Here is a 57,671-nt window from a genome sequence, read left to right as displayed (position 1 = left end):
TATGGTTAGCAGTATCGGCCATTGATTTACCGGCTTCTATACCGAAATTAAAACAGGCACTTAATATACCCGATATCACGGCTACGAGGATGCCCAGTCCAAATTTGTAATCCTTGTTTTCCTGGGCTATGGTTTTGTCTGCCGAAAGTTCTTTTTCCTTCATCATGCCCGCTTTACCGCATATCACTATACCGGCCACGCAAAGCAATACGCCCAATAGTACAAATTGTCCCCACTGGTTATGCAGCATAATGCTGATGGTATCCTTACCCACTGTAGGGAAAATATCGTAATAAACAGATGGGATAAGCGAACCAAAAACAGAGCACAAACCCAGTATGATTGTACTGCCGAGAGATACACCCAGATATCTTACACCCAGGCCGTAGGTGAGGCCTCCGACACCCCAAAGTAGGCCCATTACGTATGTCCAACCGAGGGTGGCTGTGTCTGTATGGCTTATAATATCAGCAAAGCCAGGGATGGTTAACCATGCTGCGAGCGGCGGTACAATGAACCATGAAAAAATGCCGCCAACAATCCAGTAGCTCTCCCAGGCCCAGCCTTTAATTTTTTTGTAGGGAATGTAAAAACTCCCCGAGGCAAAACCGCCAATGAAATGGAAGAGTACTCCTAAAATTACCTGCATACGTTAATTGGTTTAAATTGGTGAAGCTAATCTATAGAATTAAAATACCTGAACTGTCATGTACTGTCATGAAATTGAGGCGACTCACCCCGTCTGCGCTTCGCGCGGCACCCCTCTCTGCTTCGCAAAGAGGAGGATTAAAAATATGTGTTGCGAAGAACAAAACAATAATCCTTCTAAATCTCGCCAAAGGAAGAAACCTAAAACATTTTTAAAGCCCTCCGCTTCGGTGAGGGTTGGTGAGGTTCTCCCTTCCCTCTTTGCGGCGAAGCCGGAGAAAGGGACGACGAGCGCAGCGATGTCAGAGTGAGTAGACACTGTGCTTGTCAAATTAAATCTTTATTTTGGAGCCATATTATATACCATCATGCAAGCATATATATTAGGCATTGATATCGGTACCGGGAGCACCAAGGCGGTGGCCATTACTTTAACAGGAAGCGCCTTAGGCGTAGTTCAAAATCATTATCCTATTAACAGTCCTGAGCCTGGCTACAGCGAGCAGGACCCATTATTAATATGGGATGCATTTGTAAAATGCCTTCAGCAAATTACGGAGAAGATTGGTTACCCGCCCGAAGCTGTTAGCCTGAGCAGTGCCATGCATAGTATTATCCTGGTTGATGAAGCTGGGATGCCGTTATCGCCCATGATAACCTGGGCCGATGCCCGGAGTGAGAACATTGCCCAAGGGCTACGCGATTCGGCACAGGGTGAGGATATTTATCGCGTTACGGGTACGCCGATACATGCCATGTCGCCATTATGCAAGCTCATCTGGCTGCGAACCAATAAGTCAGAGCTATTTGCCCGGACGCATAAATTTATATCGGTGAAGGAGTTTATCTGGTTTAAGCTGTTCAATAGCTTCCAGATAGATTATTCCATTGCCTCGGCAACAGGTTTGTTTGATATTTTAAAACTGGAATGGAGCGCAGAGGCCTGCAGTTTGGCTGGTATTACCGGAGATAAATTATCAAGGCCCGAAAATACCACCTATTACCGTCATGATCTGAACGAGGTTACTGCAACTTTGCTCAGCATCCCTCAAAAGACCAATTTTGTTATCGGCGCCAGCGATGGTTGCTGCGCCAATTTAGGCAGCCACACCACAGGTCCCGGCATTGCCGCCCTTACCATTGGCACCAGTGGTGCTGTACGTATTACCAGCCCCAAACCGGTATATAATTTTGAGGGCATGACCTTTAATTACCTGCTTAACCAAAACACCTTTGTATGCGGCGGTGCTGTAAATAATGGAGGTATAGCCATCAACTGGTTGCTTCAAAATTTTCTGCAAAAAGAAAAGCTTACCGCTGCCGATTATGACGAACTATTTAGCACCATAGAAACAACACCCGCCGGGAGCAATGGCTTGCTGTTTCTGCCCTATTTATATGGAGAAAGGGCACCACTTTGGGATACCAAAAGCAGCGGAGCGTTCCTGAATATTAAACCTGCCCATACACGGGCACATTTTTTAAGGGCTGCGCTGGAAGGCGTTTGCTTTGCCTTATATGATGTACTTAAAACGGTTGAGGATGCATCAACCAGCATTACGCAGGTTAATATCAGCGGTGGCTTTGTAAGTTCGGGTACGTGGACACAGATACTGGCCGATATTACCGGTAAAAAACTGGTAGTGCTGCAACCAGAAGATGCATCGGCACTGGGCGCTATTTATTTAGCTATGCAGGCGCTGCATCCGGAAAGCTATACCGAACTGACTCACGTTACCGGCGAAAAGGTAATTGAACCTAATGGTGAAAATCATGAGCGATACAGTAAATTATTCCTGATGTTTAAAAAACTGTACCGCGACCTGAAAGATTCTATGCACATACTTAATGAGCATGATATTTAATTAATAGTAAGTGTTTTAAATGCAATTGAATTGCGTTTAAAAACTAATCGGGATGTGCAAATTTATAGTAATGTAAGTTAATTACAGGTTAAGGGTACGGGTAAAGCGATAAGCGCAGTAAACAATAACAGGAGCGGCAAGTACATCCATGGTGTAGTGTATATGCTGTATCAGCAGCAGGAACATAACCACCAGAGCAGCTATAAAGGCAATGATCTTGTCGTTTCGTTTTTCGAGATTAAGATAGATGAGTGCCATGGTAGCGGTGTGGCCCGAAAAAAACAAATCTTTAGTGATGGAAGCATGGCCGTAAAAATATCCGGTAAGTGGATCAACCAATGGCACCAAGCCAACCGGAGGATCAAGCTTTACCAATGTGAGCGATAAAAAACGCGCCAGGCAAACGAATATCAGCGTCCATATATAAGTGGTGCAGATGGCTGGTTTGTAAAATGCCCGCACCATCATCAATATACCCATACCCCAGATAATAGCGAAAATAGGTACCGATACATCATATGCCGGGAGCCGTGCCAATAACCAGTCATTTAAAACTATACCGTTCCTGGTTTCAATACCCCTGAAAAAGCCAGGCATTATATTGATAACGGCAGTAATAACTATAGTACCAATGAGCAATTTGGCTCGCTTAAAGCTGGTATCATAGGCACTTATCCAGTTTTGTTTTAATCTGTAAAGAGCAGTATTATCCACAATTTTTTAATGCGTATTGGGTTTTAAATAATTATTGACGTCAATATTAAGCAGTTGTTACCACATAGTTAAAATAAAATTTGACAAAAATAGGAATTAATTTAATGCAATAGTGTTGCATTTTGTTTTACATTTGCATATGGATCTGCACAAAACTTCGTCGCGGCTTGATAGTATAGGCATTACTGCATCAACATTGTGCGCTATACATTGCGCGCTTGTACCTGTATTGTTTACCAGCCTGCCGCTGCTGGGTTTGGGCTTTTTGGCCAATGCCTGGGTAGAGTGGGGGATGATAGTTTTGGCCCTGCTGATAGGTACCTATTCTATTGGTTTAGCTTACCTGCGCATACATCGTCAGTTGCTCCCTTTATCTTTATTGATAGCAGGGTTTACTATTATTATACTTGGGCACGCTTTTTCAAATGGTTGGGCTGAAGCCGTTATAGTACCCACAGGTGGGCTGTTGATTGCTGCAGCACATTTTGTAAATTACAAATATTCAGGAGCCTGTAAGCATAATGAACATAAATTGGAGTTGGAGGAAGTAGCAGAGCAAATTTAGCTTGAAAGTATAATTGCGTTGCATATTTAAACCAATGGTTATTTCTTGTTAAATTTGCAAGGTATTATTATCGTATTATATTATTAAATGGCACAAACCCGCAATAATTTTCATTTTGAAGATTTGCTGAACAAGCATCATTTAAAAAAGACTGCCCCGCGGTTAAGGGTTTTATCTATGATGTCGTCAAGGAGCGCGGCTACTTCGCAGCCCGATCTGGAAAGCGTAATGAATGATATTGACCGGGTTACACTATATCGCATCCTGAATGCCTTTGAAGAAAAAGGCATTATTCATAAAGTATTTGACTTAAACGGCACTGCCAACTACGCCCTGTGTTCATCCAACTGTGATGAAGGGCACCATCATGACGAACACCTGCATTTTAACTGCACCAGCTGCAAAAATGTTTATTGTTTAGATGATCAGCATTTGCCATCTGTAAACTTACCCGCCGGTTTTGAACCAACCGGTTTTACCCTGTACGCCACCGGCCTGTGCCCTAAATGCAGTAAAAAGACGGCCAAAAAATGATCTCTTCTAAAGCTATGTTCTTGTTTAAAACCGCTTTTAATTGCGGAATGTTATTTTTATTGTTCAGCCTTTGTTCGTTCACTCCAGGCCGTGATACTATCCCAACCACATCTACTTTTAAATTTAAGAGTATCACTATTGATGCAGGCCACGGCGGTAAAGACCCGGGTGCGCGCGGATCATACTCTGTTGAAAAAAATGTGACGCTGGCCATAGCTAAAAGGCTTAAAGCGGCTATTGACTCGCAGATCACCAACGTTCAAACCATCATGACCCGCACCGATGATACTTTTATCCCTCTGAATCAGCGGTCGGCCATTGCCAATCAAAATCATAGCAACCTGTTTATTTCTATCCACTGTAATTCATCGCCCGAAGGTAACGCGGCCATTGCGCACAAACGTAAAGGGGTATTGCTATTGGTTTACGGTTTCCACAGGCTCAAAGAACAGGAAGAGGCCGTGCGCGAAAACTCGTCTATATTTATTGAAAAGGACTACAAGCAAAATTACGAAAGCTATGATGAAAGCGATCCATCTAACCTCATCATCCTCAACGCGTACATACAAAAATACCGCAAACAAAGTATCCTTTTCGGCGACTTATTGAACACCGAGTTTGAAGATACCAACGGCCGCGAAAGCGCGGGTGTAAAAGAACAGGGGGTTTTGGTACTGGCTCACAGTGCCATGCCGGCCGTACTTATTGAAACCGGTTTTATAAACAACCCCGAAGAAGAAGATTACCTCAACTCGCCCGATGGTCAAAACGAAATTGTACAATCTATCATCCGGGCTATAAATAGCTACCGCAAGGCGATTGGGGCGTTGTAACACAAGTGGTTTAGAAATTAGGCTGTTTATCGACTCATCCGATCTGCGCTACGCTGAATCACCCTCTCTTCGGCTTCGCCGTAAAGAGGGTCAGAAAACAAGCAATTATGTACCATTTAAACTCCCTCTTTCCACCGCAGGTGAAGAGAGGGATGGCGAGCGTAGCGATGCCAGGGTGAGTCAACTATACGCTATGCAATTTTCATAATTACGCATTATCAAATAAACACTTATATTCGGCTTCAACAATTCCAAGCCGATGATCAACCTGTTCAATTCACGCAAGCTTTTTGTAAAAGTAATATGCCTCATGCTGTTCGTAACTCAGGCTCAAGCCCAGGTTAAGGAGCAAGGTATTATTCCACAGCCTTTCAAAATACAGAAAAACAACACGGTATTCACTTTTAGCAGGTCTTCAGGCATTGCCGTAGGTAATGGTATTGATTCGGATAACCTTACTTTCTTCAATCAATATTTTCATCAGCTGGCAGGTTATAACTTGCCCATCAATAAAACGGCTACAGCCATCAAATTAAATATCGATTCGGCAAACGTTGAACAACCCGAAGGATACAAACTTTCGGTAACAGCAAAGCAGATCAGCATAACAGGACATGATCAGGCCGGGGTGTTTTACGGGCTGCAATCGCTTGTTCAGTTATTACATGCAGATGCAAGGAAGATGACTGTTGAGGGCTGTGTGGTTGAAGATCATCCGCGTTTTAGTTACCGTGGGATGCACCTTGACGTGAGTCGGCATTTTTTTAAGGTTGATGCCATTGAAAAATGGATAGACCTGCTGGCCCTGTACAAGATCAATACCTTTCACTGGCACCTCACTGATGATCAGGGCTGGCGCATTGAGATAAAAAAATACCCCCTACTGCAAAGTATTTCGGCCTATCGCGATGAAACCATTATTGGCCATAAAAGGGATAGCCCGCATGTTTTTGACGGTAAACGCTATGGCGGATACTATACACAGGAAGAGGTAAAGGCTGTAGTGAAATATGCTATGGAAAGGCATATTACTATCATCCCCGAAATTGAAATGCCAGGCCACGCGCTGGCCGCACTGTCGGCTTACCCACAATTGGGCTGTACCGGCGGCCCATATAAAGCCGCTACCTTTTGGGGTATTTTTGATGATGTGTATTGCGCCGGTAACGAAGAAACCTTTACCTTTTTACAAAATGTGCTTGATGAAGTATTGCCACTTTTCCCATCCAAATACATCCACATTGGCGGCGACGAATGTCCTAAAACCAAATGGAAAACCTGCCCTAAGTGCCAGAAACGCATAAAGGACGAGCATTTGAAAGATGAGCATGAGCTGCAGAGCTATTTCATCAGCCGCATGGAAAAATACCTGAACAGCAAAGGCAGGCAGATTATTGGCTGGGACGAAATTCTGGAAGGAGGCCTTGCTCCCGGCGCTACGGTAATGAGCTGGACAGGCGAGGAAGGCGGCATAGCAGCAGCCAAACAGCACCACGATGCCATCATGACGCCCGAAAAATATGTTTACCTGGATTATTACCAGTCGCTTTACTCCAGCGAGCCGCTTGCTGGTGGAGGTTACACGCCGCTAAGTAAAATATACAATTACGAACCCATAACCAAGGAGCTTACCACCGACGAGGCCAAATACATTAAAGGCGTACAAGCTAATGCCTGGAGTGAGTACATGGCCAGCCCGGCACAGGCCGAGCGCCAGCTATTCCCCCGCATGTTGGCCTTAGCCGAAATTGCCTGGACGGATAAAGGCAACAAGAATTATGCAGGGTTCCTGAAACGTCTGCGTTATCAGCAAACGCTGCTTAAACAATTGAATATTAATTCGGCTAATACCTTTGACGAAATTACCGACAGCCTTAGCGAATCGGCCGGTCATGAGGTGCAGCTTGCCTTGAATACCACCCTGCCGGGCAGCAATATATATTATACCACTGATGGTAGCGCTCCCACTTTGAAAAGTAAAAAATACAGCAAACCGTTTAGCATTACTGCTTCAGGAACGGTTAAGGCTGCAGTTTTTAGCGGTGCAAAGCAGTATGGCCATATGTATGAAAAAGATTTTCATTTGCATAAGGCAATAGGTAAATCAGTAACACTCACAAATCAGCCAAAGGGTGGATATAATTCGGGCGATGCATTTGGCCTGGTTAATGGTGTATTTGGTAATAAACTTTACAATGACGGCCAATGGTATGGCTTTAATGGAGAAGACCTGGAAGCAGTGGTTGATCTGGGTAAAGTTCAAACCGTATCGCAACTGGGTATCAATATCTTAAAATATCACTGGCAAAAAATGTGGGAGCCGCAGGTACTCACCTTTGAAACCTCGGCCGACGGAAAAACCTATACCGAAGTTTACCGCCAAACCACCTTTAATGCCAATGGAATTAACCCGGTACATGCCAGCATAAAACCGATACAGGCCAGATACGTAAGGGTAAAAGGAACCAACAAGGGCATTATCCCTCCTGGCGAGTACATTGCCGGGGCCAAAGCCTGGTTGCTGGTTGATGAATTGATAGTGGATTAATTCTGGCTTAGAATTTTTTGTCTGAACCAGAATTAATCGGATTAAGGGATTATAAGATTTTTTCTTTTCTCCTCAGCAGATAAGCTTTGCAGAATAAAGGCCTTGTGCGGCAAAGAAACCTCTTTGCTGAAAGCCTTTTGGTTACTTTGTGGCTACAAAGTAAAGGCCCTCCCGCGGCCAAGAGCGGGTATACGCCATCTATTACGCTGCCTTCATCGCAATGACAAGCGGAGAAGGAAAGATTTCCTGCTTCACATAATTTTCACATCTGCACATCAATAAACATCATCCCATATTTTTTTTCCTATTTTTATACCAAACACTAATGCACGCGTTATGTTGAAATAACAGAATTGTTTTAATATGCTATTTTTTTACCCTGAAAGCATCGCAAGGATAACTACTCAATGAGCAAAGTATTTACAATAACCGAGGGTTTGGAGAATATGGGAGCTTTGCGAACGGGCGGGCAAGGCTCCGTTTACAAAGGGAGGCGTTACGGCCCTATCATTACTGCCATTAAGCTACTACCCACACCTATACATACCGAAAGTACCGACGATAAAAACTTCCGCAATTTTCAAAACGAGGTTGAAAAACTAAAAAAGGTAAATGAGGAGCCCAATCCAAATGTAGTTAAGATATTAAACTCCGGCATTACAGAAAGCGGTTCTTTCCCATTTATTGAAATGGAGTTTATTGATGGCCCCGATCTGGAAGATCTGTTGAAACCGCCTCACGAACCCATTTTCACCATAAAAGAGATTATTAAACTTGCCGACCAGCTGGCCAACGCTTTATCGCACTGTCATAAGGTTTCGGTAAAGCATGGCGATATCAAAAGCAATAACGTAAAGTTTAATATCCATACAGGTAACTATGTATTGTTGGATTTTGGGCTGTCGGCCATGTCTGATGATCAGCGTCGTACCAGTATCAGGCATGCCGGGGCAATTGAGTTTATGGCCCCGGAGCAAAATGAGGGACTGATGTATTTTCAAACAGATGTGTACAGCTACGGCATCATTCTGTATGAGCTGATAGCCGGGCAGGTTCCGTTCCCGCTGCGCGATAATGGCGAAACCGCCCGCAATGCGGTGATGCTGGCCCACATGGAAACACCGGTACCCGATGTAATGGAACTGCGTAAAAGCAATCTGCCCGAAAGCTGGACCGATCAAAAGAAACAGCACGAGATGATGATACCGGCGTGGTTGCTGCAAATAGTAGCCAAATGCCTTCAGAAAGACCCTGCTGATAGGTTTGTGAACGGTATAGAACTGCAGGAAACACTGATGTACAGCAGCATTGCCAGCGTAAACGGTAACCAGGAAGATGACAGCTGGAATGCCTCGGTACTGCTTAAGGAGAACGAGCGTTTACAGGGCCTGCTATTATACTACCAGGAGGCCGAAAATAATAAGGCCCAGCCAGAATTAACTGCCGGTGCGGATAATCTTCCGGCTGTTGAGAGTGGCAAACAGGTGCGCATGTCTAAACCTGTTTTTATCATATTTATGCTATTGCTGTGCGGTTTTACCGTTTTTTCGGCAGCCGTAATGAGCAGGTTTGGCGGCAGGATATATCACGGGGTTTATAATAGGATCTTTAGCCCGGCTAAGAAACCTGTAGATTCGGTTAAACAAACGGTAACGCCCAAAAAACAGAACCAGGATAATACCGCGACACCGCAGGATACCACCCCCGTTAATGATGAATCGGGTATTCCGCCGGAGATTGATTCGCAGGCCGATTCTATTTTGAAGGGCATGAAATACAACAAAGCCGGCAAGGCTAATGAGGAGCCACAGTTTTACCGCGACAGTGCTAAAACAAAGGATACCTCTAATTTGAATTTTTAATGATAAAAACGTTAACCAGTTAAAAAACCTAAGTAACTGAATGGAATCAAAATCAACGTTTTGGCAAAAGATAGGGCTGCAGGATTGGTTTTTACCCAATGGTAAACCCGCTAATCCGGCGGCCGAAAAAATAAAAGCGCTTACTCCCGATGATGTTTATGTATACATTATCGAAAAATTTAAAGAATCGATAGGTCAGTTATCATTTGCCGACCGCGTGGTGTTTTATCACGAGTTCATCATCAGTTTTAATGAAGAAGATTACCAGGAATTTATCAATAACCGCTCAGGTCTTTTTGGCATCATCGTAAACGAATCGGTTAAAAAGTTTTACGAGTTACTGCGCGAGCACCAGGAGGTGGGAAAAAAGGTTGAGCCATCAAGCTCCAAATGGGTATTCCGCCTGGTTTCGCATCCCGATTACGCCAAAGGAGATAAAGGTTTTATAGGTAAGTTATTACCGGGCAGCAACAAAAAGGAGGAGAACCTTCGTGTAACCTTTATTCCGCGCCATACCGGGGTGGCCCAAACGCTTGATATCAGTAATGATATACTCAAAGGCTTTACCTATTACAGCGAAGGCTATTATGAGCTGCCTTATGCCAACGACCTTAATTATAATGAAAAGGAAATAGCCAAACCCGGCGAAAAGGTAATAGCCCGCCTGGATACCATTATGCCCGATAAACAGTTTGTAGGCCGCAAGGTAGAGTACCTGATGAAGGACGACGACATTGTGGTATCTGGCAATGAAGAAACTCGCGACGAGCATGGCGTGTTTAAAGTACCCAGCGATTGGGTAAACACACCGCACCTGCGTATCCGTTTAAATAAGGCCGATGGCAAGTTGTATCTGTCGTCATTTGGCGAGCGCACACTGATCAATGAACAGGAAGTTACCCGCAGCGATGTAAATATGCCGCAATGGGTCGAGCTGCCTTTTAACTCTAAAATATTACTGAATGGCATCATAGGCATCAACATATTTAAACCCGAAGCATAATGTCACAAATACTATCATTTGGGCTGTTAGCAATATGCGTTTTATTATTGGCGGCTCACTTTATCGACATAAAAAATTCCAGTAAAAACCATGGAAAATAATTTTTTCGGAATAACTGATATTGGTAAGCAAAGGGATAATAACGAGGATACTTTTATTGCCCAGAAAGCTGATGATGGCAAGCACATTATTGCCTGCGTAATTGATGGCGTTGGGGGCTATTCGGGGGGTGAGGTGGCGGCAGATATAGCACGCGAAAGCATTTTGGAGCAGCTGAGCTATATAGCCGGCGATGTTGTACCACTTATGGTAAACACCATAGGCAAAGCCAACCAGCGCATATATGAGCAAAAGCAGGGAAACAAACAGCTCGAAAACATGGCCTGCGTACTAACGCTTGCTGTAATTGATATTCCAAACAATCAGTTTCATTATGCCCATGTGGGCGATACCCGTCTTTACCTGCTGCGCGATAACTCGCTCATCAAAATATCTAAAGACCATTCCTTTGTAGGTTTCCTGGAAGATTCTGGCAGGTTGAGCGAGGAGGCCGCTATGGATCACCCCAAACGTAATGAGATCAATAAGGCGCTCGGCTTTAATCCGCAGATAGCCAAGGATCCTGACTTTGTAGAAACAGGCCATTCACCATTTTTACCGGGCGATCTGTTATTAATTTGCAGCGATGGCCTTACCGATCTGGTTGATAAAAGCCTGATCACAAAAATATTAACCGGCGGCGGTTCCATACAAAGCAAAGGCGAAAAATTGATAGATGCCGCCAACAGCCGCGGCGGAAAAGACAACGTGACCGTAGTACTGGTACAAAATGACAAGGCTCCGCGTCAGCATAATGCCACCCGGCCTGCTACCAACTCAAAAACGGCCGAAGAGGTTATTGACCCCTTGCTGCAACCTAAATTACCCGAAGGTCCTGCGGTGGTTCCGGTAAAACAGAAAAGTAACCGAGGTACCATGGTGGTGTTATTTATATTACTGGCTTTAGCCATAGCGGGCTTTTTATGGCAGTTTTGGCTTAATTATCAGCTTAAACAGCCTGAAGTAAAAGTGCTGGCTGCTCCTGTAAAAGTAAAAAATGCTGAAGAATTAAAATTGCAGGATACCATTAACAAATTAAAGGGAAACACCCTGATAATTTCTGCTGCCGATTTTAACCAACCCATTGTTTTAAGCGATACCCTGCACATTCAAAAGGATAGCCTGTATATCAAGGCCAAGGGGAGCATCGTTTTCAAGCGCGATTCTGCTTATGCCGGACCGGCGATATCCCTGGCGGTCAACAGTAAATATGTAGTGCTGGATAGTGTTGCCTTTGATGGCTTTAACGTAGCCGTGGCTACTCATAACGATGCATTGGTGCTAAAACACGTGGTGTTTAACAATTGCGCTGTACCAGTGCAAACATCCTATATCTTTCCGCAAAATAAATTTGTTTCGGGCAGGTTGTTCGGTGGTATGTTTAAAATTGATACCTTATCAAAAACTACTAAATAATAATGGATAAGGGTACACCTAAAACTCCCGGCAGAGGGCTGGAACGGTTGTTTTTATTTTTCATAGCCATTGTACTGGCCGTATTATTTGGCAAGCTTTACACGGTATTACAGCAAAAGTTTGTTGACGTTGATAAACGACTGAAGGATGGCACCATCGTAAACCTTAATGCGCCAAATACCGCCCGCAGCGTGGCTGCCCTGCTGCAAAAAGGTTATTATTTTGATGATCTTAAAGATGTGGATTATATCCGCGCTACCATTGCATCTAAAGCCAACGCTGGCGAACTGTTTGATAACGCCGGGGAGATCAACAAGCGTAAATACTACGTAAATGCCGACGATGCCTATGTCAACGGCGGCGAATCTTTCAAAAAACGGGTAATTGTATCGCGTTCATTACTGGGCTATACCGGCGAGGATTCCATCCGCTTTACACAGGAAAAAAACAGCCCGCCGCAGTTGCCTTCACAAACCGATCTTGGTTTGGGCCAATTTAGCATCAGCGGGGTTATTGTTAAGCATAAAGATCAGCCGATTGGTGGTGTACTGGTCAGGCTCAACATGATATTGCCGCAGGACAGCATTGTGTCTGACGAGGAGATAACCTCAAGAGGCGCTACCACACAGGCTACCAATGCCTACAAAAAAGTTTTTGTTATCAACACCGATAAAAAACGCCAGCTACAATCATTAACCGCGTTTGCCCGTACTGATGAAAGCGGCCGGTATGTGTTTAAAAACCTGCCTACCGGTAAAGCTTTTGAGGTATTGCCGCTGCAGCCCGGTTTCGAGTTTGGGCGTTCACAAGGCGTGGTTGAACTGGACAAGGATAAGGCGCTCAATTTTGTGCAGACGCCGCACACCATCAAATTACTCTCTACCCGCGATTTTAACATACTTAAAAAAGAAGGCGCCTTTATTGTACGTACACAGGATGAGTTTAATCAATGGTACTGGATTATTGCGGGCAGCTTTTTCCTCGGTTTCCTGATCCTGCACTTGCTGTTTAGTGCGCGCTACCCCTATGCAGATCAGCTGATATTGCCGCTGGTGATGTTGCTGACAGGTATTTCGTTCCTCACCTTATTATCACTGCAAGACCCACTGCGCGATCGTTTTCTGGCTAAAGATACTTTAACATACCTTGGCATAGGCATAGGCGGCATGTGCCTGCTGCAATTTTTTAACCTGCGTCGTTTTAATGCCGACTCCACCTTGTACCGCCTATTGTTTTTTAAAGGACTGCGCAGCGCGGCCAATGGCTGGCCATGGGCATTGGTGGCAATGGCGTTGTTGTTTAGCACTATCCTTTTTGGTACGGGCCCCGAGGGCAGCGGTGTAAAGGTAAACCTGCTGGGTGTGCAGCCCAGCGAAATTGTGAAATACCTCATCATGATATTCCTGGCAGGCTTTTTTGCCGCCAACGAAAAATTTATCAGTCAGTACGCCAGTTGGGGTAAGCGCTGGTCGTTTTTCTCCTTTGCGCTTATAGCCACAGTTATTACACTGCTGCTGTTCCTGGTTCTGGGCGATTTGGGGCCGGCTATGGTGATCTGTTTTACGTTCATCATCCTGTTTTCCTTTTCGCGCGGCGATTTCATGTATATGGCCGCCTATGTGCTGCTGTTTGTACTGGCAACCTGGTTTTTTGATAGTGTTTGGCTCAGTGCCGCCATTACTTTTGGTATTTGGGGTGTTGTTGCGTTTCTGAAACCACGCTTATTGAGCGAATCGGCCTTTATGGCGCTCATCGTGATCACGGCATTCTTAACTATCGATAAAATACCCGGCCTTGATAAAATTATTCCCGGCCCGGTTGAACGTTTGGTGGAGCGTAAAGCCATTTGGCTGGATGCCTGGAACAACGAAGTTTATGGTGGCGATCAGGTAGCCAACGGTCTTTGGGCTATGGCCAGTGGCGGTTTAAGCGGAGCAGGTGTAGGGCAAGGCTTCGCCAAAACCATCCCTGAGGCTCATACCGATATGATACTACCGTCCATCGGCGAAGAGTTTGGATGGGCAGGTATGGCCGCTATTTTTATATTGTTCCTGCTGTATTTGCACCGGTCTATCATTATAGGCAGGCAAACAGGTACACCGCTGTTGTTTTACCTCAGCGCGGGCATTGGTGTATGTTCGTTCGTACAGTTTATCCTCATAGCAGGCGGATCTATAGGTGCATTGCCTTTATCGGGCGTATCGTTACCGTTTGAAAGTTATGGCGGCTCATCGCTGGTTATCAATATGCTGGCCGCAGGCTTTTTGCTGTCGGTATCATCAGTAAAAGGTACGGCGGTACAAATGAGCTTTATTACCAAACAGCAGGATAAAAACCTGGTACCTGCGCTTGCAGCCGCACTTGCAGCTGTGGTACTGCTTACTGTGAACGTATCGCGCTACAGCTCCGATAACAAACATTGGGTGGTGAAACCATCTTTAGTGGCCGATAAAAGCGGTTTGCGGATGTTTAGTTACAACCCACGTATCGCTATTTTAATGAACAAGCTGCAGGCAGGTTCGCTGCTTGATCGTAACGGCCTGATACTGGCTACCAGCAAGCCCGCTTTGATTGAGCAACAACGGGCAAAACTGGCATCAACTGGCCTCATGCATTATAACCTGGATTCGGCCATGCATAAACGTTTGGACAGGTATTATCCTTTTGAAGAGAACATGTTCTTTTGGACTGGCGATGATAATACCGGCGTATTCAACGGCAGCACCAACGGTTACTTTGGCGAATACGAACATGCCGCCGAGCTGCGCGGATTTAAAATGCCGGTTACCAGCTACAACGTAAAAGCCTCCCGTTACCAGGAAGACCGCTTTTTACCCCGCGGTGTAAAGGAAATGACGGTTAACAAGCGCGATTACAGTGCCCTTGCACCGCTGCTGCTGGCCGATATAAACGGACCGGAGATAGCGGCTTTCAGAAACAAGAACCGCGATGTACAGCTTACAGTAGATGCCGAGCTACAAACCAGCATACAGCAATCCATAGCTGCCGATACTTCCTTATTGGATAACCGTGTTTCGGTAGTGATCATGGAGCCCGCTACGGGTGATGTACTGGCTTCGGCGGTATACCCCTTGCCCCCGGTACATAACTGGGATCAACTCACCATGTCGCAAACTGATCAAAATAAGCTTGCCACCTGGATGACGACCACCGATCTGGGTTTCACTTATGCCTCACAACCGGGCTCAACGGCTAAGGTATTAACTGCTATGTCGGCATTTAATAAGTTGGGGGTTGATGCCTCCAAGGTGGTTTATCATGTGAGCATGAACGAGCGGATCCGCACTAAAGGCATCGAACCTGATGAAACCGGCATGATCACCATGGAAAGGGCCATAGCCAAATCAAACAACGTATATTTTATAAAGCTTGCCAACCAGCAGCACCTGGAAGAGTACATGGTAAACCTGTACATGAAAACAGGTATGTTCCTGCATGGTGTGGGTGGCTATTACTATAATAAACCGGCGGATAATTCGGCCCAGGAAGAAAAATGGCGCAACCTATGGCGTAAAACCGAATTTAATACCAAGCCAAGGTACGATCCTAACAACATCCATAAAACAAGAGCCAAGGGTATCTCAGGTATGGCCTGGGGCCAGGGCGAATTGATTGCTACACCGGCATCGGTGGCAAGGCTCATATCGGGTGTAGCAAATGACGGATTGTTAAGACCGAACCGTTTCGCCCTCAAGGTAAATGATACCGCCATAGCTGTAAAACCTGGCATTAAGCTGGCCGAAAAGCCGGAATATGCCGCCCTGTTGAAGCAATATATGATTGCGCAAAGTGCGCCAAAAGTGCCTATATTGCATATAGCAGTAGCGGGAAAAAGCGGTACGCCCGAGCGTATTGTGAAAAACAAGAGTGTGAACGATGGCTGGTACGCATTTTTTGCACCCGAAGCTAAAGGAACGGGTAATATGGTGGTTTGCATCCGGATAGAATCAACCAAGGGCTCGTCAGATGCGGTAAGGCTGGCGGGTAATCATGTTATACCTTTTTTACTAAAAAAAGGCTATATGAAAAGTTTTGCACCTGAAAAGGTAGTGAGGGTAGAAAGAATATTACCGCCTGAGCCTGTGGCCGCGCCGGAAGATACCACATCAACAGAAGAAGTAAATCCATAAATAAAACAGTATTAAGCATGGCGTTCAATTTATTCAGAAACAAGGGAGATAAGCGCGAATGGGATGTGAAAAGTCTGCGCGAGGCCTTGTTGCGTTTTATAAAAGAAGCATTACAAAAAATAGAAGGCGGTGAAGGCGGCCATATCAAGGAACTGCTGCTTTATGTAGCTGCCGACCAGGACGATAAGCATATTTATGAAGGCGCGGTTTATGTGCACGATAAAGAAAAATTCAGGAATGAAATACAGCGAATAGCGGACGATTATGCTCTTGACCTGCCATCTGATTGGACGATTGAAGTGATCTTTAGCGATGACCTGCCGGCAGAAGCGGCCAGGATACCGAATACAGATGCTGCTTTCCTGATGCATACCCGCAGGCAGGTACAGCACAATGCGGCTTCGGCAGTAGCCTATATCAGGATACTGAGCGGCGAGGCCGAGCAAGATGAATATGTGATCAAAGCTACTGACGATAAGATCAACATCGGTCGTGATAAAAAAGCGGTTACCGATAATGGCTCATACCGCTTAAATAAACTGGTATTCCCAGCCAACAGCGATGATGAAAGCAACCGTTTTATCAGCCGTCAGCACGCGCATATTGAATGGAACAAAGATGCCGAGTGCTTTATGATATTTGCCGATGAGGGCGGAGTACCGCCCCGCAATAAAACCAAGATTCACATAGCGGCCAATGGAAAAATGATCAAGCTTAATTCAACCCAGATAGGCCACCCCATGAACGAAGGCGACCAGGTGATCCTGGGCGAATCGGCCGTATTCCTATTCAGCACCAAAACTGAGGGGTAGTTTTTTGGGGGCTTTGGGATATTGGGACTTTTGGACTAAACAATTGCCAGGAGCGAAGCAATAAATAGTGAATAAGGTCGTGCCATCCTGAGCTTGTCGAAAGATCGGGCGCAGAGGCCTTAACCCACCATGGTTCGACAGAGCTCACCATTACTATCATTCGGGTTTGTATTTCCAAAGGTATTTAAGGTATATTAGCTTTATCACAACCTTGAACCAATGAAACAACCTGTCACATCAATTTTAATATTTGTAATCACTTTTGCAACGTCCTGTAACTTCAATAAAAAGCAAATAGATGTATCCGGAGCAGATGAATGGCAGAGCATTTATATTACAGATGATAATAGGGTAGTAACCGGAATACAAAATAATAATGATTCATCAATAGTTAAGGTCTATCATAGAGGATCAATTTTTACAACGCGCCCCAATAAAATAATTATTGACACCTTAAAAACGTGGTTCAGCAGATCAGAGAAAGACTCGCTTGCTTATTTGGCTAAAAGTATCATTTTAAACCCTGTTAAAACTAAATCATTTTGTACCGAATTTGTAGGTACCGTTAAAATAGAAATTTCGTATGGACAGTTTAAACAAAGTGGAGGATATACTTCCGTTTGCGATTGGCCTTCTTTATCAAACCAAACAAAACAACTGAATAATATTCTTCAAAGAAAAATGAAGAAGTTAAAGAAAGAAGAGTAGCGCTTAAAATGGTGCGGCTGTATCTTTGTTACGCTCCTCTGCGGAGAGTGTTTAATATAGTTTAGTGATTGCCTCTCGCATACAATTGTATTTTTCTTATCCTACATCAAGTGTAAACCCTGTTTTCTGAGGTAAATTTGATCTATCAATTAAAACGAAAAGGAACACAATGGAAAATACAATAAACGGCATACACCACATCACTGCTATTGCAGGTGGCGCTAAAAAAAACTATGATTTTTATACCCGTATATTGGGTTTAAGGATGGTGAAAAAAACGGTAAATTTTGATGATCCGCAAACTTACCATTTATATTATGGCGATAAGGTTGGTACCCCAGGCACTATCCTTACGTTTTTCCCATGGCAAGGCATCACTGCCGGCAGGAGAGGTGCACGCCAGGTTACCGAAATTGGTTATAGCGTACCCGAAGGCAGTTTAGATTTTTGGTTGAAACGGTTTGAGGATAACAACGTGATCTACAACAAACCTTCCGAAAAATTTGGTGAGCAATACCTTACCGTGCTTGACCCTGATGGTTTAAAACTGGAACTGATAGTACCTAAAACCGCCGATAACAGGCTGCCTTGGGAAACTGCAGAAGTAAAAGACGAAAACGCTACCCGTGGTTTCCACAGTATAACCATCACCACCAATAAAATGGATGCCACTGCCAAAATATTAACCGGCGTATTTGGTTACCGCCTGCTTGAGCAACATGTAAATCGCTACCGGTTTATAACAGATGCAGTTGATAATGCGGCCATAGTTGACCTGGTTGAAGTAGCCGGAGAAGTAGCTGGTCATGTAGCCGGAGGTTCGGTTCATCATGTGGCATTCCGTGTTAAAAACGAAGCCATATTAATGGAATACCGTGAAAAAATAGCCAACCTGGGTTTGCATATTACCGACAAGATAGACAGGAATTACTTTTACTCCCTGTACTTCCGCGAACCAGGAGGTGTACTGTTTGAATTGGCTACTGATAACCCTGGTTTCTCTGTTGATGAACCTGTTGAGCAATTGGGTCAGGGCTTGAAACTGCCTGCTCAGTACGAAAGCATGCGCGAGGATCTTGAAAAATCATTGCCATCCTTGGTATAACAAAATAACAGCTGCTCATCCGCCTTCACCCGGCGGATGAGCAGCTTAATTATTTGATCTTTAACAGCACAAATCATGTATATTCATCATAAACAAATACTTACAGCGGGCACCCCGGCCGAGAAGGCCAGCAAAGCCATTATCATGTTGCATGGGCGTGGTGCATCGGCAGCAAGTATCATCACCTTGAAAGATCATCTGAAACTTGATGGTTACGCCATTTTTGCGCCGCAGGCTACCGAGCATAGCTGGTACCCTTACAGCTTTATGGCCCCGGTTGCTAATAACCAGCCCGCGCTTGATTCGGCCCTGGCTATTATTGGCGATCTGGTAGAGGATATCAAAAAGCAGGGCATAACACAGGAAAATATTTATTTTCTCGGCTTTTCGCAGGGTGCCTGTTTAACCCTGGAGTATGTAACCCGTAATGCTGGCCGTTATGGTGGCGTAATAGCGCTCACAGGTGGCTTAATTGGCGAACAGCTGATCAACGATAATTACAAAGGTGATTTTAATAACACCCCGGTCCTCATCACCACCGGCGACCCTGATACCCACGTACCGGTAAGCCGGGTAAACGAAAGCAAAACTATTATTGAAGGGCTAAATGCAAGCGTTACCCTCAAAATATATAAAGGCCGCATGCATACCATCAGTGCAGATGAGCTGCAACTGGCCAATGGGATATTAGCATAATGATTGCAATAAATTAAAGAAAGGGCTGCAGTTAGTGTAGTAGTTTATCAATTGACTCACCCCGACATCGCTGCGCTTATCACCCCTCTGTTCGCCTACGGCGGAAAGAGGGGTTTTTCTTTTAGTTTATGTTATGTCTCAGAGGATTGCTTGATTCATAATATTTCTCCTCGTTCCTCATCGAAATGACAACCTTTTTGTCTATTCCGAATACCTCTGGTTACAACGCTAACAACGGCGAGAGTACAACTACAGCAGCTTATCAACCTGATACTGATAGCCTAATACAGCTTGAACGATTGCACTTCTTACAATTTTCCACTCTTTTAATTCCGGAATAAAAACAGGTGTTTCTAAGCCCGAATTAGCAGTAGCCTGTGTATAAAAAGCCGACCGGATAGGATGATCAGGAGAGCAACCATTAAATAAATAACCAAAGGCCTGCTTATTCAATATAGCCATACTCAGGCCAATACAATCATCTAAATGGATGAGGTTAACGGGAGCATTACCGTTGGGAATATCTTTCTTCCCGGCAAAAAAGCGGCCGGGATCGCGACCGGGCCCTATTAATCCCGCAAAGCGGATGATGCTCGTTTTGAAGGAAGTTTCGTTACCAAAAAGTTCTTCGGCCTGCAGTAATATTTTACCAGCCTCGGTATTTGGCTCCGGGTTGATGTTTTCGGTAACTTCATGGTTCAAATCAGCATAAACACCGGTAGAGCTGATGAATACTACCTGTTGAACACCATGTTGCTTTATTGCCCTGATCATGGCCTGTATCTTAGGGCCGTAAGCCGCTCCCTCGCCCGATCGGCTTTTTGGCGGGATAGCAATAAACAACACATCGCAACTGAAAAAATCAGGGTCATAGTCTGCTGTATCGGCACTAAAATTTACTACATAAGGTTCAATACCATCCGCTGCCAATGTTGCTGTTTTTTGTGCCGAGGTTGTTGAGCCTTTTACCCTGTGGCCTGCACCTATGAGGGCTTTTGCCAGTGCCAGGCCATACCAGCCGCAGCCTAAAATACTGATGTTCATTTGTGTAGCCATTACCTTGCTGTAGCTTGATTTTAACAGATTGGCGCAAAGGTAATTAAATATACTCAGGCATTTAAGGTGACAATTATGTGGACATTGGCTAAACTTTTTGAGCCCGGTAATCGTTGTTGTTGTATGAAAAAAGAGATTTTAGCAACTTCTGTAGTTTTAGGTTTGGGTTTAACCGCGCTGGCCTTGCAGGCCCGCTGCAAACCTCTTGAAACTGTTAAATACGTAGAATTAAAGAAATATATGGGTACCTGGTTTGAGATAGCCGCCTTTCCGCAGTCTTTTGAAAAAGGCTGCATATGCACCTCGGCCACTTACGGTTTGACCGAAGATGGCTCCGTAATTGTTAAAAACCGCTGTATTCAAAATGACAAATTAAAAGTTACCGAAGGCCGTGCCTTTGTTACCGACCATACCAACGCGAAACTTGAGGTACAGTTTTTTTGGCCTATTAAAGGTAAGTACTGGATAATTGATCTGGCCAAAGATTACAGCTATGCAGTAGTGGGGCATCCCAACCGAAACTACTTATGGATACTAAGCCGTCGCCCAACGCTTGACGAGCAAACATATAATGAGCTCGTTGTACGTGCAGCCGATAAAGGTTTTGATGTACGGAACCTGGTAAAAACCGAGCAGATAGCAGATGTATCAAGTATTTAACTAAAGAAAGGACTTATGCAGAAAGACGCATATGATGCGCCTCTACAATATCACCGTAGAGACGCATCATATGTGTCTTTTTTTTTCTCTTGAAAAATATTAAAAACGGTATCCAAGGGTAAGGAACGCGTTGTTGTTTGTTTTTTTGAAACTGGCTGTTGGGTTTCCTGCATCAATCAGATATGGGGTTATCACCTCAGAGCCTGTTATGTGTGCATAAGTGGCGTCAACATAATAAGCGCCAAAACGCAGGCCTATGCCGCCGGTTACGGTTTTAATATCACCTGTTATATCTGTAGCAGTGCTGTTGTTTTTAAAAGGACTGCCTTGTTGGCTATAACCACCGCGCAGGTAAAACATGCTGGTAACACGGGCCTCGGCACCTACATGCACATTGATGGTTGAACGATAATCGGCTTTAATCTGGTTAATATCTGATGTATTATCAAAATCCTGGTTGCTGTTGATGTGAGCGCTGGCATAGTCAATGTATTCCACATCACCGCTTATGAAACCATATTTACCTATAAAAAAGGCCGCGCCGCCTGCTAACTTTAGCGGTGTGCGCATATCGTAAGTAAATGAACTGGCGCCCAGCTGGTCGCTTTGCGATGCCCGGCCATTAATGTTGGTGGTTAGGCCTTCATTGTAGCTATCATCAATACTGTAATAGGTTGGTGATGTAAAGGTGAAACCTAAACGTAATGCCTCAATAGGTTTATAAATAACGCCCAGTTTAATATTGGCCCCGTTACCCCGGGTCGACTGGCTTTGAACATAGGCCGAATTAAAATCGGTTGGTACGCCCACAGTGCCTCCATTTGGCGGGATGGATGCAGAGCCTGTTTCCGTAAACTGGCGATAATAATCGTACCTGATATCGGTAATGGCAACACCTACACCAATGTATAGTTTATTGCTGTAGTTGGCGCCAAAAGCAAAATCAAACTCTGATTGACCGCCCGTGCGTGAAATGATCCCGTTTTGATTTATAGGTGTTGAAACCGTACTTGCATAATCAGGATTGGTACTGGTGCCAAAGTTATCTACAATGCCATGGTTATAGGCCCAGCCGCCCAGCGCATCGTTGGGGTGGTTGTTGGCAATACCTGCAAAGTAATCAGATATGGAATTGTTAGGGTTTCGGCCACCGTAGTTAATATCCTCGTAAAAGTTATTGGTACGGCTGTAACCGGCACCATAGTTAATGCTTAACCAGCCTTTGGTTTTATCGCGGCCCTTTTGGATATTCAATTGCTGATAAATTACAACTGAAGCATTGTTTAAATTGCCATGGTTGTTGGTAGTGTTGGCATTTTGCCCAAAATAGGCCGAATTTACCTTTGAACCATCAAACTCAGGTGTTATGTTAAATTCAGAGTGCGTAAAAAAGCCCAATCCCGCTGGGTTGCCGCTAATGGAGCTCAGATCGCCGCCAATGGCAGTACCTGCATTACCAATGGCTTTAATACGTGATGTAGACCCATTTTGAAACGTTGAGAAACGTACTACATCCTGCGCGTACTGCGCAAAACTATTTTTAGTAATGGCTACTGTAGCAATTACGGTTAATAAGTATTTTATTTTCATAGAATCTCAGAATGATAAAGTTATGGTCTGCCTGGTCTGCCGCCACCGCCGCTGCTGCCTCCGCTTGAGCTTCTGGAGCCCCCGCCCGAGTTGTTGGAAGGTGATGGAGATGAACGATCAATATTAGGTTGCTGCATTACAGGCCTTGGTTCCTGCGAGCGCGCTGCCTGGCTTGCATCAGAGCGAGAAGGGCGCGCGTCTGTACGTGCAGGGCGAGCAAAGCTATTGTTAACACCACGGCCGCCCGGTATATATCCTATACCGCTGTTGGGTGGTACACGGGTACCAAATCCGGGCCTGCTAATGCCATTGCCTACACCACCGCTGCTATATCCGGGTCCGCGATTTGGGCGTGGTGTGCCACCAGTATAATAACCACCGAAACCCCCGCCATAGCCTAAGCCCCAGCCGCCGTAACCGTAGCCATATCCGCCGCCATAAAATCCGCCATAGCCTAAACCGAGGCCCCAGCCAAGTCCGCCGTAGCCATAGCCTAAACCCCAGCCTCCGTAACCGTAAGGAGAATATCCATAACCCCAGGGCCCATAATTAAAGCCAAGACTAAAGCCATTATTGAAAGCATAATTGCCATAGCCGTAGTATAAATTATCGTAATAACTAAAAGGAGAGTAATAATTGAAACGGTTTATGCGTGAGGCATAATCATCGTAGTAAAAATAATCGTCGTCATCATCACTGTAGGCCTGTTCCTGGCTTACGTTAGGGTTTTGATTATCCACGGCTGCATAAGTAGGCTCATCGCCGGCTTTGGCTTTTGAAAAGTAAACGTCGTCACTACTTTCGGTATTTGCCAGTTTTGTGGTTGAGCAGGAACTCAGTGCCATGGCACCGATCAGAAAAATTCCTATTGCAATGTTCCGTTTCATGTCAGGTAAGTAAAAAGTGCAAGGTCAATTAACTTTTAAATTTATAAATTTGGCGCAATATACAATAATTGTATAGCCAATATCTATTTACAATCAGTATGAGCAAAGGTGTTATTAGTAAAGACGAAGATTATTCGCAATGGTTTAACGACTTAGTAATTAAATCTGACATGGCCGAGTATTCGCCGGTTAGGGGATGTATGATCATTAAGCCCTACGGGTACTCCATATGGGAAAAAATACAAGCCGTGCTTGATGGCATGTTTAAAGAAACCGGCCACAGTAATGCTTATTTTCCGCTGTTAATACCCAAAAGCTTTTTTAGTAAAGAGGCCAGCCATGTTGATGGTTTTGCCAAGGAATGTGCCGTAGTAACCCATTATCGCCTTAAAAATGATGGCGAGGGTAATATCATAGTTGACGAGGAAGCCAAGCTGGAAGAAGAGCTGATCATTCGCCCTACATCAGAAACCATTATCTGGAACACCTATAAAGGCTGGATACAATCATACCGCGATCTGCCTATCCTGGTTAACCAATGGGCCAACGTTATGCGCTGGGAAATGCGCACCCGTTTGTTTTTACGCACCAGCGAGTTTTTATGGCAGGAAGGCCACACGGCCCACGCTACAGCCGAAGAAGCCATAGCCGAAACCGAGCAAATGCTTAATGTATATGCCGACTTCGCCGAAAACTGGATGGCGCTGCCTGTAGTGAAAGGCCGCAAAACAGCCAACGAGCGTTTTGCCGGTGCTTTGGATACCTACTGCATTGAAGCTTTAATGCAGGATGGTAAGGCTTTACAAGCGGGAACATCACACTTTTTAGGGCAGAACTTTGCCAAAGCATTTGATGTAAAGTTCACCACCCGTGATAATAAGCAGGACTTTGTTTGGGCTACCTCTTGGGGTGTATCAACCCGTTTAATTGGTGCACTGATCATGGCGCACTCTGATGATGCCGGCCTGGTATTGCCTCCAAAACTGGCTCCTATTCAGGTAGTAATTGTGCCAATTTACAAGCACGACGAAGAGCTGGATAATATAGCTAATTACGTTGCCGGACTAACCAAGGAGCTGAAAGCCAAAGGCATCTCCGTGAAATTTGATAAGCGCGATACCCATCGCCCGGGAGCCAAATTTGCCGAGTACGAACTGAAAGGCGTACCATTGCGTGTTGCTATTGGTAGCCGCGATATGCAAAACGGCACCGTTGAGTTGGCCCGCCGCGATACCAAAACCAAGGAAACCGTAAACCAGGAAGGTTTGGCGCAGCAGATTGAATCATTATTAGAAGAAATTCAAAATAACATCTATAAAAAAGCTTTTGATTTCCGTGCGGAGAACATGGTAGAAGTTGATACCTGGGATGAGTTTAAGCGCATGCTTGATGAACAACCCGGCTTTATCAGCGCCCATTGGGATGGTACATCAGAAACTGAACAAAAAATAAAAGAGGAAACTAAAGCGACAATCCGTTGCATACCTTTGAATAACAAACAGGAAGAAGGTAAATGCATTTTAACAGGCAAACCGTCAACCCAAAGGGTGCTGTTTGCAAGGGCGTATTAATTTTGGTGAGTGGTTGATGGGTTAAGTGGTGAGTGGTTTTTAGCTGAAAATACATTTTAATGATTAGATACTAACAATTACCAATTGACTATACATGGCCTCGTTCACTGAATTAGAAACATGGAAATATGCGCGGAAAATAAGGATTTTGATTTCAGATTTGGTTCAAAAGTTTCCTGTTGAAGAAAAGTTTAGATTGACAGACCAGATCATACGTTCATCACGTTCTATTGGCAACAATTTAGCCGAGGGACATGGGCGCTTTCATTATCAGGATAACATCCGATTTTGTATAATGGCCAGAGGTTCATTAACAGAAACGCTTGATCATTTGATCATCGCTTTTGATGAGAAAATGATCACCGAAGAAATTTTACAATCGTTTCAAACTGAATACGAAAGCTGTTTGAAATTAATAAATGGTTACATTCAATATTTAAAAAATAAAAAGGGGGAAGTTAGTTAATTGGTAAATGGTTGATTAAGTGAGTAGTTATTAAACAGTAGCCATTTACCCATCTGCCAACCATACAAGAACCATTCACCACTTAACTCAATCAACCACTCACCAAACCCATGAAATTCGCAACTAAAGCAATACACGCCGGGCAGGAGCCCGATCCAACTACAGGCGCCATCATGACGCCGATATACCAGACCTCAACCTACTGGCAAAAATCGCCGGGCGATAATAAGGGGTACGAGTACTCACGTGGTACCAACCCAACCCGCAAAGCGCTGGAAGATTGTTTGGCTGCGTTGGAAAATGCCAAATTCGGCCTTGCTTTTTCGAGCGGTATGGGTGCTACTGATGCTGTAATGAAACTACTTGCCCCGGGCGATGAGGTAATTACCGGAAACGACCTTTATGGTGGTTCGTACCGTATCTTTACCAAGATATTTGCCAACTACGGCATCAAGTTTCATTTCCTTGACCTGTCAAACCCGGAGATCATCCGCGAGTATACCAACGATAAAACCAAGCTGGTTTGGATTGAAACACCTACCAACCCCACTATGCAAGTGGTGGATATTGAGGCTATTGGTAAAATAACCAAAGAGAAAAACCTGCTTTTTGTAGTAGATAATACCTTTGCTTCCCCATACCTGCAAAACCCTATTGATCTGGGTGCTGATGTGGTGATGCACTCGGTAACCAAGTACATCGGAGGTCACTCTGACGTAGTGATGGGGGCCTTGATGTTGAACGACGAGGATCTGTACAAAAGACTATGGTTCATTTATAATGCCTGCGGTGCTACACCGGGGCCTATGGATAGCTTCCTGGTGCTGCGCGGCATCAAAACCCTGCACCTGCGCATGAAAGCCCATTGCGAGAACGGCAGGCAGATTGCTGAGTTCCTGAAAACACATCCTAAGGTAGAGAAAATATACTGGCCGGGCTTTACCGATCATCCTAACCATGAGGTGGCTAAAAGGCAAATGCGTGATTTTGGCGGCATGATCAGCATTGTACTGAAAGGTGCCGATCTGCAGGAGACGTTCCGCATCGCGTCGTCATTTAAAGTATTTTCATTGGCCGAGTCATTAGGAGGTGTAGAATCATTGATCAATCACCCGGTAAGCATGACCCATGGCTCTATCCCCAAAGCCGAGCGCGAAAAAGCCGGGGTTGTAGATAACCTGCTGCGCCTGAGCGTTGGTGTTGAAGATATTGAGGACTTGCTGGAGGATTTGAAACAAGCCTTAAGCTGAGCCCCCCGACCCCCTAAAGGGGGAGGGTATAATGCATATTTATGTTAAAAGACGCTAATCAAGAGCTCCCCCTTCAGGGGGCTGGGGGGCTTAAGTCCTTCCTCGACGCTAAAGTTGCCCAATACAATCGCCCTGAGTTTATTGAGAACGACCCGATTTCGATACCACACCTGTTTACTAAAAAGCAGGACATCGAGATCATGGGCTTTTGGGCAGCTACGCTGGCCTGGGGGCAGCGTGTTACCATCATCAAAAAATGTAAGGAACTCATTACCTTGATGGATGGCGCGCCTTATGATTTTATCATCAACCATGAGGAGCCCGACCTGAAAAAACTGCTCAGCTTTAAGCACCGCACTTTTAACGATATTGATACGCTATACTTTATAGCCTTTTTCAGGCAGCATTACGAAAGGTTTGAATCATTGGAGGATGCGTTTATGTCGCCCCCCAGTTCCCTAAAGGGGGAATTAAAAGCAAGTCAAGAAACTCCCCATTTAGGGGGCCGGGGGGCTGTAGAACATGCTCTCAACCATTTTCGTTCCTATTTCTTTTCCCTGCCCGATTTTCCGCACCGTACCATGAAGCACGTGTCGTCGCCATCGCAAAAATCTACCTGTAAGCGCTTGAATATGTTTCTGCGCTGGATGGTGCGTAAAGACGATTGCGGGGTTGATTTCGGCATCTGGAACCGCATTACACCTGCCGATCTGATCTGTCCGCTTGATCTGCATGTGGATAGGGTTTCGCGCAAACTCCTGCTCATCAACCGTAAACAAACCGACTGGCAAACCGCCCTCGAACTCACCGACCGCCTGCGCCAATTTGATCCCCTCGACCCGGTAAAGTATGATTTCGCCCTCTTTGGCTTAGGCATTGAAGAACGCTGGGGCGTGCAGTTTTAAATATCACACTGTCAACTACTCACCCCGACATCGCTGCGCTTGTAGACGCTCTCATCAGCTTCGCTGGAAAGAAGGTAAGAAAATTTCTTGTCTCCTCGCGTCATTGCGAAGAACAAGGCAATCTCTACACAGGCAATTTAATGGATTTACTATTTAGCTATTCACTCTGTATAACATAGAGATTGCTTCGTACCTCACAATAACGTCTTTGAGTTTCCCTCTTTCCGCCTCAGGCGAAGAGAGGGATGGCAAGCGAAGCGATGCCAGGGTGAGTCTATGTTTTTCCTTAATTATCAAAATGATAAAACCTATCAAAATGATAGGTTTTATCATTTTGATTCAATTGGTATTTTTATTTAAATAGTTATATATAAGTTAATTAACAAAATTTTAGCAATAGGGGCATAGCTATTGGGTAGCTGTTTTTGTTAATCAAAATCAATGTTTACTGTTATTGTTCCTTATTGCTACCGCCAAAACTTTAAAGTATGTGGCAAAACTTTCAGAGCAGCTGCAATACCGGTTTATAAATCCCCTATTAGTTTATACTTATTAAATGAATTCGCACGTTAAGCAACTCACTTTCGCGGGTATGATCGTTACCCTCGGTATTATTTTTGGCGATATTGGTACATCCCCCCTGTATGTTTTTCAAACTCTGCTGGTTGAGGGCGGTAAGGTTAACCCGGCCCTCGTGCTGGGCTCTATATCCTGTATTTTCTGGACACTCACCCTGCAAACCACTTTTAAATACATTGTAATTACCCTGCAGGCCGATAACAAAGGCGAGGGGGGTATATTTTCATTGTACGCGCTGGTAAGGCGCTATGGCAAATGGCTGGCCATTCCGGCTATTATTGGCGCAGGCACTTTACTGGCCGATGGTATTATTACGCCACCAATTTCGGTAACCTCGGCTATTGAGGGATTAAACCTGGTGCCTGCCTTTTCACATGTGATCATCCCCGGTAACAGCCTCATCCTTATTATTGTGATTAGCATTATTATCCTGCTGTTCTTTTTTCAGCAGTTTGGCACCAAGGTAGTTGGCTCGGCATTTGGACCGGTGATGCTGATGTGGTTTATTATGTTGGGTGTTGTGGGCACCATGCAGGTGGTACATTACCCATCCATATTTAAGGCCTTAAACCCATACTATGGCGCACGATTGCTGATGGATCATCCTAAAGGTTTCTGGCTTTTGGGCGCGGTGTTTTTATGTACCACCGGTGCCGAAGCTCTATACTCCGACCTGGGCCACTGTGGCCGCAAAAATATCCAGGTAAGCTGGATATTTGTAAAAACCACGCTCATCCTCAACTATCTCGGGCAGGGCGCATGGGTATTGTCGCAAACAGCGGGTAAGGATTTTACCGGTGTTAATCCTTTCTTTGAGATAGTGCCGCACGCTTTTTTACTACCCAGCATAGCCTTGGCCACATTAGCCACCATTATTGCCAGCCAGGCACTAATCAGCGGCTCGTTCACCCTCATCAGCGAGGCGGTGAGCATGAACTTTTGGCCGCGTATCACTATTAAATACCCCTCAAACATTCGCGGGCAGATTTACATCCCAAGTATTAACTGGATCTTGTGCGCGGGCTGTATCCTGGTATCCATGTACTTCAAAACATCCAGCGCTATGACAGCGGCTTACGGTTTTAGTATCACCATAGCCATGCTCAGCACCACCATTTTAATGTACTACTTTATGCGCTATGTAAAGCACTGGCCGGTATGGCTGGTTACCATTATACTGTGTGTGTTTTTATCGGTTGAGTTTTCGTTTTTCGTGGCTAATGCCGTTAAAATATTAAAAAGGCTGTTTTTCGTGGGTTTTGAGGTTGGTTTAATATTTACCATGTACATCTGGTATAAGGCCCGTAAAATCAACAACCGTTTCCTGAACTTTATTGATATTAAGGAACAAATTCCATTGCTGAACGCCCTGAGCGCCGATACCACGGTTAACAAGTACGCTACGCACCTGATTTATTTAACCAAGGCTAATAACGCCAAACAGATAGAGGAAAAGATCATTTACTCCATTATGAGTCGCCGCCCTAAACGTGCCGATACCTACTGGTTTGTACATATTGAACGCACGGACGAGCCTTACACCATGGAGTACAGTGTAGAGCAGATTGAACCGGGCAAGGTGATCCGTATTGAATACCGGCTGGGATTCAGGATACAGCCAAGGGTGAATGTGCTGTTTAGGAATGTGGTGGAAGATATGGTGAAACGCAAGGAAATTGATATTACCAGTCAATACGAATCATTGAACAGGTATGGCATTGCGGCCGATTTCAGGTTTGTGATCATGGAGAAATTCTTATCGTATAATAACCTGTTCAGCGTGTCGGAAGCATTTATATTGAACAGTTACTTCGCCATTAAAAAGCTGGCCCAGTCAGAAGCCAAAGCCTTTGGCCTTGATACCAGCGAAACCCGTATTGAGAAAATACCGCTGGTGGTAAAACCGGTAAATAACCTGCACTTAAAAAGGGTAGAGCCGGTAGGTTTTGAATTAAGAAGTTTTGCAGAGGTAGATTAATTGCCTGAACCAGAATTTATTGAATTAAAGAATAACTCACTTGCGCTCGTTTGTAACGAGTGCTTCAAGAGGAGGAGCGATTGTATCGCTTCGATTTTTAGTGCTTCATATGGGTTAACGTTTTAAACGTTAACCCATATGAAGCACTCGTTGTAAACGAGCGCAAGTAAGGTAGGAGTTCGGAAGAAACAAAAAAAGTGGGGGGCGTGCGATTCCCTCTATTGGGAAGGGTAGGGAGGGGTTTCACAGGGCGAGGTTATTCCATGAAGTGGCGCATAGAGCACCCCTCCCTGCTACTACACAACCGCATCGCGCCCTTCCAAGGGAGGGAATTAAAAAATCTTCCAAACACCTATGCTATTATCATCAATAACTGATTCGTGGTACGGCTCAAAACAAAAGAAGTTGTCATTTCGACGAGGAACGAGGAGAAATCTTGTACACATGGCAATCCTGTGAGGCATAGCGTATAAGATTTCTCCTTACCCCAACACACTGCCCAATCCTTGTTCGTCAAAATGACAACCTTTTTTTGATTTTATTTCTTCGAACACTTAAAGCTCCCCCTTTCTGAGCGAGGGGGACTTTAAGTTAAAACTATTTAAATCGGAGCCGCTTATCATATCTTTAGTCTGATAAGGGTCATAACTAACAATAAGTAGGGTAATATAGCTGTTTGATGATTAAATTCGCACCCGTTACGCGGTAAAATTGCGAATATGAAAAAAATTCTGTCGTTTAAAAGCATACAGGGTTATGCGTTGATATTCATTATGATAGGGGCTTCACTTTTTTTCGGTCAGAAAGAAATCATACTCCCTGAAATGGCAGCATTGGCCGTAGGCTGCCTCATATATGAACATCCGGGCTGGGTTGCCAAACCGTTTCATATCTTCCTTTTACCCTCAATAACCGCAGTTGGGGGCTTTTTAATCAATAAATTAGATATTGGCATGGCTCCGAAACTTATATTGGCATTGTCATTTATATGGATCGTTCTCCTGCTGTTTAAGAGCACCCTGGCCCCGGCACTGGCAACCGGCTTATTGCCGGTTATAACCAACGCTACCTCTGTTTCTTTTATTTTTGCTATCCTGGCGCTTACATTTATACTTTACCAGGGCCTACGGTTCAAAAAAGGAATGCCGCAGGTATTGCCAGGTTCAAGTGCGCAAAAACCTAAAGATCATATTTTGTATCTGGCTTTTATATCGATCTGGATATTAATATGTTCACAAAATGGATGGATGTTTATAGCCGCTATACCACCCGTTATTGTTGTGGGCTATGAGTCGGTACATAAAAAAGAGTATACATTTAAAATGTTTTATAAGCAGGTAATCTGTCTGTTCTTAGCCGCTTACATTGGCACCCAAAGTTTATACTTTTTAAACAACTTGCTTCTGGCTGCTTTAGTTGATATTATACTGGTGACCCTTACGCTACGTTTGCTGTCATTTAAACTGCCTCCTGCATATGCTATGGCATTATTACCAATGGTGCTGCATAACAGCACATCGCATAAATATTTTCACTGGCAGGTGCTCACCATGGCTACACTTGTACTGGGTATCGTTTGCCTATACAAAAACATCAAGCTTAAAGATCAGCTGTTTGCCGGATTTTTGCAAAAAAGCAGGTAAAGAATCAGCTCCTTGCACTCTATACTTGCGAGTGCAAGGAACTGATTTAGCGATTAAATGAACCTTTTCCTAAACCAGGAAAAGCTTGGCTGTTTCCGTGAAAAGCTTATTTCGCCTCAAAATCAAATGATAACGCCGGGTGTTAAAATCCTAAACCAACTGTAAATCCTTTTACATTGGCGCTAAGCGTTGCACCTGCTGTTGCAGCGCCGGTTTGTAGGTCTATGGTATAAACTTTAGTTACCCCTCCAACAGTTAATAAAGCGTATGCAATGCCGCTGTTACTGCCAATATCAAAGCCGTTGGTGGCATCAGCGGTGATGCCAAGCGCACCAACATCAACCAATACGCCATTATTAGGTGGGTTTTGACTGTATAATCGCCCGGCTTGTGCATCAATATCAAATAACATGGTTGTTGTTGCACCAGCAAAGTTGTTGGTATATGCCACACCGGATATGGATATTGTGCCAGGAGTTAAGGCCCCGTCTACAGCGGCTACTAAACCATCATTAGGGTTAATTCTTAAATTTTGTCCGGTATTGCTTACCACACGTATCCTATCAACCGTAGGATTAAAATCAAAACCAAAATCGGTACCGGATAATACTGTTGAAAACGATGTGGTACCTACTGCCGCTGCTACGCCCGACGAAGCATTTATAGTATATAACTTGCTGGTGCTACCCAAGGCATACAGCTGTCCATTTGCCGGCCTGAAATCAATGCCCAAAATGCTTTCGCCCGCAGCTATACCCGTAAAAGGCTTAATAACCGGCGATGGATTAGCGGGATTAAAAATTACCAGCTCGTTATTAGTACTTACAGCAAAGGCTACAGGTTCTGTTGGGATAGCAAGGCCGGTAACACCTGCCGGCAAATCATTCTTTATTTTTGTGGCCTTACCTGTAGCCATGTCAATACTGTATAAACCGGTTTTGCCTGCTACGGTAAGCGCAGCCAGGGCCGATGAACCATCAGGGCTGATATCAAACCCGCTTGATGCTTCGGCATTTATGGTTAGGGAGCCCACTTCGGTTAGTTTGCCGTCGTTAGGCGGGTCTTGCCTGTATAGTTTATCGGTAGATATATCAATGTCAAACAATACAGTTGTACCCGCACCCGCGCGGTTTTGTGTATAAGCTACCGCGCCAACGCTGGCATTGGCTACACCGTTTATAATACCATCAGTAACGGCAACCGTACCTGTTTCAGGATTAAAGCGTAAGTTTTGGCCATCACTGCCCACATAACGAATGCGATCAACCGTAGGGTTGAAATCAAACCCTGCAGTTTTTGCCGTAGTAGTTAGGGTGGGAGTAAATGGTGTGCTGCCAACCGTACGGGCTGCACCTGTTTTTGTATCAATAATATAAATACGGCTGGTACTGCCTATACCATAAAGCTGCCCTGTGGCTGGCCTGAAATCGATACCTAATATGGTTTCGCCGGTTTGCAGGCCCGTAATGCTTGCCGTAGCAATAATTGACGATGCGTTTTTCGCATTAAGGGTAAGCAAGCGACTATCGTTTGTTAAGGCGAAGAAAGTAATATCTGGCCCGGCAATGTCTGTGTCCGGATTGTTGTTGTTATTATTATTGTTGTTCCTGTCTTTTTTGCAGGATAAGGATAACGAAATAATGATAGCTGCGCATACCATGCCCAACCTGGATACAAGATTAAATGTTTTCATGAGAAATTTTTATTTACAATGTTGTAATAGCCCCCGGGGGCGTGAGTTATACAGTGGGTTGTAAATAAAAATCGGGTGGAGGGGAGGTGAACTTTAAGAAGTATGACGACTGGTAATTATTATGATAAGCGGTAAGATGAATGATAATGGTGTAACCAATATGGTTAGCGGAAACGGCCGCAGGTATACCTACAAACTCCTTCTCCTTTTCTAACTGTGATGGTGTTTCGGCCTTTTTTTCTCCGTCGTCTGTTTCGGGTAATATTGAAAGTACCTTTGTAACAGTTTTAAAGTTAATGCATACCGGCAAAATTACTTTGCAGCCTATCAGTAGTATCAAAAAGATACAGGTGAGGTTACGTAAATAATGATGCTTTAATAGGAGTATCATTTACCGGCAATAATTGATTGTTACCGGTAGTTACGTAATTATCAGTGGCGTAGTTTTATAAAGTGTGTTTAACCACCTCATTTGTCATGCTGAACTGAGTGAAACATCTATTCTGCTGTTTAAATGACTCACAGATATATTCAGCTTGTTGGTTTAGTAGCATAATGATATTTCACCTTTATAGTACCTCAATTTTTAAACTCAGGATGACAAGTACTTTTTAATAACTCACCAATCCCTACGCTTCTTCCTTAAAATAAACTTTGTAATAATTCATGGCGCGGCCATCGTCAAAGCCTTTTTCAATGAGCTCTTTATCGCCATGAATATAGATGTGGAAGTTTTTATCGAGCTTAAGCACGCTTTTATAATCGCGGGCCTGTTTCTTTACGGCATTGCCTGAAATTTCGAAAGTATTAGCTATGGGACTGTCAAACTCCTGCTCGTACTGGTTTTTGAAGGTTTTGAATGATTCAATAGCGTCGGGGTTGCCGATCACCTCGTTTGAGAACTCGTCGATGTCAAACGTTTCCTTTTCCTTAAAGTACTTCATCGATCGGTTCAGCAGGTCTATCTTATCGGCCTTGCTCATTTCAAACTCATCATCAAGTTTTTGGGTTACGAAGTTTTTGTAGATGCCCAGGGTATTGTTGGTTTGGTTAAAGCTATCATTACGGATGCGGAGCTGTAAAAACTCATCCTTCCAGTAAACGGCAGCATCCTGACCTCCGTTGGTTTTATCAATCACCACTATCTTGTAACCATTCTCTTTTTCGATATTGAAGATAAGCACACCCTTATCCAGTTTATTGATGTTGATGGCTTCCTGCTCATAATCAACCTGGAAACCGCCTTTGTCGGGATAAACCTTCAGGTAGGTTTCTTTATTTTCTGATTTAAAAATACCGATAGCATCAAGCGGATTGCCCTCAATTTGTACCTGGTTAAAGTAAACCACATACAGTTCGCCGCCTTTGATGTTGGGGTGGGTGGTTGTTTTGTACAGGTGCTTGGCAATTTTTTCGGATGCTTCCTGAAATTTTTCCTTATCCTCAAATACCTGAGTAGCAAAATAATGAATCTCGTTCAGGTTAAGGTCGCCGCTGCTATGCATAAGGTGGTAAACCTCGTTTACTTTTTCAAACGGCTTTAAAAAGTATTGCATGAGCAGGTTAGGGATAATCTCGTCTTTCAGTTCCAGTGGATGGTCAGACAGGGCATACATTTCTTCCTGTGTTGGGTTACCCACATGATGAACCGAAATAGTATCGAGCGAAGCTTCAAAAAAAGTTACCATAATTGCCGCTAAGGTAGGGGTTTTGTTGCTGGGTTCAATAGTTGATTTGAATTGATGGGCGCTGAAGCTTTAATGCCGATGCTTCGATTAAAAATTCGTATATTTATGTTAACTCAACAGCCCAGCTCCTTAAAACAGGAAAGCCGGGCTGTTGAGTTAATGGGGAAAAGCGATTTATATTGCAAATTCTAAATAGTTATTTGATAATCAGTTTGTTGTATCTTTTTAAAGTAAAATAAACGAATGTTTTTCGACGATAAAAGCGTTAAAACGTTATAAAACACCCATTTTTTAAAAGATTTTGATCAAAAACGATAATTTTTAGGGCTGGATTTGGTTAAAACAGAACTTTAAAAAGTCAGATAGGAGTAAAGCATTACCGCTCCAAAATCAGTTCATATTTATTTGTGTTATTTTTGCGCTGGTTCATGCAAATGACCAAAGCTCAATTAATAATAACAAATGACAAACAACGAAACCATAGTAGCCCTTGCCACCCCTAACGGAATAGGCGCCATAGCGGTGATCCGCCTTTCGGGCCCGGATGCCATAACTATTGCCAACAGCGTTTGGAAAGGGAAGGATCTCACCAAACAGCAATCGCATACCATACATTTTGGTAATATTGTAGATGGGGAGCTTATTCTGGATGAGGTACTTGCCTCGTTGTTTGTGGCACCGCGCTCATATACCCGCGAAAACGTGGTGGAAATATCATGCCATGCCTCGGCCTATATTGTAGAGAGCATTATTAAACTGTTCATAAAAAAAGGTGCCCGCTCTGCCAAACCGGGCGAGTTTACCTTAAGAGCATTCCTAAACGGCCAGCTCGACCTATCACAAGCCGAAGCCGTAGCCGATCTCATCGCCTCCAATTCCAAAGCATCGCAGCAGGTGGCCCTGCAGCAATTGAGGGGCGGGTTCAGTAATCAACTGCAAACCTTGCGCGAGCAACTGGTAAACTTTGCATCGCTTATTGAACTGGAACTTGATTTTGCCGAGGAGGATGTGGAGTTTGCCAACCGCGATCAACTGAAACAATTGATAGTGGATATTACCCACATTATTGGCAGACTGATACAGTCGTTTGAGTTGGGTAACGCCATAAAACAGGGCGTTAATACCGTAATAGCAGGCCGGCCAAATGCTGGGAAGTCAACCTTGCTGAATGCATTGCTAAACGAGGAAAGAGCCATTGTGAGCCATATCCCGGGTACTACGCGTGATACTATTGAGGAGGTGCTGAATATTCAAGGAATCAACTTCAGGCTGATAGATACCGCCGGTATCCGTGAAGCCACAGACACCATAGAACAGATAGGGGTACAGCGAACCATGGAAAAAATAAGCCAGTCGGCCCTGCTCATTTATGTTTTTGATGCCGAGGAAATAACCCCCGAAGAGCTTAAAAACGATTTAGATAGCCTGCAAAAACCAGGTGTAGCCATGCTAATGGTAGCTAACAAGATGGATCTGCTGAACCAGGAAATTAAAGCGGAAAGCATTAAAACGTTCTTTAAAAACTCAGGCTTACCTGAAACACAAACTATCTTTATTTCGGCCAGGGAAAAGCTGCATATAGATGACCTGAAAGGCAATATCTACAGCACAGCCATCAAAGATCAACTAAGCGGCGACGAAACGCTGGTAACCAACATCAGGCACCTGGAAGCCCTCCAAAAAACCGAAGAGGCCCTGATCAGGGTACTCGGAGGCATAGACGGCAGCATAACCTCCGACTTTTTATCCATGGACATCAAACAGGCTCTCCACTACCTTGGTGAAATCACCGGTGCAGTTACTACGGATGATTTACTGGAAAATATTTTTAGTAAGTTTTGTATCGGCAAGTGATCCATATTTAAACCCACAAAACATTATATAATAAAGTATGATAAACCGCTTTTAATCAATGATTAAAGCGGTTTTTTCTTTGTGTTGTCATTGGTTTATTTTTCTGCCTCAGTTGTACCCCACTCTGAAATTTGTACCTCGTCATATTTTAAATGAGAGATCACTTGGCTTATTTAAACTTATTATGGATTTGTCGCGCAAGCATTTACTATGATACCTATACCACCCGGAAATGCGGCAGTCTCCCCGCAGGTTCCTATCCAGTTGTTGAATCACTGATCTACATTCCGGCTATCTCATGGATTATAAATTTATGAACTGGGACATTTCAATGATATTGGAAAGACTAATAATCGAACAGCAAGTACTAACCAGATCAGAAAACTCATATTTGATCTGCCGCGAAGTAGATGTTTTTGCCTGGCAACCATGCTGTCAGTATCGTGCCGCACATTCGTTTGGAAGGCCTGAGCTTCATTCTTTTGTATGGTTTGTCGGATGGTTCGTAGATCATGCAGCGGTATTTCAACTTTCAAACAGCATTAAAAACGATATTTCGAATCGTTTTTGTTTTGTCTATAGGTTAATTATTTGATTGGTAGTTGTTTATAAATTGGAAGGGTTTGTGAATCATGCCCGGAGTAAAACAAACGAACGCCAAATATTGATTTATGGATCCTTATTTTATTATCGATGTCATTTTCCTTTCAAGATTTAATGCGCGCACGAAAAGGTGAATTAAGCGCAGCAGAAAAGTTATTTTTTTTGGCGGCACTGGCTTAATTTTCGAACAAATGTTGCAGAGATACAAGGGAATGGCCAGAGTATTTGGTGTTACGGTTTTGAATATTATACAAAGTATCAAGAAGGAACGGAAAAGTAAAAATGCCTGGCTGCGAAAAGAATTGAAGGATTGAATGTGAGCCAGGTTTTGGCGGAAGTTTGCAAGATAGATAAATGCAAGCTGTTCGCGATAAAGTTAACGAATAAATATCAGCATTTATCATCGTCATTAAACTCAATACCATGAAAGAAACTATTCAAAACGCGGGAAAGCCGGACGTATTGCTTATTGGAGCAGGTATTATGAGCGCAACTCTTGCAGTTATGCTTCATGAACTCGATCCCGAGTTAAAGATCAGGATTTATGAAGTGCTCGCCAAACCTGCCGAAGAAAGTTCCAACGCATGGAACAACGCAGGCACGGGTCATGCTGCTCTTTGCGAGCTTAATTATACGCCTCAGAAAGCTGACGGCTGTATCGATATTACCAAGGCGCTTCATGTCAACACTGAGTTCGATCTTTCACGTCAGTTCTGGTCTTATCTGGTATCAAAAGGGGCGATAAAAGATCCACAGGATTTTATTCATTCCGTTCCGCACATCAGTTTTGTCCGTGGTGCGGAAAACGTAATTTTTTTGAAGAAACGTTTTGAGGCGCTTACGGCTAATCCGCTGTATCACGGCATGGAGTTTTCTGATGATAGAAGTATAATAGAAGAGTGGATTCCACTGGTTATGGAAGGCCGCGACCTGGCGGAGCCAGTAGCAGCAACCCGGATGATAACCGGTACCGATGTGGATTACGGAGCATTGACATTGATCCTGCTCGACTCGTTAAAAGGCAAAGACAATATTCAGATCCATTTCAATCACCGGGTTCAGGACCTGGAGCGTGAAGGCAATGGCTGGAATGCCACCATCCGTAATGAAAGCACCGGCAACCAGCACCTCGTACACGCCAAGTTTGTTTTTATTGGTGCAGGAGGAGGCTCACTTCCACTGCTGCAAAAATCAGGCATCAAAGAGGCAAAGGGTTATGCTGGCTTTCCGGTGAGTGGTGTTTGGTTGCGCTGTGATAATGAAGAGATCGCAGCGCGCCACAAAGCCAAAGTTTATGGTAAAGCCTCTGTAGGTTCCCCCCCAATGTCAGTGCCGCACTTAGATCAGCGCCATATAGACGGAAAGGTGGCGCTTCTTTTCGGTCCTTATGCGGGATTTTCAACTAAGTTTTTAAAGCATGGCTCCTATTTGGATCTTTTTGGTTCGATTGATCCCGGTAACATTCTCCCGCTGCTTGCCGTTGGCCGCGATAATATGGACCTCACGAAATACCTGATAGGCCAGGTGCTTGAATCTCAGGAAGAACGTTATAAGGCGCTGCGTGAATTTTTTCCTGATGCTAACGAAGGCGACTGGCGCCTTGAAGTTGCCGGACAACGTGTGCAGATCATCAAAAAAGATCAGGTACACGGCGGCGTGCTAGAATTTCGGACCGAATTGGTTGGCGCATCGGATAAAAGTATAATCGCCATGCTCGGCGCATCTCCTGGTGCCTCTACTGCGGTCTGGATAATGGTGGATGTGCTGGAGAGATGCTTTACCGGAAAGATCAAAGAGGGGACATGGGGAACGAAGCTGATAGAAATGATCCCCTCATATGGTCAGTCGCTGATTGATAATCCATCGCTAACGCTCGAGGTTCGGAGAAAGACAGCAGAAATTTTAAAACTCAACAATATAGCATCATGATTAGGGCATATTTACTGTATACGGGTGATGACGGACATTCGCACGTTAAAACCGGTAGCATCAGCAATGATGCTATGGTACAAGCGGAATATACACAGTTCAAAGAAACCGATCCTCATTCTTCCTGGGACTGGCATGCTGATCCTGTACCCAGATACGTGATAACGATAACGGGAATCCTGAAGTTTGAAACATTAACGGGTGAAACCTTTATACTTCAACCCGGAGAAGTGCTGTAGCTTTTGCAGGGAGTCAGGGTAATTTTGAACTCAATACCATGCGGCCGGTCATCATCAATAATTTCCTGCACGCCGCCACTATCCTTGGCGACGGCACCGAGAAATTTAGAATATTCTCTGCGGAGGGTACGGAGCTAAATCTTCCGAGGATCAATGAACTTCTTGACAGGTCGCTGATGTTGGTTACAGCACTGAGCCCGGTAATGAGTTATGACAACGCTGCAAAAATTGCGCACGATAGGTTGCAAGTGGGGGGCGTTGTTGAAATAGTAGTAAGCGTTTTGATTTTGGCAGGAAACAATGACTTAATTACGCCAAAAAGATTTTATTTTTTGAGATTTCAGCCTTGAACGACCAAAATCCTTAAAATACAATCTTCAATAACAATTTGTCTACCGGTTATTATGGTGCTCATGGTCGTCGTGACCGTAGTCCCTGTGGTTACCATGGTCGTGATGACGGTTTGCGCCGCAGCCGCAGCAAATGATCGTCATCAATGCGATGGCGGTCAGTCGGTTAAAAATTATCTTTTTCATGATCAATATTTTATAGATACTACCTTTTTAGCCAGGAATGGTTTTGTCAAAAGATTGATACACAAGCAGGCTGGAATCTTTTAAGGTTGAGTAAAATTCTTACTCTTTCATGCTACAGATGATCAGCCACCGTATTTCTAATTTTTGTTATAACGCAGTAAACGAACCCCGATGAGATAAGGCATGATAAATGGAATGGCCGGGACGGCCGAGAGATAAGCGGCCGTGGAGAAAGGCTCAGGAGAGGAGGGCGGTAATACCCCCAGCACCAAACCGATCGATGCCATAATAATATACCAACGGCCGGAGCGATCACTCAAAATATTCGTTTTTTTGAGCGCGATGGCGAATAAAATGGTGGTAAGGTAGATCAAAGCTACTTCGATTACGGAAATGACATAAAAGAACGTTCTGATGGGCGGGTACCATTCTGGCCTTTTACCGGGCGGTAAGGTGATAAAGTACCGAAAGGCATCTGTAAGGTAGAAACCCCAAAACGTCATATTCAGTAAAAAAAATGGGATGGCGACCGTCAACGCTGCGAAACCTAAAGTAGAATATAAACGCTCGCTTTGATCGTTCAATTTTACTTTAAGTAAAGCGAAACCCATAAACCCGCTAATTCCTCCAATAATCAGTATGGTAAATCTGGCCTGTTGCTCAGTTGCTGTTGCTACCCAGCCGGCTATAGTAGTTGGTGGCCGCCCCATGCCAGCGAACATGGAGAATAGCATCCAGGGAATAATCAAAAGCAACGCACCATTTGTCCAGCCATCTGATTTCTTTTCCGCCAAATTCGACGGGCGTTTAATTAGTTGCCAAATGGCAGCTGACATCAGACAAATATTAACTACCCATAATGATAAGTATAAAGAGATATTTACCTGCCCGATACCAAATCCAAGGGCTGCAACCGCTGGTGGCACCAGGTATAGGTAAATCAAGCCTGATCTTTGTAAATGGGTCATTGCTATTATTAACTGTTCAATAAAGCTATGAAATTTTGCAATATCTCGGCGAAGCAAAAAAACAGTTTCATTGTCGTGAGTACAGTAAGTCTACGTTTATTAAGAAAAATATAATATCCAGAAAGTATTACTTTCCAGTATTTTTCATGTCATCAATAGTTTTTTTACTGAATGGCTGCGACCTCACGTTTACATGCAAACTTTAAGTGTAAAGATAAAATATCGCCGTATCGTCAAAGCTTAGTTGATTGAAGGGAATGATACAACTTTGACTTTTGAATGCTTTTTAAGGAAATTCCTTAGCTATTTTTCAAGGGGGAGCGTAAACCAAAATGTACTTCCGCTTCCCGGGGCCGTTTCCACGCCGATATCTCCGTTATGCCGCCTTATAATTTCAGCGCAGATGTACAGGCCAAGCCCCAGCCCGCTATATGCCTTAGTTTCCGTTTCTATCTGGTAATAACGGTTAAACAGAAATGGAATTTTGTCAGCACTGATACCTGGACCCGTGTCCCTGACACTGATCTTTGCAAAGCCTGGGATATGCTCCACATTCAGATAAATATCCTTTGAATCCGCGGCGTATTTCACAGCATTGTTGACGAGATTCACAACGATCTGATCGATCCGGTTTTCGTCAGCATATACCATAAGCTGTTCATCACCCTGGAATATCAGGTTATGTTTTCCCGCCATGCGTACATGACCGCAACATTTATTCAGCATATCCGCGATGACGAACGAGGTTTTATGCAAGGTGACCTGACCTACATCCAAATGGTTGATTTGCAGTAGGTCATCGATCAGGTTACCAATCTTCTCCATACTTCGATTGGCCTGATCCAGCAATTTGATCTGGATGGGCGCGGTAAAATCTTTTTTCATCCGGTCAAGCAGTTGGAGCGTGCTTTTCAGGCTGGTTAAAGGCGTTTTTAGTTCGTGACTGGCGATACTTAGAAAATCATCTTTACGTTGATCCTGCAATTTGCTTTCGGTAATGTCTGCGATCACACCAAAGAATCTTCCTGCTGGTTGCTGGTCGTTCTGGTATAGCCTGCCACGCGCACGAAGCCAGCGAAGCTTTTTATCACGGAGGCCTTCCACCTGGTACTCTACGTCATAAGCCGCACCTGCACTCAATGTATTTTCAACCGCTTGCCGAACCATTTCCCGGAAAGGCTCCGTAATCTGATCTATTCCTGCTGATAGCGGCATGTCTTCTTCAGGTTTAAAACCAAATAAGTCCTTTAGTCTGGCTGAAGGAATGAACTCCCTCGTATCAGCATCCATATACCAGGTTGCCAATTCTGCAGAATCGATAGCCAGCCGTAGTTGCTCTTCCCCCCATTCAATAGCTTGCCTTGCCAACACCTGTTCGGTCACTTCCACTGCAACATCCATTACGCCAATAATACGATCTCCGTCTTTCAACGGACGGTAACTGAAATTGAAATAACGGGTTTCTGTCTGTCCGTTTCGCTGCATGCGAACAGGAACTTCGTTTCCATCCGAAGAAATGCCTTTGTGGTAGATATCAAAAAGCAGTTCTACAGCCGGCTCACCCTTCAATTCAGGCATTGCCTCCAACAAAGGGCGACCGATTATAGTACTATCTTTGCCCAGAATTTCCAGGATTCCATGATTGGCCAAATCAACTACCAGCTCCGGACCACGGAAAACCAGTATGGCAACGGGGGCCTGCTCAACCATTCGCCTGAAATCCGTTTCTGATTCAGTAAGACGCAAATTAATCTTACCAAGTGTTTCGATCATGGTTTGTAATTGTCTCTGTGCCTCCGAGAGCTCCTCATTGGTAACGGACAATTCTTCATTTGAAGCCGCCATTTCCTCATTGATTGATTGTAGCTCCCCGGCACTTTTGGCCAGCTGTTCTTCTGCCATTTTGCGATCTGTAACATCACGCGTAGTGCCAGCCACGGCCTCTACTTCACCGTTTTGATCAAGTACAGGCGTGAAAATATAATCATAAATCCGTTTGCCCAGGGTGGCATGTGGAAATGATACCTCTCCCCGAATGGGTTGTTTGGTTTCCTTTACCTGGTCGATCTCTCTTTCATGCATTTCGGCATGCCAGGGTTCGTAACCGTTTTCTAACAGGCTTTTGCCAATTGCGTTGTTCCAGCTTTTACCCCACATCGCCAGTAAGGCTTTGTTGGCATAAGTAAAGCGGTAAGCAAGGTCAAATACATACATCAGGTCGGGTGTCGTCGATGTAATTGTTTCGTAAATCCTTCGTTGCTGTTCGGATTGGTTTCTCATTTCCAGGAGAGCACGCTCAGCTTGTTTTCGTTCCGTAATGTCACTCGCTACCCCAAACCATTCTATGATTTCTCCTTTATCGTTCAGAATAGGAACTGCCCGTGAAAACGTCCACCCGGCGGTGCCATCTGCACGCCAGACCCGGTGTTCCAACTGAAATATGGCTTTGTTATTTATGGCATATTCAATTGCCGTGTTTACCATCTCCAAATCGTCCGTGTAGATATTTCTCGAGCGCCAATCTATGAGGGGCTCGTCCGTATCCTTTAAAAAGCCCCGGCCATCCAGTTGACGCATCACCCTCCAGTCGGCGCTTAAACTGTATATCACATCAGAAGTTGCTGTTACCAAAGCCCTGAGGCGTTCCTCGCTGGCGGCAATAGCTTGTTGATTCGGGTTAGGCATGTTGGACGAAGTGGTCATGGTTTTCAAATGGGTGACGAGGATAAAACATGGAAAACCGAAATTTGTTTCCCTCAGGAGCGTGCATGAACAGCTGTTGGCTGTCCAATAAACTGATATTACTTGAGAAACTTTAAAAGCCAAAATAAAATGTTATAACCGGATTAAGCGAAAACTTCTTTAGCTTAGAGAAGCTAATTAGATTATACATAGCATATGAAGAGTATTTCTGTAAACAGGCTTTTGAAAGTTTTGACCAAAGCGTTTTTCAAAAAAGAAAAGTCAGGGATATTAGGGTGCTTCACCATAGTGCAAATCTGCTTTGCGGCTTTAAATGCAAATGGACAAAACTATACGAAACATTATGATGTGGCTGCTTTTTACTGGCCCGCCTATCACCCCGATGCCCGGTTTAAAGATATCGGCGTTTTTCCGGATGGAAAAGGAGAGTGGGAAGCTATTTATAAGGCCAAACCCAAGTTTGCAGGACACGAGGTGCCCAAAGTACCTTTGTGGGGTTATGAAGATGAAACCGACCCGGCGGTGATGGGTAAAAAAATAGCTACTGCTACAAAATATGGTGTTAATGTAATGATATTTGATTGGTATTGGTATGATAAAAGGCCATTTTTGGAAGATGCCTTAAATAAAGGTTTCCTGAAAGCTAAAAATACAAATGATATGAAGTTTTGTCTGATGTGGGCCAATCACGATCACAACTCCTATTTGGATCCTTCAAATCCTGATAAAAGTAAGGTGTATTTTTACGGTGGCGTAGATAGTGAAACCTTTAAAAAAATGGTAGCCCATATTATCAGCGATTATTTCAAAAAGCCAAACTATTACAAAATAAACGGCCAACCGGTATTTAGCATCTACGAGCTTTCAACATTTATCAAAGGTATAGGTGGTGCGCAAAAAGCAAAAGAGGCTATCGATTATTTCCGTGAGAAAACAGTTGAAGCAGGTTTTCCCGGGTTGCACTTACAGGCAATACTTTGGGGTAATATTCCTTCAGCATTGAAAGATGTCCCTGGTGATAAAGTACAAACACAAAATTCCACGCTGGAATACTTTGGATTTAGCAGCATGACCAATTACCAATGGTGCCATTTTGTATCGCCAAGTGGCGATTATATTCCCTGGGGACAAAAGGCCCTTGAAAAATGGGCCGAGTGGGATACCACTTTTAAAATTCCATATTGCCCTCACGTATCTATAGGTTGGGATAGTAACCCGCGTTTCCCGGTACAGCGGCAGGATTTAATTGTAAACAATAAACCGGAGTATTTTCAGATGTATCTCCAAAAAGCGAAAGATTATATAGATGCGCATCCCAATCAACCACGGTTAATTACTATAAATGCCTGGAATGAATGGGCCGAAGGCAGTTACCTTGAACCGGATAAGAAAAACGGTTATGCCTACCTGGAAGCGGTAAAGCAGGTGTTTTTAAAATGAAATTTTAATCATCATGGGTGCCTGCATTTAATTTTTAAGAGAGAAGAAGTAACTAATTTTGTTTTATAGATCTGTATTTGTTTATCATCTGTATCATTGGTAGAAAGCGGTGATCCTGTGGGTCGCAGAGTTAATTAAAAGATGCTTCAAGTTTCTGTTGCCAGTGATTAAAAGCACGATGGGTAATATAACCATCGTAACTCAGTTTTAATGTGTCAGCGTCCCGTTCTTTTAGTAACATTCGTTTTGCTTGCCGGACCTGGCATTATGGGTAACAGCAGATACACTTTTATCTTTCATTTTTAGGTGATAAGTCTATAGAAAAAAGTAAGCAAACAATAGGATTAGCATGACCAGCCCAAGTGCGCCAAGTATTACATATAGCAAGATGTCTAAAAATTTCTTGAAACGATGCGACCGTTTTTGATCTTTAGCGTTAACAACCGTTTTTGGAAAAAAAATATCTTTTAATATCCCCAAAACAACCAAAATGGGAAACCCGATAACTAACCATATATAGCGATGAAGCCAATTTTTAAGATACGCCGATCGGGCGGCCCATCGTTCGGTAGTCGGTTGTCGCACATCTTTAATAAACAAATTGCCCAGATAAGTGCAGCCCACTTTGGCCTTTAGCATTTTTATCTGGTAAATTAAATGCTGCAGAAAGTAAATCTGCAGCATTTTAGTTAATTAAAGCATTCTTTAGTGATAATAATAAGCAGAAGGTACTAAAGTTTCATTAAGTCGGGATAATGGCTTGCAATGAGATCCTGATCGTGTTTGCTTAACTCTTTTATTGGTTTTGGCTTATCCTGCGGGCGAATGCTCTTCTGGTTGATTTCATTAATTAAACTCCAGTTTTTTACAGGGTGCAACGGATCCGGATCTCGGGGTTCTTTCGCAGGCAGATCATATCGGGTAAAATCAATTACCTGGTACGGCGTTCCCATATGCCAGTCGCGCAGTATTGCCAAGCGGAATTCCTTATTCATGAACCATTTAAGCTCGATGTTGTTGTAGGAGTCTCCGAATCCTGAGCCGCGTTCTTCAAACCGGTAATTCCAGTGTTCGTTATTTTTGTACTGGGCTCGCCATAACTCACCATATTCGCCAAATGTAATAAAATGTGTATCTGGCCAGCGTTTTTTAGTGTCTTCTACCCACATTTCCAGGGCGTTGCAAATCAGATCTTTGCCAAACTCATGCACCATCTGGGCTTCCCATATGTTTGTTACCCATCCAAAGCCATTTAATTCTATCCCCCGGTCAAAATGAAGCGATTGTGTATGCATAACTTCCTTATGACCGAGGTCGAGCCCCCAGCCCACATAGGTTTCTATAGGGCCAACGCCTCTGCGGCTGTTGTAGCCGGTAAGGTTATGATCCATTGCCCCGGCTTTGCGGGCACAGATGAAATCCATTGTCCAGCCATCCAGATTTACGCAATCAATAAAATCGGAGGCATTTTGCGCGGGTTTACAAAAGTGTTGTTTGGATGGATAGAAGGGATAGGAAGGAGAGCCATCAGCCCCGCCTCCGTCAATGGCGAACTGGCTCCAGATTACCGCATGCGCAGTGTGGATTTTTTCCTTTTCAGCCAAATATTGTAAAGTATCGGCCGACAGGAAACCGCCCATGATGGCTTTAGGGCGGTAATTATTGCCCACAAAATGGGTGATAATTTCGATAGCCTCTGTCATTTCCCGGTTCACGCGCTCTCGAGGAAGATACATAGCAGGAAAGTATCCGGGGAAATAGGAAACTTCATCACCATACTTTTGCTGGCATTGCACTACGTAGTCGCGTATTTCCTGGTAATTTTTTCTTTTGTCCTCTAACGCGTTAAGGGTAAAGCCCCAGGTTAGTCTGCCATCCGGATTATGCTTTGCAAAAGCCTCCCGCATAGCCCTTACGCCATCCAGCGTGTGCCATGTCGATTCATCCCGTGGATGCAGTTTTACATCCCTTGAAACCTCCCAGGGTGTTGTGCGGATCATGATGCAAAGCGTTACAAACCTATTCCCGTTTAACCCAGTCAACGCCTGACTCTTCGGCAGAAAAGCATTGAAGGGATTAATAACACGGGGAGCAGCCAATAAACTGGCTCCTGAGATTGCTGAGGTTTTTATAAAATCACGTCTGTCCATTTATTCTAATTTTTACCACTCCAGTGTTACCTTCATGCCGTCTGGCTGGTTGTCAAAACTAAGGAAATTGGTTTTACTGAACGCATCCCACGAACTTTTTAAATTTGTAACCTCCTTGCCTGAAGGATCGGTAGCCCTAACCTTTTTTGGTTGAGCCGGCAGTAATACCCTCATCGCATTAACTGTATTAATCGGGCTTTTCGCTATAAAGGTATAGCTTCGTTTGCTGACCTTCTCGTTGTAAATTCGGGATGCTGAAGCCACTACCTGCGGAACTTTAGCATCAGCCACGCGATCAACATTGAAAAAGTAACCCTGTTCGCCCGGATGAATCTGTTTTTCAGCTATCACCGGTAACGTTGGGTCAAACAGGTCAATCAGTTTTCCCTTTATGGAATACGGCTCGGCGCTTATGCCTTCATCAAGTACTGAAATAACCTCATAAGGTCCGCGCTGAATGTACAGGCTATTTTTGTATTCCATTTTCTGGCCGGTTGCTTCCTGGTACAAGGTTTCAACCCGGCTGCGTAATACAGTATCGCGATTATTCTCTAAGGCGAAATATTTTGGATCAGTACGGATGATACAAACTTTTCCTTTGCCAACCGGGTAAATACCTTCTTTGGGTTGTTGACCGATGCCGAGTTTTTCAAATAGATCGTCAGATGGACATTTGTAGTTTTTACCGTCCTTGTTCCACCATTCACTTACAGTTTGAAACGGGTCATCGTCATTCCCGGCATAAACTAATATTCCGCCTTTACGTATCCAATTTGCCAGATATTCGTGTGTTTTTTCTGAGGGTGGCTTCATGTTTGAATAAGACATCAACAACACTTTGGTATCGTCAAATGCTTTCTCAAACCCAACGTTTTCCAGGTGTACAATGCTTACCGGAACACCTCTTTTGAGAAACGGAAGCGCCTGGCCGTAAAAGCTCGATAGTTCAGGGTCAGATAATTTGGTATTACTGGAGAACCTGTTGAACATACCCGATGTTTCGTAAAAATTGGAGAAATATGGATTTTCATAAGCCTTGCTGTCATCATGGGTTGGCATGCGCTGGAACATCAGTGAATTGCCCATCATTACACTAATGCCGTGGCTGCCCGAAACTTTAGTAGATGATTTTTTAATCTCATTCAGTGAATTGATCATTACAAGCAATTCTGTTGAGTAGGATTTTGGCATAGGAGCCTTTTCATTACTGGTTTTGCTCACATAATATTGGCCTTCAAAAATGCGGTCGGGCCATGGCATTACCTCATAATTATCTATTTCAGGGAAAAAGAGTTCGGCAGCAAATGTTGTTTGATAATTTTTCTTATAGTCTGCCCAATCGCGGCGAACATCTTCAACAGGATCGTTTTCAAAAAACAGCTTACGATTAGTAGGGGTAGTCATGGATGTCATACAACCATATTCGAGGTAAGCTGTTTCAAACGTACGTTCTTTGGCAATGCCGTTAAAATAGTTTGGCTCGCGAGCCGTGCCGGTCCACGATTGAACTATGTATCCATCCACACATGGCAATGATGCCAGGCTGGCCTCAGGACTTACGATTTGCCAAATGGAATAATTGAGCAGGGAATGTGTGGCAACATAGCACCGAACATCTATGCCTTTGCTCTTACCGTACTCCTTGGCATAAGTAAATGCCTCTTTTAATGCCCTGTAATAGAGGTAGTACTTTAGTTTGTTGGATAGATAGGTATTCTCTGCAGATTCATGCTGTGCCCTCCAATCAAACCCGTAATAATCCTTCCATTCTTTTTTAAACGCTTCGCTATATCCGGATTTTGCCCAGTATTCGGGTTCCTCCAGGTAAATGGCGTCTATACCATTATCAATTACTTTTTTGATGATCTGTTCCTTAAAGTATGTCAGATAACGCAAAGTAGGAACAATGTAGGGCACGTTTTTACCATGCCATATCGTATCGCCGTTTTGCTGAACCTGGCCTTCGTCGAAATGCTTTTTACCATCCCATTTTCCTAAAAAATAATCCTCATAATGCCCCCATGCAATGCCTGTCATGAAAGCAGCTTTATATCCGTGGTCGCGCCAGGATTGCACGCGCTGGGTAAAAGTTAAACCGGGGCGGTCATCTGCGCCGTAAATCATGGCTACATCTGATCGGCTGTCTGTAGTCGGTTTCCATTGGTCGGATGTTTGAAATGTGGTTTTTTCTTTAGTTACGGCGTTTTTTTTCGCACTATTCTGACAGTAACTGCTAAAGTAAAGAGCACTGAACAGGCACGTGGCAAGTATAGCTTTAAATTTCATTTTTGCCATTTTAAGTTGTTTTGGGTAAAGCCTTAAGTTGCAAAGAGAAACTACACTTGCAACTTAAGGCTGTATGAATTATTAATATCCCGGGTTTTGGGTTAATTTAGGATTATTACCCAAGTCAACTTGAGGTATAGGATAGATCAGGCGATGTGGATCAACATTGTAGTTTAAATTTTTACCGCTGCCATCCACCTGGGCGTTCATCAGGCTAATGGTGTACTGGGCACCATAACGCAGTAAATCGAACCAGCGCTCACCTTCAAATGCCAGCTCCAGTCTTCTTTCATTCAATATAGCTAAAGCCATATCTGCCTGTGAGCTAACTGAAATTGGCGCAAGGCTAACCCTAGTCCTTATAGCGTTAACCAATGGTAAAGCTTGTGAAGTGCTTCCGAGGGCATTAAGTGCTTCGGCCTTCAATAATACGATGTCGGCCAAACGGATGAGCGTAATAGGGTCGCTGCTGCCGCCACTCCAGCTGCCTGGCCAGGTACGACCGGCTTTCCAAACGTAAGGGATCGTATCATCCGGTCCGTATGGATAAGGGGTAGGTACAGGATTCGCGGATTTTGGCCCATTGTATTCCCAGTAAATGGATGATTTAAAGCGGATACTATCACCGGCTGCCTTAAATGCTTTTACAATGTCATGGCTGGGTACAACAAATTTTGTAAAGTATTGATCAGTTAATTGAGGCGACAGTATCAAGCCTTGTGCATAACCATGTGTAATGGTGCCTTGCGTGTGCTGCAGTTCAAAAATTGATTCTGAATTAGATCTGTGCAGACCATCAAAACACCAGTCAAAGTTAGCCAGTAATGCATAGCCTGTTGAGTTTGTGCCGCCATAGGTGCCAGGCAACACTTTATTACAATAATCAAGGCATTGCTGGTATTTACCTTGCTGCGCATACATTTTGGCCAGAACAGCTTCTGCAGCGCCTTTGGTGGCGCGGCTATGGCTTTCTGCCTGTGTGCTGTAGGCAGTTGGCAAGGCAGCTTCAGCCTCAACCAGGTCTTTCTCTATCTGTGCGTATACATCTGCTACAGGGCTGCGTGTTTTGTTTACATCCGGATCAACTGTGATGGTGTGTAACTGCAAAACTACAGGTCCGTAGTTTTTTACAAGGTTATAGTAATGGTAACCGCGTAAGAATTTGGCTTCGCCTATAATCTGTGCCTTTCGGGTGTCTGATAAAGTGGCATCCTGGATGTTAATAACGTTATCAATCAGAATATTTGCTGCATTGATCTCACTGTAAAGTTCACTGTAATCCTGAGTAACCGGTTGACCATCGGTAGGTATAGATGTAAACTGGTCTACTCCATTGATGTCGGGTGCAGAGCCACCTGAATAACAATTATCAGAACGAACATCTCCATCGATGATGTAGTTCCAATCATAATAATGATTGTTGGCGTTGGCCATCAGTGAATAGGCACCGTTAAGCGCAGCTTCTGCATCGGCTCCCGTACTGAAATTGGCAATAAGCGAGTTTTTTGGAATCTGATTTAAGAAACTTTTCTTGCAGCTATATAGCGTACCCGCGATTGCCAGGGCAAAAAGGGCGATTAAATATTTTTTTTTCATTTTCATAATTCAATAATTGAAATTCGATTAAAGAGTAGCATTAATACCGAATGTAAAGCCCTTAGCCTGAGGGTAAGTACCATGGTCAAATCCCATCTGCGTAGCCACGTTGGCACCTGCTCCATAATTGCTGGTAGCATTCAGTTCGGGCGAGTAACCCTTATAACCAGTTATGGTGAACATATTTTGAAGTGTTACATATGGACGCAGCTTGGTTATGCCGGCGTGTTCAAGCCATTTACCTCTGAAGTTATAGGCAAGTGTGATCTGCCGTACTTTCAAATAAGAACCATTTTCAACCCAGCGTGAAGAAATACTGTAGTTTGGTACCGAGTTGGCAGGAGCTGCATTTCCGTATTGCGCTTTTGGTACGTCGGTTATATCTCCTGGTTTGCGCCACCTGCGTAAAACGTTGGTAGTTTGATTAACTAATTCAGTCATGGCCTCTGTCTCCATACGGGTTGCGTTGTATATTTTGTTGCCATAAACCCCATCCACCAGGAAGTTCAGATCAAAATCGTAGATACTGAACTGGTTATTAAAGCCAAAGGAGAACTTTGGTAATGCACTGCCGAGATAGGTTCTGTCCTGATCAGGCGAAATCTTATTATCGTGGTTCAGGTCGCGGAAGTTGATATTACCGGTTTGCGGATTCACTCCGTCATCAATATATCCATAAAAAGAGCCCAGAGGAAGGCCGCTTTGTACTATTCCGGCGTTACCGCCTATGTCCTGTATATAGCCGGTATAAATCGGTGCAGTACCTTGAGGAAACTGGGCCACATTCCTGTTGAAAGACATATTGTAGGAACTTGTCCAGCTGATGTCTTTTTTTCTGATTACATTGGCGCTGATCACAAACTCAAAACCTTTGTTCTGTATATAACCTGGCAGGTTTTCTTCTACCGTTGATACACCTGAAGACAGAGGCTGTTGTACCGGTAAAATCAGTCCGCGGGTACGCTTAATGTAGTAATCGGCCGTGATATTGATAAGACTGTTGAAAAACGAAATATCCACACCTGCATTGAATTGCTTGGTTTCTTCCCAACGCAAATTCGGATTGCCAGCCTGCGAGCTTGGAGCAGTACCTGACACAATGGTTGTGCCATCGTATGCATAATTGTTGCCAGTACTCAACAAGCTGTATGATGGATAAAGATCAGCAGGGAGGTTACCAGTAGCGCCCCAGCCGGCTCTCAATTTTAAATCATTGATGGCTGTAAGGCCTTTCATAAAATCTTCGCTGGATACACGCCATCCTGCCGAAAACGCAGGGAAATTACCCCATTGATTTTTGATGCCGAGCTTTGATGAACCATCCCGGCGAACAGTTGCCGTTAACAGGTATTTGTCATTATATGCATAGTTTACCCTTGCGAAGTATGATTGAAGCGTCCACTCATCCTGAAAAGTTTGGTTAATGGTATAATTGGAGGCAGCTGAAAGCTCGTGTATACCCGGACTCGGAAAACCATAACCCGACTGAGCCGATGACTGACCGTGTTGTTTGGAAGCACTTGTACCAATGGTAGCATTAACCGAGTGACTTCCAAATTTGTGGTCGAACGTCAGCGTGTTATCCCAAATATACCTGAAGTTTTCCGAGGTATTATAGGAACTTATGCCACCCAAAGTTTTAGCGCCACTGGTAAGGCGAGGATCCTGAAAAACGGTATTGTAGGCATTTTCAAGTGTAACACCAAATTGTGAACGATAGGTGAGGTATAAAGGTAACTTTATCTGTATATGACCTTCGCCTAAAATATTATTGCCAACAGTCTGGTTGTTTTGACCGTAGATACCACCAAGAGGATTTAATACTCCTTGCGAAAACGTGTTGAAACCGTAAGTGCCATCGCCATTTGGATTGTAGATAGAGCTGAAGGGTGGAGTAGTAAGTGCACTAAGCACAACACCACCATAGTTTGCACGCTGGTTGTCATACACGTCGGCATAATTGGTTCGGTTATAGTTTATATGAGCACCTGCCGATAGCCATTTATTCATTTCCTGCTCTACAGTCAGATTAGAGGAATATCTTTTATAGTTTGAGGTGAGTATGATACCGTCCTGATCAACATAGCCTACGCCAAAACTGTAGGTTCCTTTATCCCCGCCTCCCGAGAAATTTGCATTTACGCCGGTTGATGCCGCCTTACGGTAGATCAAATCCTGCCAGTTATTATCGCTGGCCGCAATGGTAGAGGCTGGGATGGTAAAAACTGTATTTCCGGAATTTACTTCCTCTTCGGTTAACAGATCAGCCAGTTGCTGACTGTTTAATACCGACAGTTTTTTGGTGATCCGCTGATCGCCGGAATAAAGGTTTAAATCAACCCGTGTTTTGCCTTTAGAGCCCTTTTTGGTGGTAATTAAAACAACCCCGTTTGTTGAACCGGCGGCGCCATAAATACCTGCCGCAGCTGCATCTTTCAAGATGCTGATAGATTCGATAGAGTTCGGATCAATACTGCGGGTGTCATACGCAACAACACCATCTATAACGTATAAGGGCTGTGTATTGCCGGATAGTGATGCAACACCACGCACGAAAACTGTCAGATCTGCTCCGGGTTTTCCTGATGGTTGTAATACCTGGGTGCCTGGAACTTTACCGGCAATGGATTCTGCTACCGATAGGAGAGGACGTTCCTTAACATCAGAAAGCTCGACAACCGATATGGCTGAGGTAATATCCTTCTTTTTTTGCGAACCATAACCAATTACCACAACTTCATTTAGTTTGTCACCACTCACTTCGAGGGAAATGTTGAGTTTCGGGTTTTTGTTTACAGGTACTTCAATGGTTACATATCCAATGTAGGATACTACAAGCACGGCGTCATCAGGTGTGGTAAGAACGTAATCGCCGCTGACATTTGTTGATACACCGTTGGTTCGACCTTTGATGCGTACAGAAGCACCAATCAGAGGTTCTCCGGTAGCTTTATCGGTGACTTTACCTTTAATTGTGATATTATCTGCAGTAGCAACAGGGGTTTCTGTACGAGCTTTGATCACGGCCGTTTTTTGGATGATTTTGTAAGTCAGCGGCTGTCCAATAAAGCATTTATCCAAAGCATCTTCAACGGAGGCATTGGTAATATCAATATTGATCTTTGATGTTTTTGCGGTCGCTGTTTCTTCAAAAAGATAGTTGTATCCGCTTTGCTTTTTTATAATCTTCAGCACTTTCTCAACGGAAACGTTGTTTTCGTGAATGGTAACCGTTTGGCTGAATCCCTTTGCACTTACGTCTAAAAGAACTGCAAAGATTAGTACCGTAGTTAGCTTCATAGCTAAAAAATATCTAAACAGGTGATGCCGTTTTACGGGTAGCACCATAAAATTAAATTTCATAATTTTGATGAGTTTGGGTTAAGACTTACTTTTCAATTGTGGATTGGGATATAGGTGACCCAGATTTTATTCTCCGGTATGCGCGCCAACGCATACCGGTATTTTAATCGGCTACCTTATGCTTTTAAGCATATAATTTGACCCATAGCTTCAGGGGGATCTGAGTATTGATTTTCTCATTTAATAAAAATTAGGTTAATAAATTGGATTAATTGGTTGTTTTATATTGCAGGGTTGGTTAATTCCCGCAGTTTTTTAATTTAGTATCATTTATCACTGACGATAACTACGTGGTCATAGGTTTTAAAACCCAAACCGGTATAACTTAGCATATTTAAAAACTCAGAAAGATTCACATTGCGCGAAATGCTTCCCGTAAATTTTCTATTTGGTACATCACCTTCAAACTTTATCTGTACATCGTACCATCTTGATATTTCGCGCATGATGAATGATATTTCAGCCTTATCAAACTGAAAAACGCCGCTTTTCCATGCAAGTACGTTATCCACATCTACAGGATGAATCATTATTTTTCCGGCTTCATCGTTCGATAATTCTGCTTGCTGTTGTGGTGCGAGTATAGCCGTTTGGTTATTTGTTATCACTTTTACCTTTCCTTCTGCCAGTGTGGTTTTTATAGATGGTTCATCAGGGTAGGCATTAATATTGAAGTGTGTGCCTAATACCTCGACAGTTTGTTTGCCTGCCACAACCCTGAACGGTAAATGCTTGTTTTTGGCAACTTCCAAATACACCTCACCGGTTATGCTTACTCTTCGCTCTACCTTTGAAAAGGCTACGGGAAAGGTAATCGATGATGCTGAGTTTAACCATACCTTGGTGCTATCAGACAATATAACCTGATACCGACCACCCTTAGGGACTGTAATTGTATTATAAATTAGTGCTGAAGACTGGTTGTTTGCTTGTGGCTCATAGATTACCTGCCCTTCACTGTTCTTTTTTAGTTGCGTTTTTCCCTGGTTGGCTACCAGCCCCAGTTTATTGCTGTTCAGGTTAATCTTCACACCGCCCGACAACGTTAAAGTTGCTTTAGAACAACCTGGTAAAACATCGTTAATGGGTAAAGCAGTTTGTTTGGCAACGTTCTCCTTATGAAACCTTTGGTGTTGAAAGTAATATCCTCCAATACCTGCTACAAGTATTATACTTGCCGCAGCCGATAACCACGCTTTAGGCTTTGATCTTTTCCGATCGTTCCTGATATCATGATTAACCTTGGATAGAATCCGATTCTTTAAAACCTCTTCACTCGCTGCAAATTCAGACGGAATTTCAACCACCGCATCCTGGTCTCTATTATACCACTCAGCAAACTCTTTTTGCTCGGCAGGTGTAATGTTTTTGTTTAACCATTTTGCGGCTAATTCTTTTATTCTCTCCTCAGTAAAGTTTGGCTGCATTTTTAGGGCATTTTATAGTATGTCCTCCGTAAAGGCAAAACCCCTTAGTGAGAAAATAAAAAAAATGAGGTAAGGAAATAAAAAACTAAAATGTAGTAATTGGCAGGGTAATTATAAGAGGATCTGGCTAAGCCTTGCACGCAGTATTTTAACGGCTTTTGTTAAATGAGCTTCAACAGTTTTTTCGGCGATGCCTAATTCAGAAGCGATTTTCTTATGGGTAAAGCCCTGGTCACGGCTCATCTGATACACAAGCCGGCATTTTTCAGGAAGGCTTGCAACGTACACTGCTAATTGGTTCTTCAGTTCTTCAAATTCGATCCATTGTTGGGTAGAATCATCGCACATACTCACTACATTGCCGGTGTGCGCAATATATTGCTGCTGATTATTCTGTTTGTTCAATAATTTGATGACGCGATATTTCACAGATACTGCCAGGTAGGCACTTAGGGTGTCGGTTATCTCAAGCACTTTACGACGTTTCCAAAGCGAAACGAAAATATCCTGCACAATTTCTTCCGCTTCATTCAAATCACGGAGTTTATTGAACGCAATTGCAAAAAGCCTGTTCCAGTAGCGATTGTAAATTTCTGTAAATGCTTTCTCGTCGTCAATCGCCAGCAAGTTGATAAGTTCTATATCGTTAAGTGTGTTATAGTTGTACATATCAAAAATAAAAACAATAAGATGCGCGATGACCAAGCAATTGTTGCCCGGTCAGTTTCATTCTATAATTAATCTGAATTGTTAGGTAAGGGTGTTTATGAAGTAAAAGTAATATTAAATGTTAGAAAGCGAAGTAGTGCGAAAAAAAATCTAATTTTTTTGGGGATGATACATATCTAAGCGCTGATATTTGCTCGGTTATCTATCTTCAACGAACTCTACAGCTGAACTGACGCGGTTATCAATAAAAGTTGGAATACAACTGACTGTAATAAGCCAGAGTTCTTAGCATTGAACACGAGACTGATTATGGTTTTTGGAACCTCGGATCGTTCACCAGTTCCTTATCGGTTAAAGTTTTTAAAAATGAAATTATCTTGTTT

44 protein-coding genes and 1 pseudogene (2 of these 45 cut by a window edge) are annotated in these 57,671 nt (G+C 43.8%); 27 read left to right on the top strand and 18 right to left on the bottom strand.

Annotated features, from left to right (window positions below; all coding sequences use genetic code 11):
* Positions 1-649: the 5' portion of an L-rhamnose/proton symporter RhaT gene (gene rhaT, locus QWZ01_RS12735; RefSeq protein ID WP_290323718.1), read on the bottom strand. Its footprint begins 431 nt before the window's first position; the window shows 649 of its 1,080 coding nt (coding positions 1-649); its start codon is at positions 647-649; its stop codon lies beyond the left edge, outside the window.
* A gap of 367 nt (positions 650-1,016) precedes the next feature.
* On the opposite strand from rhaT, the gene QWZ01_RS12730 reads away from it, so the two are divergent.
* Complete coding sequence (locus QWZ01_RS12730; RefSeq protein ID WP_290323717.1) at positions 1,017-2,513, top strand: gluconokinase; 1,497 nt, start codon at positions 1,017-1,019, stop codon at positions 2,511-2,513.
* An 81-nt stretch (positions 2,514-2,594) separates the two neighbouring features.
* On the opposite strand, the gene QWZ01_RS12725 is transcribed toward QWZ01_RS12730, so the two are convergent.
* Positions 2,595-3,227 (bottom strand): phosphatase PAP2-related protein, encoded by a 633-nt coding sequence (locus QWZ01_RS12725; RefSeq protein ID WP_290323716.1) that lies wholly within the window; start codon positions 3,225-3,227, stop codon positions 2,595-2,597.
* A 139-nt stretch (positions 3,228-3,366) separates the two neighbouring features.
* Here QWZ01_RS12725 and QWZ01_RS12720 point away from each other — a divergent pair, with 139 nt between their 5' ends.
* From QWZ01_RS12720 to QWZ01_RS12665, 12 genes are all read left to right on the top strand, one after another.
* Positions 3,367-3,792 carry a MerC domain-containing protein gene (locus QWZ01_RS12720; protein ID WP_290323715.1) on the top strand — a complete coding sequence of 142 codons (426 nt, stop codon included), beginning with the start codon at positions 3,367-3,369 and terminating at the stop codon, positions 3,790-3,792.
* Positions 3,793-3,879: 87 nt separating this feature from the next.
* A complete protein-coding gene (locus QWZ01_RS12715; protein ID WP_290323714.1) occupies positions 3,880-4,326 on the top strand; it encodes a Fur family transcriptional regulator in 447 nt (148 codons plus the stop codon).
* Positions 4,323-5,159: an N-acetylmuramoyl-L-alanine amidase family protein gene (locus QWZ01_RS12710; protein WP_290323713.1), complete on the top strand. Its 837-nt coding sequence runs from the start codon at positions 4,323-4,325 to the stop codon at positions 5,157-5,159. Before QWZ01_RS12715 ends, QWZ01_RS12710 begins: the two co-directional genes overlap by 4 nt.
* A 259-nt stretch (positions 5,160-5,418) precedes the next feature.
* Positions 5,419-7,707: a glycoside hydrolase family 20 protein gene (locus QWZ01_RS12705; RefSeq protein ID WP_290323712.1), complete on the top strand. Its 2,289-nt coding sequence runs from the start codon at positions 5,419-5,421 to the stop codon at positions 7,705-7,707.
* Between the two features lie 407 nt (positions 7,708-8,114).
* Positions 8,115-9,569: a serine/threonine protein kinase gene (locus QWZ01_RS12700; RefSeq protein WP_290323711.1), complete on the top strand. Its 1,455-nt coding sequence runs from the start codon at positions 8,115-8,117 to the stop codon at positions 9,567-9,569.
* Positions 9,570-9,609: 40 nt separating this feature from the next.
* Positions 9,610-10,572 carry a hypothetical protein gene (locus QWZ01_RS12695; RefSeq protein ID WP_290323710.1) on the top strand — a complete coding sequence of 321 codons (963 nt, stop codon included), beginning with the start codon at positions 9,610-9,612 and terminating at the stop codon, positions 10,570-10,572.
* 90 nt (positions 10,573-10,662) lie between these two features.
* Entirely contained in the window at positions 10,663-12,087 is a 1,425-nt protein-coding gene (locus QWZ01_RS12690; protein ID WP_290323709.1) for a PP2C family protein-serine/threonine phosphatase, read from the top strand.
* Positions 12,088-12,089: 2 nt separating this feature from the next.
* Positions 12,090-16,238 carry an FtsW/RodA/SpoVE family cell cycle protein gene (locus tag QWZ01_RS12685; protein ID WP_290323708.1) on the top strand — a complete coding sequence of 1,383 codons (4,149 nt, stop codon included), beginning with the start codon at positions 12,090-12,092 and terminating at the stop codon, positions 16,236-16,238.
* A 17-nt stretch (positions 16,239-16,255) separates the two neighbouring features.
* Entirely contained in the window at positions 16,256-17,050 is a 795-nt protein-coding gene (locus QWZ01_RS12680) for an FHA domain-containing protein (protein WP_290323707.1), read from the top strand.
* Positions 17,051-17,269: 219 nt separating this feature from the next.
* Positions 17,270-17,758, top strand: a complete 489-nt coding sequence (locus QWZ01_RS12675; protein ID WP_290323706.1) for a hypothetical protein — start codon at positions 17,270-17,272, stop codon at positions 17,756-17,758.
* Positions 17,759-17,927: 169 nt separating this feature from the next.
* Positions 17,928-18,863: a ring-cleaving dioxygenase gene (locus tag QWZ01_RS12670; protein WP_290323705.1), complete on the top strand. Its 936-nt coding sequence runs from the start codon at positions 17,928-17,930 to the stop codon at positions 18,861-18,863.
* A gap of 75 nt (positions 18,864-18,938) precedes the next feature.
* Positions 18,939-19,559 (top strand): alpha/beta hydrolase, encoded by a 621-nt coding sequence (locus tag QWZ01_RS12665; RefSeq protein ID WP_290323704.1) that lies wholly within the window; start codon positions 18,939-18,941, stop codon positions 19,557-19,559.
* 249 nt (positions 19,560-19,808) lie between these two features.
* Here QWZ01_RS12665 and QWZ01_RS12660 read toward each other — a convergent pair whose 3' ends face one another.
* On the bottom strand, positions 19,809-20,615 hold the full coding sequence (locus tag QWZ01_RS12660; protein WP_290323703.1) for an SDR family oxidoreductase: 807 nt from the start codon (positions 20,613-20,615) through the stop codon (positions 19,809-19,811).
* Between the two features lie 123 nt (positions 20,616-20,738).
* On the opposite strand from QWZ01_RS12660, the gene QWZ01_RS12655 reads away from it, so the two are divergent.
* A complete protein-coding gene (locus QWZ01_RS12655) occupies positions 20,739-21,275 on the top strand; it encodes a lipocalin family protein (RefSeq protein WP_290323702.1) in 537 nt (178 codons plus the stop codon).
* 99 nt (positions 21,276-21,374) lie between these two features.
* Here the strand turns inward: QWZ01_RS12655 and QWZ01_RS12650 are convergent, their stop codons facing one another.
* Positions 21,375-22,865 carry an OmpP1/FadL family transporter gene (locus QWZ01_RS12650; protein WP_290323700.1) on the bottom strand — a complete coding sequence of 497 codons (1,491 nt, stop codon included), beginning with the start codon at positions 22,863-22,865 and terminating at the stop codon, positions 21,375-21,377.
* Positions 22,866-22,885: 20 nt separating this feature from the next.
* A complete protein-coding gene (locus QWZ01_RS12645) occupies positions 22,886-23,752 on the bottom strand; it encodes a hypothetical protein (protein ID WP_290323699.1) in 867 nt (288 codons plus the stop codon).
* A gap of 98 nt (positions 23,753-23,850) precedes the next feature.
* Here QWZ01_RS12645 and proS point away from each other — a divergent pair, with 98 nt between their 5' ends.
* From proS to QWZ01_RS12615, 6 genes are all read left to right on the top strand, one after another.
* Positions 23,851-25,323 carry a proline--tRNA ligase gene (proS, locus tag QWZ01_RS12640; RefSeq protein WP_290323698.1) on the top strand — a complete coding sequence of 491 codons (1,473 nt, stop codon included), beginning with the start codon at positions 23,851-23,853 and terminating at the stop codon, positions 25,321-25,323.
* 94 nt (positions 25,324-25,417) lie between these two features.
* A complete protein-coding gene (locus tag QWZ01_RS12635) occupies positions 25,418-25,789 on the top strand; it encodes a four helix bundle protein (protein ID WP_290323697.1) in 372 nt (123 codons plus the stop codon).
* A gap of 110 nt (positions 25,790-25,899) precedes the next feature.
* Positions 25,900-27,039 carry a cystathionine gamma-synthase gene (locus QWZ01_RS12630; protein ID WP_290323696.1) on the top strand — a complete coding sequence of 380 codons (1,140 nt, stop codon included), beginning with the start codon at positions 25,900-25,902 and terminating at the stop codon, positions 27,037-27,039.
* Between the two features lie 41 nt (positions 27,040-27,080).
* Positions 27,081-27,944: a TIGR02757 family protein gene (locus QWZ01_RS12625; protein WP_290323695.1), complete on the top strand. Its 864-nt coding sequence runs from the start codon at positions 27,081-27,083 to the stop codon at positions 27,942-27,944.
* 556 nt (positions 27,945-28,500) lie between these two features.
* Entirely contained in the window at positions 28,501-30,501 is a 2,001-nt protein-coding gene (locus QWZ01_RS12620; RefSeq protein WP_290323694.1) for a KUP/HAK/KT family potassium transporter, read from the top strand.
* A gap of 719 nt (positions 30,502-31,220) precedes the next feature.
* Positions 31,221-32,144, top strand: a complete 924-nt coding sequence (locus tag QWZ01_RS12615) for an HPP family protein (protein WP_290323693.1) — start codon at positions 31,221-31,223, stop codon at positions 32,142-32,144.
* A 142-nt stretch (positions 32,145-32,286) separates the two neighbouring features.
* Here QWZ01_RS12615 and QWZ01_RS12610 read toward each other — a convergent pair whose 3' ends face one another.
* The 3 genes from QWZ01_RS12610 to QWZ01_RS12600 form a co-directional block, all read right to left on the bottom strand.
* On the bottom strand, positions 32,287-33,837 hold the full coding sequence (locus QWZ01_RS12610) for a DUF4394 domain-containing protein (RefSeq protein ID WP_290323692.1): 1,551 nt from the start codon (positions 33,835-33,837) through the stop codon (positions 32,287-32,289).
* Between the two features lie 46 nt (positions 33,838-33,883).
* Positions 33,884-34,228, bottom strand: coding sequence for a hypothetical protein (locus QWZ01_RS12605; protein ID WP_290323691.1), 345 nt, complete (start codon positions 34,226-34,228; stop codon positions 33,884-33,886).
* Positions 34,229-34,466: 238 nt separating this feature from the next.
* Positions 34,467-35,525 (bottom strand): nucleoid-associated protein, encoded by a 1,059-nt coding sequence (locus tag QWZ01_RS12600; RefSeq protein WP_290323690.1) that lies wholly within the window; start codon positions 35,523-35,525, stop codon positions 34,467-34,469.
* Positions 35,526-35,987: 462 nt separating this feature from the next.
* Between QWZ01_RS12600 and mnmE the strand changes: the two genes are divergently transcribed.
* The 5 genes from mnmE to QWZ01_RS12575 all read left to right on the top strand — a co-directional run bounded on the left by mnmE (position 35,988) and on the right by QWZ01_RS12575 (position 40,770).
* Positions 35,988-37,379, top strand: a complete 1,392-nt coding sequence (mnmE, locus tag QWZ01_RS12595) for a tRNA uridine-5-carboxymethylaminomethyl(34) synthesis GTPase MnmE (protein ID WP_290323689.1) — start codon at positions 35,988-35,990, stop codon at positions 37,377-37,379.
* Between the two features lie 990 nt (positions 37,380-38,369).
* The gene (gene mqo, locus QWZ01_RS12590; protein ID WP_353959408.1) at positions 38,370-39,911 is read left to right on the top strand and encodes a malate dehydrogenase (quinone); all 1,542 of its coding nucleotides are present in this window, start codon (positions 38,370-38,372) and stop codon (positions 39,909-39,911) included.
* A complete protein-coding gene (locus tag QWZ01_RS12585) occupies positions 39,908-40,150 on the top strand; it encodes a cupin domain-containing protein (protein WP_290323688.1) in 243 nt (80 codons plus the stop codon). Before mqo ends, QWZ01_RS12585 begins: the two co-directional genes overlap by 4 nt.
* A 38-nt stretch (positions 40,151-40,188) precedes the next feature.
* Complete coding sequence (locus QWZ01_RS12580; protein ID WP_290323687.1) at positions 40,189-40,500, top strand: hypothetical protein; 312 nt, start codon at positions 40,189-40,191, stop codon at positions 40,498-40,500.
* A 63-nt stretch (positions 40,501-40,563) separates the two neighbouring features.
* The gene (locus tag QWZ01_RS12575; RefSeq protein WP_290323686.1) at positions 40,564-40,770 is read left to right on the top strand and encodes a hypothetical protein; all 207 of its coding nucleotides are present in this window, start codon (positions 40,564-40,566) and stop codon (positions 40,768-40,770) included.
* A 53-nt stretch (positions 40,771-40,823) separates the two neighbouring features.
* On the opposite strand, the gene QWZ01_RS12570 is transcribed toward QWZ01_RS12575, so the two are convergent.
* Together QWZ01_RS12570 and QWZ01_RS12565 are read right to left on the bottom strand one after the other, a co-directional pair.
* A complete protein-coding gene (locus tag QWZ01_RS12570; protein ID WP_290323685.1) occupies positions 40,824-41,654 on the bottom strand; it encodes a hypothetical protein in 831 nt (276 codons plus the stop codon).
* A 303-nt stretch (positions 41,655-41,957) separates the two neighbouring features.
* Entirely contained in the window at positions 41,958-44,357 is a 2,400-nt protein-coding gene (locus QWZ01_RS12565; RefSeq protein WP_290323684.1) for a PAS domain S-box protein, read from the bottom strand.
* A gap of 134 nt (positions 44,358-44,491) precedes the next feature.
* On the opposite strand from QWZ01_RS12565, the pseudogene QWZ01_RS26010 reads away from it, so the two are divergent.
* Positions 44,492-44,560, top strand: a pseudogene (locus tag QWZ01_RS26010) (hypothetical protein); the annotation flags it as partial.
* A complete protein-coding gene (locus tag QWZ01_RS12560; protein ID WP_290323683.1) occupies positions 44,553-45,797 on the top strand; it encodes a glycosyltransferase WbsX family protein in 1,245 nt (414 codons plus the stop codon). The pseudogene QWZ01_RS26010 and the gene QWZ01_RS12560, both read left to right, overlap by 8 nt.
* A 315-nt stretch (positions 45,798-46,112) precedes the next feature.
* Here QWZ01_RS12560 and QWZ01_RS12555 read toward each other — a convergent pair whose 3' ends face one another.
* The 8 genes from QWZ01_RS12555 to QWZ01_RS12520 all read right to left on the bottom strand — a co-directional run.
* On the bottom strand, positions 46,113-46,436 hold the full coding sequence (locus tag QWZ01_RS12555; protein ID WP_290323682.1) for a hypothetical protein: 324 nt from the start codon (positions 46,434-46,436) through the stop codon (positions 46,113-46,115).
* A gap of 92 nt (positions 46,437-46,528) precedes the next feature.
* Positions 46,529-47,947: a DUF3863 domain-containing protein gene (locus QWZ01_RS12550; protein WP_290323681.1), complete on the bottom strand. Its 1,419-nt coding sequence runs from the start codon at positions 47,945-47,947 to the stop codon at positions 46,529-46,531.
* Positions 47,948-47,959: 12 nt separating this feature from the next.
* Positions 47,960-50,233 (bottom strand): hypothetical protein, encoded by a 2,274-nt coding sequence (locus tag QWZ01_RS12545; protein ID WP_290323680.1) that lies wholly within the window; start codon positions 50,231-50,233, stop codon positions 47,960-47,962.
* A gap of 81 nt (positions 50,234-50,314) precedes the next feature.
* Entirely contained in the window at positions 50,315-51,835 is a 1,521-nt protein-coding gene (locus tag QWZ01_RS12540; RefSeq protein WP_290323679.1) for a RagB/SusD family nutrient uptake outer membrane protein, read from the bottom strand.
* A 21-nt stretch (positions 51,836-51,856) separates the two neighbouring features.
* The gene (locus tag QWZ01_RS12535; RefSeq protein ID WP_290323678.1) at positions 51,857-55,192 is read right to left on the bottom strand and encodes a TonB-dependent receptor; all 3,336 of its coding nucleotides are present in this window, start codon (positions 55,190-55,192) and stop codon (positions 51,857-51,859) included.
* Positions 55,193-55,458: 266 nt separating this feature from the next.
* Positions 55,459-56,619: a FecR family protein gene (locus tag QWZ01_RS12530; RefSeq protein WP_290323677.1), complete on the bottom strand. Its 1,161-nt coding sequence runs from the start codon at positions 56,617-56,619 to the stop codon at positions 55,459-55,461.
* Between the two features lie 111 nt (positions 56,620-56,730).
* Complete coding sequence (locus QWZ01_RS12525; RefSeq protein WP_290323676.1) at positions 56,731-57,288, bottom strand: RNA polymerase sigma-70 factor; 558 nt, start codon at positions 57,286-57,288, stop codon at positions 56,731-56,733.
* A 307-nt stretch (positions 57,289-57,595) separates the two neighbouring features.
* A protein-coding gene (locus QWZ01_RS12520; RefSeq protein WP_290323675.1) for a cytochrome-c peroxidase crosses the window boundary here: on the bottom strand, positions 57,596-57,671 show its final stretch. The gene runs 980 nt beyond the window's last position; 76 of the gene's 1,056 nt are visible here — the last part of the coding sequence; its start codon lies beyond the right edge, outside the window; its stop codon occupies positions 57,596-57,598.

The sequence above is a fragment of the Mucilaginibacter aquaedulcis genome, assembly GCF_030409325.1.
In the GTDB taxonomy this organism is placed as follows: domain Bacteria; phylum Bacteroidota; class Bacteroidia; order Sphingobacteriales; family Sphingobacteriaceae; genus Mucilaginibacter; species Mucilaginibacter aquaedulcis.
This window is presented reverse-complemented; position numbering and strand designations above follow the sequence as displayed.

What these genes read in the sequence shown, in the direction of transcription:
- QWZ01_RS12670 (WP_290323705.1), top strand. Translation starts at nt 17,928, where the DNA reads ATGGAAAATACAATAAACGGCATACACCACATCACTGCTATTGCAGGT.
- mnmE (WP_290323689.1), top strand. Translation starts at nt 35,988, where the DNA reads ATGACAAACAACGAAACCATAGTAGCCCTTGCCACCCCTAACGGAATA.
- QWZ01_RS12650 (WP_290323700.1), bottom strand. Translation starts at nt 22,865, where the DNA reads ATGAAAATAAAATACTTATTAACCGTAATTGCTACAGTAGCCATTACT.
- QWZ01_RS12690 (WP_290323709.1), top strand. Translation starts at nt 10,663, where the DNA reads ATGGAAAATAATTTTTTCGGAATAACTGATATTGGTAAGCAAAGGGAT.
- QWZ01_RS12540 (WP_290323679.1), bottom strand. Translation starts at nt 51,835, where the DNA reads ATGAAAATGAAAAAAAAATATTTAATCGCCCTTTTTGCCCTGGCAATC.
- QWZ01_RS12615 (WP_290323693.1), top strand. Translation starts at nt 31,221, where the DNA reads ATGAAAAAAATTCTGTCGTTTAAAAGCATACAGGGTTATGCGTTGATA.
- QWZ01_RS12585 (WP_290323688.1), top strand. Translation starts at nt 39,908, where the DNA reads ATGATTAGGGCATATTTACTGTATACGGGTGATGACGGACATTCGCAC.
- QWZ01_RS12560 (WP_290323683.1), top strand. Translation starts at nt 44,553, where the DNA reads ATGAAGAGTATTTCTGTAAACAGGCTTTTGAAAGTTTTGACCAAAGCG.
- QWZ01_RS12545 (WP_290323680.1), bottom strand. Translation starts at nt 50,233, where the DNA reads ATGAAATTTAAAGCTATACTTGCCACGTGCCTGTTCAGTGCTCTTTAC.
- QWZ01_RS12610 (WP_290323692.1), bottom strand. Translation starts at nt 33,837, where the DNA reads ATGAAAACATTTAATCTTGTATCCAGGTTGGGCATGGTATGCGCAGCT.
- QWZ01_RS12635 (WP_290323697.1), top strand. Translation starts at nt 25,418, where the DNA reads ATGGCCTCGTTCACTGAATTAGAAACATGGAAATATGCGCGGAAAATA.
- QWZ01_RS12700 (WP_290323711.1), top strand. Translation starts at nt 8,115, where the DNA reads ATGAGCAAAGTATTTACAATAACCGAGGGTTTGGAGAATATGGGAGCT.
- QWZ01_RS12705 (WP_290323712.1), top strand. Translation starts at nt 5,419, where the DNA reads ATGATCAACCTGTTCAATTCACGCAAGCTTTTTGTAAAAGTAATATGC.
- QWZ01_RS12720 (WP_290323715.1), top strand. Translation starts at nt 3,367, where the DNA reads ATGGATCTGCACAAAACTTCGTCGCGGCTTGATAGTATAGGCATTACT.
- QWZ01_RS12685 (WP_290323708.1), top strand. Translation starts at nt 12,090, where the DNA reads ATGGATAAGGGTACACCTAAAACTCCCGGCAGAGGGCTGGAACGGTTG.
- QWZ01_RS12710 (WP_290323713.1), top strand. Translation starts at nt 4,323, where the DNA reads ATGATCTCTTCTAAAGCTATGTTCTTGTTTAAAACCGCTTTTAATTGC.
- QWZ01_RS12535 (WP_290323678.1), bottom strand. Translation starts at nt 55,192, where the DNA reads ATGAAATTTAATTTTATGGTGCTACCCGTAAAACGGCATCACCTGTTT.
- QWZ01_RS12555 (WP_290323682.1), bottom strand. Translation starts at nt 46,436, where the DNA reads ATGCTAAAGGCCAAAGTGGGCTGCACTTATCTGGGCAATTTGTTTATT.
- QWZ01_RS12525 (WP_290323676.1), bottom strand. Translation starts at nt 57,288, where the DNA reads ATGTACAACTATAACACACTTAACGATATAGAACTTATCAACTTGCTG.
- QWZ01_RS12730 (WP_290323717.1), top strand. Translation starts at nt 1,017, where the DNA reads ATGCAAGCATATATATTAGGCATTGATATCGGTACCGGGAGCACCAAG.
- proS (WP_290323698.1), top strand. Translation starts at nt 23,851, where the DNA reads ATGAGCAAAGGTGTTATTAGTAAAGACGAAGATTATTCGCAATGGTTT.
- QWZ01_RS12665 (WP_290323704.1), top strand. Translation starts at nt 18,939, where the DNA reads ATGTATATTCATCATAAACAAATACTTACAGCGGGCACCCCGGCCGAG.
- QWZ01_RS12605 (WP_290323691.1), bottom strand. Translation starts at nt 34,228, where the DNA reads ATGATACTCCTATTAAAGCATCATTATTTACGTAACCTCACCTGTATC.
- QWZ01_RS12550 (WP_290323681.1), bottom strand. Translation starts at nt 47,947, where the DNA reads ATGGACAGACGTGATTTTATAAAAACCTCAGCAATCTCAGGAGCCAGT.
- QWZ01_RS12695 (WP_290323710.1), top strand. Translation starts at nt 9,610, where the DNA reads ATGGAATCAAAATCAACGTTTTGGCAAAAGATAGGGCTGCAGGATTGG.
- QWZ01_RS12715 (WP_290323714.1), top strand. Translation starts at nt 3,880, where the DNA reads ATGGCACAAACCCGCAATAATTTTCATTTTGAAGATTTGCTGAACAAG.
- QWZ01_RS12625 (WP_290323695.1), top strand. Translation starts at nt 27,081, where the DNA reads ATGTTAAAAGACGCTAATCAAGAGCTCCCCCTTCAGGGGGCTGGGGGG.
- QWZ01_RS12660 (WP_290323703.1), bottom strand. Translation starts at nt 20,615, where the DNA reads ATGGCTACACAAATGAACATCAGTATTTTAGGCTGCGGCTGGTATGGC.
- QWZ01_RS12675 (WP_290323706.1), top strand. Translation starts at nt 17,270, where the DNA reads ATGAAACAACCTGTCACATCAATTTTAATATTTGTAATCACTTTTGCA.
- QWZ01_RS12580 (WP_290323687.1), top strand. Translation starts at nt 40,189, where the DNA reads ATGCGGCCGGTCATCATCAATAATTTCCTGCACGCCGCCACTATCCTT.
- QWZ01_RS12655 (WP_290323702.1), top strand. Translation starts at nt 20,739, where the DNA reads ATGAAAAAAGAGATTTTAGCAACTTCTGTAGTTTTAGGTTTGGGTTTA.
- QWZ01_RS12680 (WP_290323707.1), top strand. Translation starts at nt 16,256, where the DNA reads ATGGCGTTCAATTTATTCAGAAACAAGGGAGATAAGCGCGAATGGGAT.
- QWZ01_RS12600 (WP_290323690.1), bottom strand. Translation starts at nt 35,525, where the DNA reads ATGGTAACTTTTTTTGAAGCTTCGCTCGATACTATTTCGGTTCATCAT.
- QWZ01_RS12565 (WP_290323684.1), bottom strand. Translation starts at nt 44,357, where the DNA reads ATGACCACTTCGTCCAACATGCCTAACCCGAATCAACAAGCTATTGCC.
- QWZ01_RS12645 (WP_290323699.1), bottom strand. Translation starts at nt 23,752, where the DNA reads ATGAAACGGAACATTGCAATAGGAATTTTTCTGATCGGTGCCATGGCA.
- QWZ01_RS12620 (WP_290323694.1), top strand. Translation starts at nt 28,501, where the DNA reads ATGAATTCGCACGTTAAGCAACTCACTTTCGCGGGTATGATCGTTACC.
- QWZ01_RS12630 (WP_290323696.1), top strand. Translation starts at nt 25,900, where the DNA reads ATGAAATTCGCAACTAAAGCAATACACGCCGGGCAGGAGCCCGATCCA.
- QWZ01_RS12575 (WP_290323686.1), top strand. Translation starts at nt 40,564, where the DNA reads ATGGTCGTCGTGACCGTAGTCCCTGTGGTTACCATGGTCGTGATGACG.
- QWZ01_RS12530 (WP_290323677.1), bottom strand. Translation starts at nt 56,619, where the DNA reads ATGCAGCCAAACTTTACTGAGGAGAGAATAAAAGAATTAGCCGCAAAA.
- QWZ01_RS12570 (WP_290323685.1), bottom strand. Translation starts at nt 41,654, where the DNA reads ATGACCCATTTACAAAGATCAGGCTTGATTTACCTATACCTGGTGCCA.